At 39.7% G+C, this 54,248-nt stretch carries 29 protein-coding genes and 3 tRNA genes; 22 read left to right on the top strand and 10 right to left on the bottom strand.

Going from position 1 to position 54,248, the window contains the following annotated elements:
• The coding region (locus ACJV2T_RS02705) for an HYR domain-containing protein (protein ID WP_419399052.1) at positions 1 to 2,635 on the bottom strand (2,635 nt) is incomplete at its 3' end.
• 727 nt (positions 2,636 to 3,362) lie between these two features.
• Between ACJV2T_RS02705 and pyk the strand changes: the two genes are divergently transcribed.
• From pyk to glgX, 14 genes are all read left to right on the top strand, one after another.
• A complete protein-coding gene (pyk, locus tag ACJV2T_RS02710; RefSeq protein WP_004107046.1) occupies positions 3,363 to 4,802 on the top strand; it encodes a pyruvate kinase in 1,440 nt (479 codons plus the stop codon).
• Between the two features lie 232 nt (positions 4,803 to 5,034).
• Positions 5,035 to 5,108: transfer RNA gene (locus ACJV2T_RS02715), tRNA-Leu, on the top strand.
• A 275-nt stretch (positions 5,109 to 5,383) separates the two neighbouring features.
• Entirely contained in the window at positions 5,384 to 6,910 is a 1,527-nt protein-coding gene (locus ACJV2T_RS02720) for an alpha-amylase (RefSeq protein WP_419399086.1), read from the top strand.
• 228 nt (positions 6,911 to 7,138) lie between these two features.
• Positions 7,139 to 13,009 carry a type I pullulanase gene (gene pulA / locus ACJV2T_RS02725; RefSeq protein WP_419399053.1) on the top strand — a complete coding sequence of 1,957 codons (5,871 nt, stop codon included), beginning with the start codon at positions 7,139 to 7,141 and terminating at the stop codon, positions 13,007 to 13,009.
• Positions 13,010 to 13,185: 176 nt separating this feature from the next.
• A complete protein-coding gene (locus tag ACJV2T_RS02730) occupies positions 13,186 to 14,868 on the top strand; it encodes a VWA domain-containing protein (RefSeq protein ID WP_419399054.1) in 1,683 nt (560 codons plus the stop codon).
• 49 nt (positions 14,869 to 14,917) lie between these two features.
• Positions 14,918 to 16,345 (top strand): glycoside hydrolase family 3 protein, encoded by a 1,428-nt coding sequence (locus tag ACJV2T_RS02735; protein WP_419399055.1) that lies wholly within the window; start codon positions 14,918 to 14,920, stop codon positions 16,343 to 16,345.
• 562 nt (positions 16,346 to 16,907) lie between these two features.
• A complete protein-coding gene (locus ACJV2T_RS02740) occupies positions 16,908 to 17,534 on the top strand; it encodes a hypothetical protein (protein ID WP_119527625.1) in 627 nt (208 codons plus the stop codon).
• Between the two features lie 233 nt (positions 17,535 to 17,767).
• Positions 17,768 to 19,732 carry an ABC transporter ATP-binding protein gene (locus tag ACJV2T_RS02745; protein WP_419399056.1) on the top strand — a complete coding sequence of 655 codons (1,965 nt, stop codon included), beginning with the start codon at positions 17,768 to 17,770 and terminating at the stop codon, positions 19,730 to 19,732.
• 24 nt (positions 19,733 to 19,756) lie between these two features.
• A complete protein-coding gene (locus tag ACJV2T_RS02750; RefSeq protein WP_415683044.1) occupies positions 19,757 to 20,530 on the top strand; it encodes an energy-coupling factor transporter transmembrane component T family protein in 774 nt (257 codons plus the stop codon).
• A gap of 54 nt (positions 20,531 to 20,584) precedes the next feature.
• The gene (gene menA, locus ACJV2T_RS02755; RefSeq protein WP_419399057.1) at positions 20,585 to 21,670 is read left to right on the top strand and encodes a 1,4-dihydroxy-2-naphthoate octaprenyltransferase; all 1,086 of its coding nucleotides are present in this window, start codon (positions 20,585 to 20,587) and stop codon (positions 21,668 to 21,670) included.
• 232 nt (positions 21,671 to 21,902) lie between these two features.
• Positions 21,903 to 22,691, top strand: a complete 789-nt coding sequence (locus ACJV2T_RS02760; protein WP_419399058.1) for an ANTAR domain-containing response regulator — start codon at positions 21,903 to 21,905, stop codon at positions 22,689 to 22,691.
• Positions 22,692 to 22,767: 76 nt separating this feature from the next.
• Positions 22,768 to 25,815, top strand: a complete 3,048-nt coding sequence (gene polA, locus ACJV2T_RS02765) for a DNA polymerase I (RefSeq protein WP_419399059.1) — start codon at positions 22,768 to 22,770, stop codon at positions 25,813 to 25,815.
• A 25-nt stretch (positions 25,816 to 25,840) separates the two neighbouring features.
• Positions 25,841 to 26,725: a Nif3-like dinuclear metal center hexameric protein gene (locus tag ACJV2T_RS02770; RefSeq protein WP_415683048.1), complete on the top strand. Its 885-nt coding sequence runs from the start codon at positions 25,841 to 25,843 to the stop codon at positions 26,723 to 26,725.
• A gap of 81 nt (positions 26,726 to 26,806) precedes the next feature.
• Positions 26,807 to 28,936, top strand: coding sequence for a glycogen debranching protein GlgX (gene glgX, locus ACJV2T_RS02775; protein ID WP_415683049.1), 2,130 nt, complete (start codon positions 26,807 to 26,809; stop codon positions 28,934 to 28,936).
• A 94-nt stretch (positions 28,937 to 29,030) separates the two neighbouring features.
• Here the strand turns inward: glgX and ACJV2T_RS02780 are convergent, their stop codons facing one another.
• Positions 29,031 to 30,146 (bottom strand): DUF998 domain-containing protein, encoded by a 1,116-nt coding sequence (locus ACJV2T_RS02780; protein ID WP_419399060.1) that lies wholly within the window; start codon positions 30,144 to 30,146, stop codon positions 29,031 to 29,033.
• 185 nt (positions 30,147 to 30,331) lie between these two features.
• Here ACJV2T_RS02780 and ACJV2T_RS02785 point away from each other — a divergent pair.
• Both ACJV2T_RS02785 and aroA read left to right on the top strand, forming a co-directional pair.
• Positions 30,332 to 30,405: transfer RNA gene (locus tag ACJV2T_RS02785), tRNA-Pro, on the top strand.
• Between the two features lie 83 nt (positions 30,406 to 30,488).
• Entirely contained in the window at positions 30,489 to 31,850 is a 1,362-nt protein-coding gene (aroA, locus tag ACJV2T_RS02790) for a 3-phosphoshikimate 1-carboxyvinyltransferase (RefSeq protein ID WP_419399061.1), read from the top strand.
• A gap of 74 nt (positions 31,851 to 31,924) precedes the next feature.
• Here the strand turns inward: aroA and ACJV2T_RS02795 are convergent, their stop codons facing one another.
• The 3 genes from ACJV2T_RS02795 to ACJV2T_RS02805 all read right to left on the bottom strand — a co-directional run bounded on the left by ACJV2T_RS02795 (position 31,925) and on the right by ACJV2T_RS02805 (position 37,778).
• Positions 31,925 to 33,154: an acetate/propionate family kinase gene (locus ACJV2T_RS02795; RefSeq protein ID WP_415683052.1), complete on the bottom strand. Its 1,230-nt coding sequence runs from the start codon at positions 33,152 to 33,154 to the stop codon at positions 31,925 to 31,927.
• A gap of 150 nt (positions 33,155 to 33,304) precedes the next feature.
• Positions 33,305 to 35,011: a phosphate acetyltransferase gene (gene pta, locus ACJV2T_RS02800; RefSeq protein ID WP_419399062.1), complete on the bottom strand. Its 1,707-nt coding sequence runs from the start codon at positions 35,009 to 35,011 to the stop codon at positions 33,305 to 33,307.
• A 289-nt stretch (positions 35,012 to 35,300) separates the two neighbouring features.
• Complete coding sequence (locus tag ACJV2T_RS02805; protein ID WP_419399063.1) at positions 35,301 to 37,778, bottom strand: phosphoketolase; 2,478 nt, start codon at positions 37,776 to 37,778, stop codon at positions 35,301 to 35,303.
• A 401-nt stretch (positions 37,779 to 38,179) separates the two neighbouring features.
• Between ACJV2T_RS02805 and guaA the strand changes: the two genes are divergently transcribed.
• From guaA to ACJV2T_RS02820, 3 genes are all read left to right on the top strand, one after another.
• A complete protein-coding gene (guaA, locus tag ACJV2T_RS02810; RefSeq protein ID WP_415683055.1) occupies positions 38,180 to 39,742 on the top strand; it encodes a glutamine-hydrolyzing GMP synthase in 1,563 nt (520 codons plus the stop codon).
• A gap of 517 nt (positions 39,743 to 40,259) precedes the next feature.
• Positions 40,260 to 41,648 (top strand): PTS ascorbate transporter subunit IIC, encoded by a 1,389-nt coding sequence (locus tag ACJV2T_RS02815; RefSeq protein ID WP_415683056.1) that lies wholly within the window; start codon positions 40,260 to 40,262, stop codon positions 41,646 to 41,648.
• A 215-nt stretch (positions 41,649 to 41,863) separates the two neighbouring features.
• Positions 41,864 to 42,595: a GntR family transcriptional regulator gene (locus tag ACJV2T_RS02820; RefSeq protein ID WP_419399064.1), complete on the top strand. Its 732-nt coding sequence runs from the start codon at positions 41,864 to 41,866 to the stop codon at positions 42,593 to 42,595.
• 93 nt (positions 42,596 to 42,688) lie between these two features.
• Here ACJV2T_RS02820 and ACJV2T_RS02825 read toward each other — a convergent pair.
• The 5 genes from ACJV2T_RS02825 to ACJV2T_RS02845 form a co-directional block, all read right to left on the bottom strand.
• Positions 42,689 to 42,776: transfer RNA gene (locus ACJV2T_RS02825), tRNA-Leu, on the bottom strand.
• Positions 42,777 to 42,890: 114 nt separating this feature from the next.
• A complete protein-coding gene (locus tag ACJV2T_RS02830; RefSeq protein WP_419399065.1) occupies positions 42,891 to 44,831 on the bottom strand; it encodes an FAD-binding protein in 1,941 nt (646 codons plus the stop codon).
• Between the two features lie 40 nt (positions 44,832 to 44,871).
• Positions 44,872 to 46,416, bottom strand: coding sequence for a DNA-processing protein DprA (dprA, locus tag ACJV2T_RS02835; RefSeq protein ID WP_419399066.1), 1,545 nt, complete (start codon positions 46,414 to 46,416; stop codon positions 44,872 to 44,874).
• Entirely contained in the window at positions 46,413 to 48,056 is a 1,644-nt protein-coding gene (locus ACJV2T_RS02840; RefSeq protein WP_419399067.1) for a YifB family Mg chelatase-like AAA ATPase, read from the bottom strand. The genes dprA and ACJV2T_RS02840 overlap by 4 nt, the downstream gene beginning before the upstream one ends.
• Positions 48,056 to 48,604: a YraN family protein gene (locus tag ACJV2T_RS02845; RefSeq protein WP_419399068.1), complete on the bottom strand. Its 549-nt coding sequence runs from the start codon at positions 48,602 to 48,604 to the stop codon at positions 48,056 to 48,058. The genes ACJV2T_RS02840 and ACJV2T_RS02845 overlap by 1 nt, the downstream gene beginning before the upstream one ends.
• A gap of 319 nt (positions 48,605 to 48,923) precedes the next feature.
• Here ACJV2T_RS02845 and ACJV2T_RS02850 point away from each other — a divergent pair, with 319 nt between their 5' ends.
• The 3 genes from ACJV2T_RS02850 to ACJV2T_RS02860 all read left to right on the top strand — a co-directional run bounded on the left by ACJV2T_RS02850 (position 48,924) and on the right by ACJV2T_RS02860 (position 54,068).
• Positions 48,924 to 50,246 carry an O-acetylhomoserine aminocarboxypropyltransferase/cysteine synthase family protein gene (locus ACJV2T_RS02850; protein WP_419399069.1) on the top strand — a complete coding sequence of 441 codons (1,323 nt, stop codon included), beginning with the start codon at positions 48,924 to 48,926 and terminating at the stop codon, positions 50,244 to 50,246.
• 271 nt (positions 50,247 to 50,517) lie between these two features.
• Entirely contained in the window at positions 50,518 to 51,357 is an 840-nt protein-coding gene (locus tag ACJV2T_RS02855; protein ID WP_419399070.1) for an ABC transporter ATP-binding protein, read from the top strand.
• Between the two features lie 17 nt (positions 51,358 to 51,374).
• A complete protein-coding gene (locus ACJV2T_RS02860) occupies positions 51,375 to 54,068 on the top strand; it encodes an ABC transporter permease (protein WP_419399071.1) in 2,694 nt (897 codons plus the stop codon).
• Positions 54,069 to 54,248 lie beyond the last annotated feature (180 nt).

A 54,248-nucleotide genomic window follows, 5' to 3' on the forward strand; every position in this document is an offset into this window, starting at 1 on the left:
CGTCACTGTTGGTACCGTTACCCTTCTTATCTTTAGCGGTTACAGTACTACCGTCTGCGACTTTGTTTGCTGGAATAGTGACTTTACCAGTGTTTTCGTCAACTTTTACGCCTTCTGGAGTGTTTTCACCCTTCCACTTGCCGTCATTGCCTTTCTTGACAGTGATGGTCTTCGGGTTGGTTTCACCTTCTGGCGTATACGTGATTTCCAGAGTATCAGTACCGGCTGCTGGTGTTACGTCAACGGAACCATCGTTTTGAGGCGTGACGGTTGGAGCAGCTGGCTTCACGGTTACGGTTAGCGTTGTGGTGCCGGTATTTCCTGCCGAGTCTTTTACCGTGAAGGTTATAGTATGTGTGCCAACTTCCTTCGGCTGCATACTCTTAACTGTAAGATCAAAATCCTTTTCTGTATCAGTATTAGTTGTTTGACTTGATTTTATTCGAGATGAGAGTTCGTTAAGTTCAAGACCTAAACCTTGCGCCAAAGCTGTTGCATTAGGTACTTCTTCAACCTTCACATCATCTTTAGCAACAATGTGAATCTTCAGATCTTGCCCAACTGTTACAGACGATGAAGTAGCAGTAGCAGTGATAGTTGGGGCCTGGGTATCCTGAGGCTTGGTAGCTTGTTTTTTATCACTGTTTTCTGAAATTAGGTTAAATCCTGGAATTGTTTTTTTAGGACCATCTTGCCTATCAGGCTTCGTTACAGTCGTTGTTGCATACACGTCGCCTTCAGGGATTTCACCATCAACAGTAATCTCTGCTTTATCACCGTTAATCGTTGTAGTAGAGCCGATTTCCTTGTTATTTTTATCAAACAGTTTAACTGTTGTAGTAATATTAGCGTCAGTAGGAATGCCGCTTCCAACAGATACTGTTACTTTCTGCCCTTTCTTTCCAGCATAATCAGTCAGATCAGTGTCGATAACTGGCTTCTTTGGTTTAACATTGATGGTTACATTTGCTGTACTTATGGAATTATCGGAGTATTTTCCAGTAATATCACGAGTAAACGTGCCAACTGTATTAGTGTTTGGAGCAGTGCCTCCTCTCCACGTTAAGGTTGGCTTTTTATTAAGATTGCTACCGTCTGTAATATCAACAAGTTTGTCAATTTCTGTCAATTGCGGTAATGTTCCACCAACGGTAGTATCAATGGTTTTACCTTTAAGAGGATGTTCGTCAGCAAGTGTAGTAACTTTGACTCTAACTTTACGTGTGGTAACGTTGCCAGAGCCATCCTCGGAAGTAATAGTTACTTGCTTTTTGTTCATGTCTTTAGTAACAGTGATGTCATCACCTGATGTAAGCGGATTGTCTTCGCTTCCAGCGCCTTTCTTGGTTATAGGAGTATCCGTTAAACCAGAAATGCTAAACTTCTCAATATAACCCTTGTTATCGGTGGTGCTAAATTTTAGTTTATCGTTTGTATGAAGATTAATGGTCTTTGTTTTCTTAGTTATTTCATTGCCATTGTGATAAATTTTTGGCGCTTCTCTGTCATCCTTGTGGCGTCCTAATTTTTTATCTTGGTCAGATTGTGGATCTCGTCCAGAAACCCACGCGTAGGATGAGCTTGTTGTTTTTCCATATGTTGCAGAATCTGCCCAAGTCCAAGCATTATGTATATTAGCGTACTTTTCATCATACGTTGTAGCTTTTTCGTTTATTGCTGTATCGTTAAGCTTTACTGCGGCATGCATATGGAATGCAAGATTTACTTCTGAAGTTTGAATACCTATTCCATAATTCTTACCACTATATGGGTAATCTAGCCAAGTTGCTTTACCAATAGCGTAATCATCACGATTCTCATGGAATAGATTGTCCATATCTTTTTCATATTTTGTCTGATTCGGTCCTAAACTATATTGGAATCTTGAAGGATTTCTTACACCGAAGTTCTTCTCGCTGTCGTTAGGGAAGTTTATAGATGTTGATTGGTTATCTACCTTTTCAAACTTGGAAAAATCGCGCGAAAGAGTAAAGTTCATCTTGCGTTTTAATTTGTCATTTTGTGATGCATCTTTAAGTTTGTAAGCGTCAAAACGTAAGTCGCGGATTGTGTCGTTTGCAAACGAACCATCGGAATTTAACTTAGCAATTTGGTACGGCACTTGCCATATATACCATTGCCTTTTTGATTTTGTTACCATCGATTGAGCATCATTGTTGAAGAACACGTCGAATACGAGATATTTAGCACCATCTATTGTTTCGATATGTGCATACATATCTGTTTTTTTAATCAAAGTATTATACTCATCGCTACCATGCTCGTTGGAATTAATTTTCTTATTATCTTTATTTTCATCATTAGTAGCACGATAACGCTGGAACTCAAGAATACTAGGAGTCTTAAGCCATTCTGGATTGTTAACAACTACATCAGCTTCACGATCCTGATACTTAGCAACCGTGCTATTCGTAAGCCTTTTAGCTGTTGCAGTGTATGTTGGTGTAGAAAGTGGTGTGCGCGCCGTAACAGCCATGGCAGGCTGGCTGCCTAAGCAGGTTGCTGCTGTCAGTAAAGCAGCCATTGTTGCTAACGGAAGAGTGTGTACTTTGTGTGCAGGACGCTTTCTAGAAGATTTTGATGATGTATGTTTTGAAGGATTAGTGGTAGTCATAACAATCTCCTTAATTTTCCCTAATCTTTAATGAATCTTTAAACAAATAAATAGAACGAATTCTATGACAAATATCTCCAATGCCAGTAATAAAGCTCTCTATTTAAACGGGTACATTTAAAATTCTATCATTTTTTGTTATTTTCCATAATATTTTTCAGTTTGAAATTAGTTTAGACTGTAAAATTTCCTACGGGGGGGGGGGTGAACTAGATGAAAATTTCTTGCAAAATGTTATAACAATATAATTTTTAATAAAATTTCTTATTATTTTCGTAATCTGTAATATGTCTTATGGTGTGTTGTAGATATGTGATTGGGTAATCGCTAAACAAATGTTGTAGTTTATTACATCACTATAATTTTGATACTAAATCGTTTAGTGCTTTGTTGAATTCAGACATTCTGTTTTCGTGATTAAAGATAAAGAGCAAGAAATCAGGCTCAAAACGTTCAAAAGAGTTGCGGCAAATAAGGGATGCTAAAAGTTAGAAAATAACTATTATTCTCAATTATTATTCAACTATTGTTCAAGCATTATCTGGGTGTTGTTCAAGCATTATCTGCGATTTTATGTTATTTTCTGTGAGCGTTCACAAAACGCCGAATAAATACAATAAGCGGTCACAATACGTTGATACACTGGAAAGCGGAATTGGGCGTTTTATGGTTTCTATCATTAAATCGCTCATAAAAAATAAACAGAAATAGAAAATAGGTAGGCATTATGCGTAAAGCCAAAATCGTTGATACTATTGGTCCAGCTACCGAATCCTTGGAAGGTATTACCAAGCTTGTTGAAGCCGGTATGGATGTTGCTCGTTTGAACCGTTCTCACGGCACTCCTGAAGATCATTTGCGCGTTTACAACAACGTTCGTGCAGCTTCCAAGTCAACTGGCCGCAATGTTGCTGCTCTTGTCGATTTGCAAGGTCCAAAGATTCGCTGCGGATGGTTCAAGAAGAACGCTGAAGGCGAAGATAAGGTTTATTTGGAAGAAGGTCAGGAGTTCATCATCACTACTGATGATGTTGAAGGTGACGAGCACCGCACTTCTACAACCTTTAAGGGCTTGCCAGGAGATTGCCACGCAGGCGACCCAATCCTTATCGATGACGGTAAGGTTCGCCTTGAGGTAACTAAGGTAGAAGGCAACGACGTTCACACTAAGGTTATTGTTGCTGGTCCAGTTTCCAGCCACAAGGGCATTAACCTCCCAGGTGTTGCAGTTTCTCTTCCAGCTTTGACTGAAAAGGATGAGGCTGATCTTCGTTGGGCTATTCGCACCGGCGCTGACATTATTGCTATGTCCTTCGTGCGTTTCGCTACCGATATTGATCGCGCTCACGAAATCATGGACGAAGAAGGTCGTCGCATTCCAATCGTCGCCAAGATTGAAAAGCCACAGGCTGTTGAAAACTTGGAAGAGATTGTTAAGACCTTCGATGGCATTATGGTTGCTCGTGGTGATATGGCTGTGGAAATGCCTCTCGAAGAGGTTCCACTGGTCACCAAGCGTTGCATCGAGCTTTCTCGCCGCTACGCAAAGCCAGTTATCGTTGCTACTGAAGTTCTTGGCACAATGGTTAACTCTCCAGTTCCAACCCGTGCAGAAGCTTCTGATTGCGCTAACGCTGTTCTCGACGGTGCTGACGCAACAATGACTTCTAACGAAACTGCTGTCGGCAAGTATCCAGATGTTACCGTAAAGACCATGTCTCGCATTTCTCAGTATGCTACTGAACATGGCTATGATCGCATTCCTGCTGTTGAGCTTGACATGTCTAGCACCGGTGCAGTTTCTTCTGCAGCTGTTGATTTGGCAGATAAGCTTAACGCTAAGGCTATCGTTGCTTACACTCAGACTGGTCGCACGGTTCATCGCATTTCTCGCGAACGTCCAACCGCTCCAATCTACGGCTTGACTAACAATGAGCACACTTATCGTTGGTTGGCTTTGAGCTGGGGCACTGAAGGCTTCTTGATTGATGAAGATTACCATGACATGAATCGTCATGATTTGATGATCTTCACCGATAAGGTTCTTCGCGAAGCCGGTAAGGTTTCCGATGGTGATCAGATCGTTATCTTGAGCACTGCTCAGGGTGAACGTCAGGCTGGTCGCACTGACTCCATCTACGTTCACACCGTCGGTGCTTGCGACTAATTGCTTGATTCTGCGTGCTTGTACTAATACGCTAGTTCTTCTAGTTTAGGTGCATTTGCGCAGTAGTATAATTTGCATAATGCGCGCTAGCTGTTTTGCAGTTTGCGCGCATTATGTTATGTATGATCAATATTGTTGATTTGCGACACGCGCAAAACGCTTTAACTATTTGCATGTGGCTTAAAGTGTGCTATAGTCAACAAGTCGCAAAAAAATGCGGAAAATTAAAAATGCCCCTGTATCCCAATTGGTAGAGGAAACAGCCTCAAAATCTGTGCAGTGTGAGTTCGAGTCTCACCGGGGGCACGTGCACGACGTCGCTTAGCTTGCTAGGCGACGTTTTTATTTTGTGTTTTAATGTCTCGTACATAAACAATAAGCGTATAATAATAAAAGTATTCTCGCACAATGAAAGTGCTGTACGTGATGTGAAAGGAACAACGATGATCCACAGTGCACGATTGCAAGTAAGTGAGCGTAAAAAAAGTAATTATGCTTGCGAATTAATCAATAATTACAAGCGCAATTTAATGCGCTCTTTTACTGCAATTGCTGCGATCGCTGCTGTAGCAACAGTATTAATGTGTATTTTTGCTATTGTTCCAAACTCTTCGGCATTTGCTTCAACTAAATCAACAGACTCTCTTCCGCCAAAAGGTGTGATTGTTACTGCTTTTCAACAAAACTGGAGGAGCATTGCAAAAGAGTGTGAGCAAACTTATGGTCCTGAGGGCGTGAGTTATGTGCAGGTTTCTCCTCCGGAGGATCATATTAAAGGTAAAGCGTGGTGGACTTCTTATCAGCCAGTTAGTTACAATCTAAATTCAAAGCTTGGCACTGAAGACGAGTTTAAAAATATGATTACTACTTGCAAGGCTGCTGGTGTTGGAATTGTTGTTGATGCTGTAATTAATCACACAACTGGCGATAGTAATAAAGATACTGTAGGCGTTGGCGGTAGTAAGTATGATGCGGCAAATCAAAGCTATCCGGATGCTGGTTACACAAAAGATGATTTTCACCAAATAGATAAAGATATTTACACATATAAGGATGCGCAAGTAGTTTGGAATTATCGTTTAGTTGGTTTGCTTGATTTGGATACTTCTAAGCCTCATGTGCAAAAAATTCTTGGTAACTATTTTGCAAAATTGCTAAAAATGGGTGTTTCAGGCTTTAGAGTTGATGCCACAAAACATATGTGCCCTGAGGATGTAAAAGGTATAAAAGAAGCTGCTGCTAAGGCTGCTGGAACGAAGCCTGAAAACATATGGTGGATGCAAGAAACAATTGGTTTCCCTGAACAAGATCCTAAAATTCAGCCGGATCAATATGTTGGTACAGGTGAAGTAGATGAGTTTGAATACTCGTATCGCTTGCGTAATTATTTCTATGGCTCAATTGAGAATTTGTCTCATATTACAGATCAGCTTATTCCTAATAAGAAAGCCGCTATTTTTGTGACTAACTGGGATACTGAGCGTGACAATTCGACTCGAGTTCTCACTTATAAGGATGGAGCAAAGTACGAGTTAGCTAATGCTTTCATGCTTGCTTATCCTTATGGAACACCAAATATTTATTCTGGATATAAGTTCACGCAGCGCGATGATGGTGCTCCTGGTGCAACTGATACGCACATTCCAGATGTAAAGTGCGGCGAGAATTCAAAGTGGCAATGCACTCAGCGTTGGACTTTGATTCGTGGAATGATTGGATTCTACAATGCTGTTAAGGGCACGAAAGTGACTCAATGGCAGGATGACAACGATAATAACATTGCTTTTAGTCGCGGAAACAAGGGATTCTTGGCGATTAACAATACTGACAAGCCTAAAAATGTGAGTTATAAAACTGATTTGCCTGATGGTGAGTATTGCAACGTGTATGCTTCACGTAAATGCTCTAGCACAGTTACTGTAAATGGTGGAAAAATAGAGACAACTATTCCAGCTAACTCGGCTATTGCTTTGCATGTTAAGGCTGTAGAGCATTTTGGAAGTACTTCCACGTTTAGTACTGTTACGATGATTGTAATTGTTTTCGCTGTGCTGTTGATTGAACTAGCTTTGATTTTGCACAAAAATAAGGCAGGTTCTAATAAGTAAGATGCGAAGTAAAAGACGATTTGGAAATAAATTTGTATTGACATTATTACAGTTTTCGTATAGTTATTGCAATATTGTCAGTATGTAGATGTTATAATTTTCTCCGCTGATAATGCATATTTATAACGATGGCTAGCAACATAGTAGTGCTAGCCATCGCTTGTGTATTAAAGCTATTAATGCGCCCAAGGAAGAAGCGCGTTAGTTCCAATGGAGGAAAGGATACTGATGAGTCATCGTCGACACTTTGCATCGAAGATAGTTGCTATTGTTGCGTCTGTCGCAATGCTTGTAACTGGTTTTGCTGTTACAAGTGGCGCAAACGCTGTTAGCGATAGTTCAAATAAAGAAAATCTAACTCTTAACCGTAAAGGTGTTATTGTTACTGCATTCCAGCAGAATTGGAATAGCATTGCTAAAGAATGCACTAAAACTTACGGCCCTGAGGGTGTGAAGTATGTGCAAGTGTCTCCTCCAAATGATCATGTAAAAGGTTCTCAGTGGTGGACTTCTTACCAGCCTGTGAGCTATAAGCTTGATTCTAAGCTCGGTACTGAAGCTGAGTTTAAGCAGATGATTCATACTTGCAAGGTTGCTGGTGTTGGAATCATTGCTGATGCTGTTATTAATCACATGACTGGTGCTGATAATAAAGATAAAATTGGCGTTGGTGGAAGTGAATACGATGCTGCTACGCAAACTTTCAAAACAGCTGGTTATACTAAGGATGATTTCCATCAGAGTGCTGAAAATATTAACAATTACAAGAATGCTGAAGAAGTTTGGACTCACAGGCTTGTAGGTTTGCTTGATTTGGATACGTCAAAGCCGCATGTTCAGCAAGTTTTAGGTAAGTATTTTGCTTATTTACTCGAACTAGGTGTTGTCGGTTTCCGTGTGGATGCTGTAAAGCATATTTCTCCGAAGGATATGGCTGCTATTAAAAAGGCTGCTGCTGATGCTGCGCACACTACGCCTGACAAGATTTGGTGGATGCAGGAGACGATTGGTGATCCTTCTGAAGCTAAAGAAATCCAGCCAGATAGGCATTTAAACGAAGGCGAAGTCAACGAATTTCAATATTCCTACCGTTTAAAGAACGATTTTTATGGCTCAATCTCGAATCTAAAGAATATTACTAATGGACTTGTTCAAAGCGATAAAGCTTCGATTTTCGTAACTAATTGGGATACTCCTCGCGAAAATTTTGTTCGCACGCTTACCTATAAGGATGGTCCTCGCTACGAGCTTGCAAACGCTTTTATGCTTGGCTACCCGTATGGAAACCCAAATATTTATTCAGGATACAGGTTTGATGCAAAGAATAAGGACTATGGTGCGCCTGGTGCATCTGAAACGTCTGTTCCAGATGTAAATTGCTCTCCAACAACTGGTTGGCAGTGCACTCAGCGTTGGACTTCGATTCGTGGAATGGTTGGATTCTTTAATGCTGTAAATGGTACTCAAGTTACCAATTGGCAGGAGAGTGACAATAATAACATTGCATTTAGCCGCGAGAAGAAGGGCTTCTTAGCAATCAACAATACTCCAAACGCAAAGAGAGTTTTGTATAAGACTGATTTGCCAAATGGTGAGTACTGCAACGTTTACGCTGCAGGTGACTGCTCTAAGACTGTTAAAGTTGAAGATAGCAAGGTTGCTGCGACTATCGCTCCTTATTCTGCAATTGCTTTGCATGTGGATGCAACAACTAAGAATGTAATAAAATTTGCAGCGCGCAATGAATCTGATCCAAAATATGTTGACGATGTTAAAGACCAGTCAACAACTGTCTACTTTAATGCTAAAAATAAAGCAGGTAATCCAAGCTCAGTAAATATTCATTATCAAATAAGTGGTAATAATTGGACTGTAGCTCCTGGATTGCCAATGCGCAAAGTTTGTGGCGATTGGTTTGCAAAGACTATTACTAATCGTGGTGAATTTAAAGCTGTATTTAATAATGGCATTGCAAAGAGTGATGGTAGCAGAGATTGGTATCACGTAAATGGTCAAAAGAGTGGCGATTTCACTATTCCTGCTGGTGCAAAGAATTATGTAGTAAACAAAAATCTTGTCGGGAATGCTGATGTTTCTGATGTTCCTTGCAAGGTTGACTCTTCAAAACCTTCTGCATTAAAGACAAAGATTGTTATTCACTATAAGCAAAAATCTGATGACAATCGCAATATGGGCGTTTATATCTGGGGCCTTAAAAATGCTCAAGGTAAGGAAATAGATAGCGCTTGGCATGCGTTCAATGGTCAAGATGCTTTTGGTAAGACTTACACAGTTGAGGCTGATGGCACTTACGAGAGCGGAAAAGTCGGATTTATTATTACTACTGATCCAGGTCCTAATAACTCAAATTGGAATAAAGACGGCGGAAATCGTAATATCTCGCAAATAGAAGATGGTGTTGGCGAAGCTTGGGTTTACGGAGGAGATTCGAATACTTTTGCTGAACCGCCATCTGAAGTTTCTGACAAGCTTAATAATCTCAAAACCTTAAATGTTACTGTTCACTACCGTAGAACAAACAAGGATTACGCTGGTTGGAATCTCTGGACTTGGTATGGTAAGCAAGAAGGCGTAAAGAGAGATTTTACGGCTCATGATGATTTCGGAAAGATTGCAGAATATACGTTTACAGATAATAACGGTGTGAAAGATCCGAAGTTTATTGTGCGCTATTCCATGCAAGGCAATGATTGGGTTGCTAAAGATCCTGGTGAAGGCGATCGCGCGATTCCTGCAAAGGCAATCACTTTAAGCTCAGATGGTAAAACTGGCAACGCTGAAATCTGGCTTATGCAGGGCGATAGTAGAGTTTACTTAAGCCCAAACGTAATCAGCACGAAGGCTAATGCTATTAATGCTGATATTACGTCTTTGAAGGAATTTACTGTAAACGTGAGCGGTGACCCTTCAGAGATTAAGAAGAATGACGTAACTATAACTGATGTTACAGATTCAAAGAAAGATCAACATAAGACAGTAGATATTTCGCAAGTTGCTGTTGTAGATAATAAGATCGTAATCGTTGCAAAGAACGACATAGATATTAAGAAAATGTATGAAATCAACATCAAGGGTGTTGGTGGAATGCCTAGAACAGTGTCTGTTTCAACTGCTAAAGGATCTAAGATTGTTCGCACTGATGAGTTCGATAAGAAATACGCTTATACTGGCGACGACTTGGGTGCTGTTGTAAAAGATGATTCTACAACTTTCAAGCTTTGGGCACCAACTGCTACAAAAGTGGAGTTGGTAACTTATTCTGGCACTGATGAAAATTCTGCAGAAGCTAAAACACAAGATATGAAGCTTGAAAGCAATAATAGCGTGTGGAGTATTACTACAAGCGATGCAAAAGCTGGCACTGCTTACACGTACAAGGTTCATTTTGCAGATGGTGCTGTTAATAATTCTCCAGACCCTTATGCAAAAGCTGCCGTTAGAAACGGAATGAGATCCGTTGTATTCGGTGGCAACATGGCAAAACCAGTAGATCGCATGGCATCGTTTGAAAAGCGCCCAACTGATGCGACTATTGCAGAAATGAATATTCGCGACTTCTCAATTCACGAAAGTTCTGGCGTGAGCGAAAAGAAGCGCGGCAAATATCTCGGTGTAATTCAATCTGACACTAAGAATGGAAGCAAGCCAACTGGTTTGGATTATTTGAAGTCACTAGGCATCACTCACGTACAAATCATGCCAATGTATGATTTTGGTTCTGTGAATGAAGCAGGTAACTTGGGTTACGGTCAGCCAGGTGCTCAAAACTGGGGCTATGATCCAATCAACTACAACGTTCCAGAAGGATCATATGCGTCTGATTCAGCAAATCCTGTTACGCGTATTACTGAACTAAAGCAAATGGTTGACGGTCTTCATAAGGCTGGCTTGCGCGTGATTATGGATGTAGTTTATAACCACGTTTATAACGCGCAAAAGAACGCTTTTGGACAGACTGTGCCAGGTTACTACTTCCGTTACAACGATGACGGCAGCTTGACTAATGGATCTGGTTGTGGAAACGATACTGCTTCAGAGCGCAAAATGATGCGAAAGTATATTGTTGACTCTGTAAAATATTGGGCTAATGAGTACGGTATTGACGGCTTCCGTTTTGATTTGATGGGATTGATTGATCTTGAAACCATTAAGGAAGTGCGTGAAGCTGTTCATTCAATTGATCCAAGCTCGATTATTCTTGGCGAAGGCTGGAATATGAGCCAATTGCCTTATGAAAACCGCACTATTCAGCCTAATGCGTATAAGCTTGCAGCCAATAATGGCGTTGCATTCTTTAACGATTCCTTCCGCGATGCTGTAAAAGGCCAAGGAGATGATGAGGTTGCTGGATTCGTGTCTGGAAACAGAGGTAGCGACAATCTGGTAATGCAAAATCTTTACGGTTGCCAGCCTGGAAACTCAAGTTGCTCTGATCGACATTATGCAAATGCTGGTCAGACTGTGCAATATGTTGAAGCTCACGACAATCTTAATCTTTACGATAAGTTGAAGAGATCTTTGCCTCATGAGACAGAAGAGAATCTTAAGAAGCGAGTAATGCTTGCTAATTCGCTTGTAATGTTTGCTCATGGCATGCCATTCTTTGAGCTTGGTCAGGAGTTCTTACGAAGCAAGAACGGCAATAAGAATAGCTACAATGCTGGCGACGGCGACAATTCTGTTAATTGGAATTTGGTTAATAAGAATTCTGATGCTGTTGAGTACTTCAAGGCATTGATAAAGTTAAGAAACGAGGTTCCAGCTTTACGTGATTCTACATATTCTGATGTTAATAAGAATATGCATTGGATTAAGAGCAGCGATGGCATTAATGCGTTTAGTGTTGATGACAAAGATAAAACGTATGTGTTTATTTTCAACGCTAATAATAACGAATCTACTGTGAATATTGGCAAAGGAAAGTATCGCGTGCGCATTGCTGATGGAAAAGATAATGGTGATGAAATATCAAAGTTGCCTGAAGCATCTGTAGACGATAGTGGAAATTACAAGGTTTCTGCTCTTTCTACTGCTGTGCTTGTGAAGGATGCTGAAAAGAAGAAGGATGAGAATCCTTTTGCAAATCTTAAAGCTGATGATGTTCTCAATTATCAGATGAATCCTTTAGATATTAATAAGTTGAAGGATGAATCTAAGCTTGGTACGCAGGATCCAAATCCATCTACGCCTGGGCATGAACAAACTCCTGGTCCTGTGACGCCAACGCCTCAACCACCTGCTCCGGCTCCTGTAGTTCCAACTCCAGCTCCTGGTCCTGTGAATCCAGCTCCTCAGCCATCGCCAGCTCCTGGTCCTGTGACACCTGCTCCGGTTCCGTCTCCAGCGCCAGCTCCAGTCCCAACTCCTCAACCTCAGCCATCTGAGAATGAAACTCCAGCTAAACCGGATCAGACTAAACCGGATCAGACTAAACCGGATCAGTCTAAGCCGGATCAGTCTAAGACTGAAACTCCAGCTAAGCAGTCTGCGCCAGCCCAGTCTGAGCATTCTGCGCCAGCTAAGTCTGAACATTCTAATCCATCTAATCCATCTAAGCCAGCAGAATCTGCTACTGTGCCTAAAGCTCCTGAAACAGTTCAGCAGCTTAATCCAGAATTAAAGGGAACTCTTAGCATTGGCAACAATAACGTTGCAACTGCAGGTGTTGTTAACAGCGTAAGAATTAATCTTGTAAACAGCGAGTTCATCGAGCGTTTGCAGCGTGATGGAGTAGTTTATGCATACGCGTACATTTACTCGTCTCCTCGTTTGCTTAAGGGTGCTGATGGTTCAAAGTTTGTGACTGTTCGCATGGTGAATGGCAAGCCTCAATTTGATGCTCAATTCCCAGCTGGATACACCGGAAAACATACGGTTGTTTTGGTTGACGAAAAAGGTAATCAAGTTGCTTGGACTGATATCACAGTAACAAGCAATGCAGTTTCGCAACAGCTTCATAGTTTAAGTGCAACAGGAAGTAATATATTCGTACTTACTACTGTATGTTCAATACTCATTGCTGCTGCGAGCGTATTGTTACTTCGTATTAAAAGTCACAAGCGTTATACGAACTTGTGAGGTTTTTATAAGTAAATAAATAAACTAATAAGTTCGCTATTATAAAAGCCGAGGTAATTGCATTTGTTGCGATATCCTCGGCTTTGTGTTTGAAGCAGGGTATAGAATTAATAGATAGTTTGTTTTTATAACTGTATGCGAATGTTTTACTAATAAGGAAAAGAAAGAAGAAAATCATGTACTGCGTTAATTGCGGAGCTACTTTAAAAGATAATACGAGGTTCTGCACGCAGTGTGGTGCAGAAATTACTTCTCCAGCAAATAATACTCAGCCTCAGCAAGCAGGGCAGCCTTATCCTGAAACGCAAACGCAAGTATTCTATACAAACAACATTCCTAATCAGTATTATCGCCCTGAAGTAAATACGCAATACCCGTATCAACCGCAATATGGGTATGCGCAAGTTGCTGCTGAAAATGATGCGAAGCGAAGGAATATTATTATAGCTATTATTGTTATGATTGCTGTTATTCTTTCAAGTATTTTTGGGTATTGCATTTGGGATTATATGAGACCAAAGCAAATTCCTTACGAAACTTTGCGAAAAGAAATTATGAAATCCAATAAATATGCGGATTATAAGTTAAAAATCGTTGATTCTGACGTATCTAAATATCCTCATGTAAAACTGTACTTTTCGCTTACTGATAGTAGTGGAAAAGCTTTGGAAATTGATTCTCCTACTGCTGCAATTCGTGAGAAGATTGGTGGCGGCAAGGAAGCTGAAAGACTTATTCGTAAAGTTGAGCGCATTAAAGACAAGCAAGGTGTTAATTACGAAATTCTGCTTGATAAATCTGGGTCTATGGAAGATTCTATAGATACTATGAAACGCACTATGAGTGATTTTGTGCGCAATCTTAATTATAAGGTTGGCGACACTGGAGAGCTTATATCTTTCGATAGTTACTTAATGTATATGGCAACGTATATTAACGATAAAGATCGATTGCTTACAGGCATTGATAATATGACTCCTTACGGCATGACAGCTTTGTACGATGCCCTTTATACCGGAATTACTAATGCTTCTAATCATCCTGGCTTTAATTGCGTAATTGCGTTTACTGATGGTCAAGATAATGAGAGTACTCATACTGCTGATGATGTTATTTCTTTAGCTAAAGAAAAAGGTATTCCTGTATATTTGATTGGTACTAGTGAAGCTGATTCAAGCACTTTGCAAAATATTGCGAATGAAACGAATGGTTACTTCTGGGATATGAATTCAATATCAGATATGAAAGATGTAATGAATAGAATTCGAATCAATCAAGATAATGTTTATTGCTTAGAATACGATTCTGATTCTTCTTCGAATCCGTATGCTGATCGAGTTGTTTCTGCATTGGTTGCAGATTCCAAGAATCATCAATCTGGTGGTATCGGTGATGATTTGTCGTTTAAGCCAATTAAGAAGAAGAAGTATAAGAAGACTGCAACTCGCTTCGTGCTACATAAGGGCGATGTGAAGTGGACTGAAGCTAACAGTGCATGCATGCAAGATGGCGGTTACTTAGTAACTCTTACCAGTAAGAGTAAAGAGAAAAAGATAATCGATATGGCAAAAAAGGAAGGCGTCAAGTATGTGTGGATTGGCGGTTACACTTCGCAACGTGAGAATGGTGACGTATTTGCGCACTGGGTTACTGGTGAAAAAGTAAAGTACGAAAACTGGTTGCCAGGAGAGCCAAGTCGAAACGATAAAGATGGAGAGCCTGAGTTCTATCTTATGCTTTGGCGATTAAATGATGAGTGGTCGTGGAATGATCAACGCGATGATTTATTTACGACTCCTACATTGCGTAAAACCTTTAGTGGCAAAACTGGCTATGTTTGTGAGATAAATAGGCATTAGCGTTACGCTACTTTTTGGTTCATTTTTAGCGAATTAGAGGAAACTCGTTATGCGAAAGCAAAGGACACGTAAACTACAAAGCAGTCCGCATTATGTGGATGGTCGCACTATGCAATATCGTAATGCTCAGCATCATAATCAAATTGCAAGTGTTGCTCCAAGAAGGCGTTTTGCTTCTATTTTAGTGGCTATTATAGCTATTGCTTTACTTGCAATATCTATGTTTGCTGCAGTGTCTGTTATGCGCTCGCATTTTTTTAACGTTTCTTCTAAAAATTATGCTAGTAAAAAAACAGTTAATCCTGCGGATGTAGCTAAAAAACTTGAAGCACTAAAGAAAGCACGTAAAAAGCAAGCAAGACAGGGGATTGATCCTAATAGCATTGCTGTTAAAAATGTGCTATCAAAAATGTCTCTTGAAGATAAAGTTGCTCAAATGTTCATAGTTAAGCCTGAAGAATTAGCTGGAACATACGGGATCGTGGTATCTTCTGGTTCGCAAATGCAGCAGTCGTTTAATTCCATACCTGTTGGCGGCATAATGTACAGCAGGGAGAATATTCAGAATCCTAATCAAACTCAGCAAATGATTTCTGGGTTGCAATCAATAAGCGAATCTAGAGTGTCACTTCCTGCTTTAGTAGCTGTTGACGAAGAAGGCGGCACTGTTGCGCGAGTTAGCTCAAATCCTCAAATGGGCGTTAAATCTTCGCCTAATATGAAGGATATTGGAGCGACTAAGAAAACGCGTAAAGCTTATAAAACTGGTGCTTACATTGGTAATTATCTTTCGAATTTAGGTTTTAATGTCGATTTTGCTCCAGTTGCTGATGTGATTACTAATCCAGATAATAAGTTGATGATCAAGCGTTCATTTGGTTCTAATGCTTCGTTAGTTGCAAATATGACAGATGCGTTCACAGATGGTTTGCAAGAGAATCACGTTTTTGCCACGTATAAGCATTTTCCTGGTCACGGTTCAACTTTTGAAGATTCTCATAAAGGTGCTACTGTTTCGAACCAATCTCCAGTTGCATTAAGAAAAATAGATTTAGTACCGTTCAAAGATGCTGTAGACACTGGTGTTAAGTTTATTATGGTCAGTCATGTGTCGTATCCGAAGATTACGGGTGATGATATTCCTGCTAGCATGTCCGAGAAAATTGTTACTGGTTTAGCTCGTAAAAAGCTTGGTTATAAAGGCATTCTTATCTCTGACTCTCTAGGGATGGGTGCAATATCGTTGCGCTATTCTCCTGGGGTTGCTGCAATTACAGGAATTAAAGCAGGTATCGATATATTACTTTCTCCTGCAAATTTGCGTCAAGCGTATTATTCTGTTGTCAATGCAGTTCGTCAAGGTGATATACCTGAGTCTCGAATTGACGAGTCAGTAAAGCGAATTATTGCAGTAAAATTGCAAATTGCTCAGCAATTAAAAAGTCAAAATGTAAAAGATTCTAAAATAACTAAATGAATCAGCGTGTTGCATTTATTTAAGTAAATTTTTTCTTTTACATTATTTCGGGAGTTTCTTTATTTAAGACGAGATTTTCTTTGCAAAATAAGGATTTACGAATAATAAATTTATAAATATTTTTGTAATAATTATTTCATGGCGAGAATATTTTTGGAAAAAATGTTTGCATTTGTACTTTTATGGTGTTAGCATCATTTCCAACACAAACAAATATCGAATACTTCGGTTGAGGTTTGTGCGTGAACCACAGTTAGTATTAATGAGTTAAGGAGGCAGACATCATGCTTAACATGAACATGAATGCTGAATCTTTCGATACTCTTAATGCTGCACGTATGTGGTGGTGGCAGTCTTCTCTTTGGCGTGAGTTTACTCTGAAGTTTTAGAAGCTGCGTATAAAAGCTTGTAAAAGACCTCCGGGTAAGCCCCGGGGGTCTTTTTGTATACAAGCCTTAAATTTCAAAAATAACCAAATCACAAATCACAAATCACAAATCACAACAAAATATTCGGTAGCTTTATATTCAAATAATATAAAGCTTAAACAAGGAGAGAAATCATGGCTAATGAAACTAACGAAAATGTTATGGAAGCTACTAACGGCGTTGCAAATGCAACTGCTGATGTTGCGTCGGTAATGATGAAAAATGTAAAAGTTAAGAATCATGCACTAAATATTACTTCGTTAGTGCTGGTTGCAGTTCTATTTGCAGCAGGATGCATTCTTGATTTTACTGTTGCCAAGCCTCTTTCTATTGGAAATATCCAGCCTGAGTTTGTTATTGCTTCATTCTGCTTGGCGATTTTATTGGTTCGTCCAAAGATTTATCAAGGAGCTATTATTGGAGCTCTTGCTGCAACATTAATCCAACTTAATACTTCGATTCCATTCCTTGAATATGCGTGTGACATTCCTGCTGCAATTATTATGACAGCTATTTTAATTGGATATGTTCATCTCTTCCCAAAGGATGCTGCTCGTAAAGTAAGTGTTTTCCCATTTATTGCAACTTTTGTTACAACAGTAATTTCTGGTTGCATTTTCGCTTCTATTGCTGCTTACTTTATTCTTCATTCTCCAAACATGGTAATCGTAATGATGCCAATTATTTTCGGTACTGCTGCATTTAATGCGATTATTGTTGAAATTCTTTATACTCCATTGCGACTCGTGTTGCACAAGTAATAATAAATTAATTAATAAATTAATTAAGAAATTCTCATGATTGCATGTTTAATTGCACGTTATACGCCATTATTAGCGATTTGTTTAATGCGTATAAATGTATAAAGTCATAGAGGTATAAATATAAAGGTATAAAAGCAAGTTGGCATCAGTCTAATATGATTGGTGTCAACTTGTGTTTTTGTGTTATTAATTTTTTAGCGTTTGCTCGGTATGTTAGAGTTAGGAATGTTATGTCTCAGCAAGAAAAATATGTTGCAGATAATCATTTAGTTGATTCTGCCGAACCGTGTAAAGAGCCTATGAAAAAAAGTGATGAATCAATAAAAGAAGCGCCATTGCTTGAATTAAGTAATGTATCTTTTCACTACGATACTCATAGTGATGAAAGTGTTGCAAATAAAGATAAAAAAGACAATGAATGTAATTGCAACTATGCTCTTCATAAAGTAAACCTTAGCATTCATCAAGGTGAATTCGTTGGAATTATTGGACCTTCTGGGTCTGGTAAAACAACTCTTGCTTCACTTTTTTCTGGAGCAATTCCTCACCATTATTCAGGCAAGTTTTGCGGAACTGTAAAAATTGCTGGTCATGACACTACTACTCTTGAGCTTACTAATATTGCTTGTTTAATTGGCTCTGTTATTCAAGATATTGATGCGCAAATGGTTGCTGCAAACGTTGAAGATGAGTTGCTTTTTGGTTTAGAAAACTTCGGAGTTCCGCACGATGAAATTCCTGAGCGTATAGCAAATGCACTAGAAACTGTTGGTATTAGCAATTTGCGAAATCGTGATTTAGACACGCTATCTGGAGGTCAAAAGCAGAAGGTTGCAATAGCTGCTATTTTGGCTTTAAGACCTAAAGTGATGGTTTTAGATGAGCCTACTTGCGCGCTGGATCCAGTTTCTTCACGTATGATTTTCGATGTTTTAAGTGATTTGAATAAAAACTTTGGCATTACTATTGTAGTCATTGAGCAAAAAGTAGCTTTATTAAGTGAATATTGCAAGCGTCTTATAGTGCTTTCTAAAGGTGAGCTTGTTCTCGACGCTCCTGTTTGCGAAGCTCTTAAAGATATAGAGTTACTTCGTAAAGTTGGCATTAATTATCCACGTACTACGCGATTGCTTAAACAATTACAAGATGAACAAATTTGCGATTCAGCACCTCTTAGTGTTGGAGTTGATGAAACTGTAAATACTATTGTTAAAACTTTGCGATCCGATTATTCTAAACTTTCTAATAGCGATGACGCGCATGATGCAGAAGCTGATTTAGAACTTAATAAAGAAGCTTCTATAAAAGCTGACAATGCAGTTAATAATATTGATAAGCCATGCCTTTCAATAGATCATGTGAGTTTTGCTTATGCAAATGATGTCAAAGCTCTAAAAGATATTTCATTTGATGCTTATGCTGGTGAATTGATCGCGCTAATTGGCAAAAACGGTGCCGGAAAAACTACTATTACAAAAATTATTAACGGTTTACTAAGACCTACTGAAGGTAGTGTAACAATTGACGGTATCGACACAAAGCCATTGCGAATTAGTCAAATAGCAAAATATGTTGCGACATTATTCCAGAATCCTGATCATCAATTATGCAAAGAGACTGTTCTTGAAGAAGTAGAGTTGAGCTGTATTTTAATTGGTGAAGATTCTAGTCAAGCGAAAAAGCATGCAATGGAAATTATTGAGAAACTTGACTTAAATCCTACTGACAGTCCATTCATGCTTTCTAGAGGGCAGAGACAAATGGTGGCATTGGCTGCAACTGTCGTAACGCGTCCTAAAATACTTGTTCTCGACGAACCAACTTGTGGTCTTGATTACAATGAATGCGTGAAAATTATGCAAGTGGTTGAGGAGTTGCGAGCTAACGGTTGTTGCGTGATTATGGTTTGTCATGATATGGAAGTTGTGCTTGATTATGCAACTAGACTTATAACGATTAATGATGGAAAGCTTATTATTGACGGTTCAGCGCATGATGTTTTTGAAAAACCAGACGTATGCTCAGCTGCTTCTTTATATCCACCGTTATTGTGTGCTGTTTGCCAAGGTTTGGTATCTAACGGTTTTAAGCAATGCGATGGATTGTATACGCGAAAAGAATTAGTTGAAGCGTTGCGTTTTGGTAAAATCACAAAACTTAATCAGAATAAGCAGCATAATCAGCAGAATAGTTAGAAGTAAAAAAGGCATCTGATATTTATGAAAACGAGACTATTAACATATCAATCAGGCAACACATTCCTTCACCGCACAAACCCTATTGCGAAGCTAATTCTTGCTGCGAGCATTGTAATAAGCGTATTTATTGCTAAACAGTATTCTGTACTTATTGCGCTCGCTGTTATTATTTTTATTGGCATGGCTTTTACTCATGTTATTAAAACATTATTTGGTCTTATTAAAGCTATGCTAATAATTTCTTGCGTAATGTTTTTGCTGCAAACTGTTATTGCTCAAAGTGGAAACTATATTTTTCTATGGTTTACGTTAAGAGGTATTGATATTGGAGCGAAAGCTTCTTTGCGTTTGTTCTGTTTTGCTTTTCCTCTTGTTACAGTGCTAACAGTAACTAAATTAAACGATCTTGCAAATGCTGTAGTCCAATATTTGCATATTCCATATTGTTACGCTTTTACTATAACTACTGCGGTTCGTTTTGTGCCTATTTTTGCGCAAGAAATGTCTCAAATTACAGAAGCTCAAATGGCTCGCGGAGTTGAATACGATAGTAAAAATCCATTTAAAAAATTAAAACTAATGATGCCTCTTATTGTGCCTCTTTTGGTTTCTTCAGTGCGTAAAGCAGATAGTTCTGCACTAGCAGCGGAAGAGCGCGGTTTTTATTTGCGTACGCGCAAGTCTTCGTATTACAAATACCCATTCGGATGGCGCGGATTCTTGGCTTTAGTTATTTCTGCACTTATTATTGCTTTACCAATATGCACTTCAATCTTTTTGCCAAATTTAGTGTAAAATATTTATGTAAATCACAAATAAATAAATCATAAATAATTTATGAGGCTTTTGATGAAAAGTGTAAAAATTTGGCTTAAGGGTGCAAGAATTTACACGCTTCCAATAGGTTTAGTTCCTGTTGTTATGGCGTTTGCGGTTTCATTTAGAATGATACGATTTTCGTATTTTGAAGAACCAGTTATGCATCTAGAGCAATGTTTTATACAATTTTTCTTGTGCTGCATGGTTGCTGCGTTTATACAAATAGCCGTCAATTATGCCAATGATTATTGTGATGGATTAAATGGCCTGGATGAGAATCGTAGTTTGCGCGCTTTAAGTAGCAATAATTCAAAACCTTTGTGCGATGTATCTTGGCGCCTTGCAAATGCTGGAATTTCCGCGAAATCTGTGCTTAAAGCCGTAATAATTTCTGCTTTTATTTCTTCTATTTTTGGTTTGATTATTGTTTTGCGAACTGGAATATATTGGTTTATTTTACTTGGAATTGCGTGCTTTGCTGCAGCATGGTTTTATGCAGGAGGTAAACATCCTTACGGTTATAAGGGTTGGGGAGAAGTAAGTGCATTTGTATTTTTCGGTCCTGTTCCTTTTATTGGTTCGTTATGCGCAATTACATACGGAATTGGTATTCCAGAAACTAGCATATTTATCAATAACAGGCAAAGGATTTTGGCTTGTGTGCTAATATCTTGCATTCCTGGTGCTTATTCGGCTTGCTTAATGATGGTAAACAATCTTCGAGATATTAAAAGCGATAAAGAGCATGGAAAAATAACTGCCATGGTTAAAATTGGCGAGCGCAATGGCAGACGTTTATGTGCTGCTATGAGCATTGTTTCTGCTGTTCTTTTGATTGCATATTCTGTTTTGCTTATTGCGTTACCTTCAGCAGTGCCGTCAATATGGCGCTTTTATAGTGTTGAAATTTTCCTCAGTTTTAGTGCGATTGTATGCAATTCTTCGTGGCATTTATTTTTTGCTGCTTTTCAGTGGCTTTTATTGTTAGTCATTGCAATTAAATCTTATAAGTTTACTAAATGTGTGCTTATAGGTGATTATAAGAATGCTTTTCCTATGTGCGTTGCTCAAGCAATACTTGGTGCGTTGGCTGTATTATTATCTGCGATTATATAAAATAAGCAAAATAGTGCTAATTGTATGTGCTTGTTCGCGCGTCTTGCAATTCTTATGATATTATTAATTGACACGAACATGGTGCGCGTGCGGTATTTTAATGACATGCAGATTGCGTTATGATGCGCAATTTCCACTAGTGTTTATGAGTGTGCCGTTGCGTGAGCGCCATGTTAAAGATGCATGGCGATGTTGCCCTGTGAATGTGTGGCAATGAAGTGAGGTTTTGAATATGCCAGGTATGGATGAAAATGAAGGGACAGAGCCAGCAATGCCTGAGGTACTTACTGATGATGAGCTGCGCAAAGCTGCAAATGATGAAGCTGCTCAGCGAGAATCTAAAGAAAAGAAAGACAATCATATTCGTACTGTAGTAGTTGCAGAAGATGAATCAGTTAATCGTATGGATTTAGTTGCAATGCTTGAAGATAACGGATATCAAGTTGTAGGTCAGGCTGCTAACGGTCAAGAAGCTATTGAGTTGACGCGTGAAAATCATCCAGATGTTGTGTGCATGGATGTTAAGATGCCTGTTATGGATGGTATTACTGCTGCTGCAACAATCTGTGATGAGAATATTGCTCCTGTAGTAATGCTCACTGCATTTTCACAGTCAGATTTAGTAAAACAAGCAACTGGCGCTGGAGCGATGGCGTACGTTACTAAACCGTATGAAGAATCTAAACTTCTTCCTGCTTTGGAAGTTGCTATGGGTCGCTTTAGTGAAATCAACGATTTATTAGATAGTGTTGAACGTGCAGAAAACAAGTTACACGATGCTGAAGATCAGTTGAAGAAAACAGAAGAAAAGTTGAAGAAAGCTGAAGATACCTTAGAAGAACGTAAGCTTGTAGATCGTGCTAAGGGTCTTCTTATGGATAAGGCTGGATTCTCTGAGCAGGGTGCTTTCCGTTGGATTCAAAAAACTTCTATGGATCAGCGCATTCCTAAGAAGCGTCTTGCAATGGCTATTATTGCAAAGTACAGCGATGATAAAATAGAATCTTCATCTGAAAATTAGTAGGGTTATTATTCATTTTTATATAAACGCATAGTTATTTATTAGTAATTTACGGAACGTGGGTGAGTAGTCAACAGTGAATACCAACATCGTTGAAGAACATTCTTCGGAACTTAAGAATGAGAAAGGAACGTTGTTGGTTGTCGATGGCCATTCTCTTGCGTTCCGTGCTTTTTTTGCAATATCTGCAGATAATTTTTCTACTCGCTCTGGGCAGGCAACAAATTCCATTTGGGGATTTATTACTATGCTTTCGCAGGTTGTAAAAAAAGAGAAGCCTGACCGCTTAGCTATTGCTTTTGACGTTAAAGGTGGAACTTTTAGAAATACTATGCTTCCTCAATATAAAGGTACTCGTGATGCTGCTCCGCAGGAGCTTCTTTCTCAGCTTCCTATTATTCAGCAGATGCTTAAAGCTCTTGGTGTCACTTATATTGAGAAACCAGGTTATGAAGGTGATGATGTTATCGGCACTCTTGCAACAATGGGAGCGAATGCCGGTTATAGAACTTTAGTACTTTCTGGTGATCGTGATGCATTCCAACTTATAGATGACAATATTACTGTTTTGTATCCAGGACAGCATTTTAAAGATTTAAAAGAAATGGATAAGGATGCTGTTTTTGAAAAATATCATGTTACACCTAAGCAATATCCTGATCTAGCAGCGTTAAGAGGAGAAACTGCAGACAATATCCCAGGAGTTCCAGGTGTTGGAGATGGTTATGCTGCTAAATGGATTAATCAATTTGGAAGCCTAGAAAATATTATTGAACATTCGAATGAGATTAGTGGCAAAAAGGGAGAAGCTTTAAGAGAAAATATTGATCAAGTTCGTTTAAACCGTAAAGTTAATGCTTTAGTTTGTGATTTGGATTTAGGCGTAACTGTAGATGATTTGTGCTTCGGTGAAGTTGATGCTGCAAAATTAGGAATCTTGCTGTCTCAACTTGAATTTGGCGAATTAAAAAAGAGAAAGATTCTCAAAACTTTTAGCAACGGTACGCAACAATCTATTGAAAATAATATGCGTATAATGTTTTCTTCTACGTATGAAGGTGATGCTAATAACGATAAGCTAGCTCAAAGCGATCAATCAAATATTGACGCAGAAAATTTTCAAGAAATGCTAGCAGGCATTGACTTACATCATGTTAAAACTGTAGAAGACTTTATTAATTGGGAGAATTCCGTTTCTTCTTTACTCTATGCAGAAATAAAGAAAGATTCAAAAAATACTGAAGATGCTTTTGAAGAATTAAGTTCCGAAAAAATTATAAATAATTCTCGTAAATGTGCTGAACCTATACGTAAAAATCAAGAAGTTGTAATATACGCTCATGAGTGCAATAAGAATTCAAAACATCATTTTGAGTTGACTGCAGATTCTTTAATAATTCTTGTTGCTAATAAAGCTGTATTATTGTATGCCTCTGATTTGCAATCAGCAGATCGAGCTTTGCTTGAGATGTTGCAAAAGTTCTTGCAAAAAAATTCTTCAATAACAGTATTGCATGATTATAAAAAGCATTTGGGATTGCTAAAATCGTTAAAATTATTCGATTCTAATAATCCATTCGGTACTCCACTTCTTGATACTCGATTGGCATCATATTTATTGGAGCCTGATTTTCGAGCTGAAACTTTAGAAAATATGGCTGAACATTATTTAGATATTCAGTCAGATGAAGATAATTTGGGCGAAAACGAAGCTAAGCAAGGTGAGCTTGATCTTCTTATTGACGATGAAGCTCCGGCTAGTGAAGAAGAAACTAATGAAAAGCAAACTCAAGCACGTGAAGCAAAATTCTTAAGAACTGCGCTTCTTATTCGTCTTTTGGCTCTTCATTTTGCTTCAACACTTGACGATAGAAAACAAACTGGTTTGATGACTGATTTGGAAATGCCTATTTCGCGAGTTTTGCGTGGCATGGAAGATGTCGGTGCTGCAGTTGATATGCAACGTTTAAGTAGTATGCTTAAGCAATTTTCTGCAGATGCTGAGTTTGCGCAAAATATGGCTTGGAAAGTTGCAGGTAGTTCTGTTAATTTACAAAGCCCTAAGCAGTTGCAGCAAATACTTTTCGAGCATTTTGGTCTTAAGCCTACTCGTCGTACAAAGAATGGCTCGTACACGACTAATGCAGAAGCTTTACAAGCTATGTACGTTAAACTTGACCCCGAAGAGCCTGCAAGTCAATTCTTGGGTGCGCTGCTTAAACATCGTGAAACTAATAAATTGAAGCAGATTGTGCAAAGTTTAATTGATGCAGCTCATTATGACGATAGGCGCATCCATACAACTTTTGAGCAAACTATTGCAGCAACTGGTCGTTTAAGTTCTGCTGATCCTAATCTTCAAAATATTCCTAATAGGAATGCTGCTGGTCGTGAAATTCGTGCTGCTTTTGTTCCAGGAGAAGAATTTGAATATCTAATGAGTTGTGATTATTCACAAGTTGAGCTTCGTATTATGGCTCATGCATCTCATGATAAAACTCTTATTGAAGCTTTCCGTTCCGGCGTAGATTTTCATAAATATGTTGCCAGCTTAGTTTATAAGATTCCTGTTGAGCAAGTAAGTCCGGATCAACGTTCTCACGTAAAAGCTATGAGCTATGGATTGGCGTATGGATTGAGTACTTATGGGCTGGCAAAACAGCTTTCTATTAGTCCGGCTGAAGCTGAAATGTTAAAAAATAAGTATTTTGATACTTTTGGCAATGTTCATGACTATTTGGAATCTCTTGTGTCGAAGGCAAAAGAACTTGGGTATACAGAAACTATGTTTGGTCGACGTAGGTATTTCCCGCAACTTTCTTCCAATAATCGCGCATCTCGTGAAGCTGCTGAGCGTGGAGCTCTTAATGCTCCAATACAAGGTACTGCCGCAGATATTATGAAACTTGCTATGCTTCGTGTTGATTTGGGATTGCGTGAAGCAAAAGTGCGCAGCCGCGTAATATTGCAAATACATGATGAATTGATTTTAGAAATTTCACATGGTGAGCAAGAGCAGGTAGAAAATATTGTGCGCAAAGCTATGGAAAATGCTGTGAATTTAGACGTTCCTCTCAATGTTTCTACTGGAGTTGGTGTAGATTGGCAATTAGCAGCGCATTAACAGTATTGATTAAAGGGAGAAGAAAATGATTAGATTAAGCAAAGTAATTGAAGCTATAGAAACGTTATATCCATTGAGCTTTGCTGAAGAATGGGATGAGCCAGGTCTTATTGTTGGAGATTTGCATTCTCAAATTCAGCGAATCGTATGCGTTAGCGATCCTACGATTAGCGCAGTTGATCGCGCGTTATCAATGGGTGCAAACTTATTAATAACTCATCATCCTCTATTTTTTAAAGCTGTGCATGGGGTTTCAAACGAAACTGTTCGTGGCGAAATTGTGCAGCGCTTAATTAGTAATAATTGTGCGCTATGGGTCGGTCACACTAATGCGGATGTAGCGTGGCGCGGAGTTGCTCATACTGCAGCAGAGTATTTTGGTCTTCATAATTTGCGCCCAATTGTTGTTTCTAAGCAGATAGATTCTGCTGGACGAAACATTGGTTTAGGTAGAATTGGCGTTTTGGATATGCCTATATCATTGCGTGATTTTGCGCAAAATGTTTTTAACGTTCTTCCTCATACGAAAGTTGGTATTCAAGTTGCTGGAAATCTTGATGCGAAAGTTAGTACAGTAGCTGTTTTGCCTGGTTCTGGTGAAAGCTTGTTAGATGAAGTTCGCAAACAAAAAGTTGACGTATATGTTACAAGCGATTTGCGTCATCATCCTGCGCTTGATGCAATTGAGCGAGCTAAATATGAATCGAAATTGCGTCTTTCTTCTGGTGAAGATTATATGCAACACACATATCCTATGATTATTAACACTTCTCATAGTGCTATTGAATCATTGTGGTTTACTTATGCAATTAATGATATTGCTGATTGCATAGAAGAAATGTATGGAGAGCGTCCAGAAGTTGCTTGGTTAGGCGAAGCTTGCGATCCATGGAATTACGTTATTAATTGAGGCTTTCATTAAAATTAAAGCTTTTTTTAAATAACGTCAACATGACGTGAAAACTACTCGAATATATGAGATACTTATATTATGCATATACGACCAGGTTCCATGTATCCGCTTGGCGCAAACTATGATGGCGCTGGCGTGAATTTTGCGCTGTTTTCCGAAGTTGCAAAGCGCGTTGAATTATGTTTATTCGATGAGCATGATAACGAAACACGTATTGACATGACTGAGCAGAACTCATACGTGTGGCATAACTATGTTTCAGGCATACAGCCTGGTCAGCGTTATGGTTATCGTGTTCACGGACCTTATGATCCTTCTCATGGTTTATGGTGCAATCCTCATAAGTTGTTGCTTGACCCGTATGCCAAGGCGATTGAAGGAAATATAGACGGTGATGAGAGTCTTTTCTCGTATTGGTTTGATAATCCAGATGATATTTCAGCAATGAATACTTTGGATTCTGCAGATCATACGATGAAGGCTGCAGTTATTAACCCGTATTTTGATTGGGGTAATGATCAACACCCTATGATTCCGTATCATGATTCTGTTATTTACGAAGCTCATGTTCGTGGAATGACTAATCTTGATAAACGTGTTCCTCCAGATATTAGAGGCACTTATGCTGGACTTGCACATCCAAGCGTTATTTCTTATTTAAAGAAGCTTGGTGTTACTGCAATAGAATTGATGCCTATTCATCAGTTTGTAAACGATTCTTTCTTACAAAATAAAGGATTAAGCAACTACTGGGGATACAATACTATTGGTTTCTTCGCTCCTCAAAATTCTTACTCCAGCTCTGGTCAGCGCGGAGAGCAAGTTAACGAATTTAAATCAATGGTTAAGGCATATCATGCTGCAGGCATGGAAGTGATTCTAGACGTTGTCTACAATCATACTGCTGAAGGCAATGACCGTGGTCCTACTTTGAGTTTCCGTGGTATTGATAATCGCGCATATTATCGTCTTGTAGATAATGATCAGCGTCATTATTTTGATACTACTGGTACTGGTAACTCCTTACTTATGCGTTCTCCAAAAGCATTGCGATTGATCACAGATAGTTTGCGTTATTGGGTAACTGAAATGCATGTCGATGGTTTCCGTTTCGATTTAGCAGCAACTCTTGCGCGTCAGTTCCAAGAAGTAGATAAACTTTCTGCATTCTTTGACATTATTGAGCAGGATCCTATTATTTCAAGTGTGAAGCTTATTGCTGAGCCTTGGGATATTGGTGTTGGTGGATATCAAGTTGGTGGATTCCCTCCAAGTTGGTCTGAATGGAACGGAAGATATCGCGATTGTGTCCGCGACTTTTGGCGTTCACAACCATCTACATTACCTGAATTTGCTAGCAGGCTTATGGGTAGCTCAGATTTGTATGAGCAAAATGGACGAAAGCCTGTAGCTTCCGTGAACTTTATTACAGCTCACGATGGCTTCACTATGAACGATTTAGTTAGCTATAACGAAAAGCATAATGAAGCTAATAAAGAAGGCAATTGTGATGGTGCGAACGACAATCGTTCGTGGAATTGCGGTGTTGAAGGACCTACTAATATTCACGATGTTAACGAATTGCGTGAACGTCAAATACGTAATTTGTTCTCAACTCTTTTGATGAGCCAGGGTATCCCTATGATATGCGCTGGTGATGAAGTCATGCGCACGCAGAATGGTAATAACAATGCTTATTGCCAAGATAACGCTATTTCGTGGATAAGTTGGGATTATAACGAAACTCAACGAGATATGTTCGATTTCGTTTCCAAGCTTATTCACTTGCGTTTGAAGCACCCTGTGTTACATCGTCGTCGTTTCTTTACAGGTCGTTCTGCTGGAGATGATGTAAGCGATATTCCACAAGTTGAATGGCTTGACCATAACGGTACTGTTATGGATATGGATGACTGGTCAAATACTCATGCTTTATCTGTGATGATTTATTTGAATGGTTCTGATATTCCAGAAACTGACTGGTATGGAACAAGAATGGTTGATAATGACTTTATTCTTATTTTTAATGCGCATTATGAACCTATTACTTTTACTTTGCCAGATAAACGTTATGGTGAAAAGTGGAAGTTGATTGTGGACACACATAATCCAAAGGGTCCGGAATTGTTATATGAAGCAGGATTTAATATTGTCGCACAATCTCGTAGTTTCTTGCTTCTTATGAGCGAGCATAAGCCAGAATGTTAAGTATTATGCTTTATTCGTAAAGAAGTTTGTGACTTGTAAAAAACTAAAAGCAGCGCAGAAATTTAAGTTTCTACGCTGCTTTTGTTAGTTTAATTTATATTTGTTCTTTTTCTATTTGTGCTTTTGATCTTCTATTTAGTATTAAAGCTTGATTTATTTTTGATTGAAGACGATCACTTTGCATAGCAGCAACTTGTCTTGAAAATACAATAATCCATCCAAGAAATAGCAGACATGATAACGCTTCAACATTTGTAAGAGTATTATTTCCATGCATCCACTGATTTCCTGCCCACGCAGTAAGAACAACCGCTAAATCGGAAGCAACATAGAATGTGCGAGAAAGCCTAGGAGCAAGCCATGGAAGGCAAATAAGCATTGTACAAATTAATCCTGTCACGCCTCGAGCGCACAAATCATGCAAGAAAGGATGTGGTGTGTATCTAAAAGTTCCTATTCCAATAAACGATATTCCTCCAAGAATAAGCAAAGCTGCCATAACAGTTGTGCGCATCTTGAAGTGTTTAATCAGTTTTTGGTTATTGTGTTGCAGCATTTCATGCTGCGTTGCAACGAATTCAGTAATAGCAAAGTAGCTCGTTATGATAATGCAAATTCCTGATAAAACAAGTGTTGCATTAAACATGCTGGCTGCAAATGTTGTGCGGTCTCCAAGTTGAGAGAAATTATTGTTATACCAGTACGGATCATCTGTCGTAAGGCCTGCAGTTGCAGCTCCAGAAATAACGAATAATGGCAGGAGAGAAGCCACTGTTTTAGCTTCAAGAAGTTCAGCTTGAATAAGAGTTGCATATCCAACAATTCCAGATAGAGCTGAGCATAATACTGGTAAATAGCTGTTCATTGCTGATCTGCCAATAATGCTATTAATAATAGATAGCAAAGCAAAAGACATAAGAAACATCGTTGCGCCGTAAATCGTAGAAAGTGCTGTTATTTCAAACGCATGCTTAGCTACTCGAATTAAGTGATGACTGATAACTTTTTTATTTGTACGCAAGTATCCAACAATAAAAGCGCCTATGCTGCACAAAGACACAATAGCTGAAGCTGTAAGGAATAGTCGCTGGCTAATTTGCCAAAACGCTGGCATTGTTGCCATATACATTCTCATAATAATCATTCCACAAGCTGCGCAAACTATGAATGATATTAATCCCATTGCCTCTGTTCGCTGGAAGCGTCCCATAATTAGCCCCTTTTTATTTAAACTAATTCTATTGTATCGTTTGGTAGCTAGTAATGAGTTTTGCTAGTTGAATTTTGTAATGAAGAAAAAAATTTTCATAATACGTGTGTCGTAATTTGCATTTGTCTGCAAAGTGCGCTATTGTAGTTGATTGTGCTTGGAACTGGTAATCAGTTCAAAAGCCTCGGGGTGTAGCGCAGTTTGGTAGCGCGCCTGCTTTGGGAGCAGGATGTCGCAGGTTCGAATCCTGTCACCCCGACTTTTTTGTATCTAATGAAATATGCGTATTTTTGCTTTTTTATTCTTATTTAGCAGTACATGTCAATCGATAGTATTCATAGTATGAGTGATGTTAACGATATTGCAGATTGCGCTACTTCTTGGAAAGCACCGTATGCTAATCATCAATTAAAAGCTTATATTGAGGTTCCTGGCAGTAAATCTTTGTCGAATCGTTATTTAATTTTGGCAGCTTTGGGCACAAAACCAGTAGTTTTACAAGGATTGTTGCGCTCGCGCGACACGGAGCTTATGATTAACGCTTTATCTACATTTGGCGTTAGATGTGAGTCACTAAATGAAGATGGAACTAAGCTTCGTGTAATTCCTCCAGAAGATGGAATTTTTAGGGTTCCAGATAATGCTGAAGTTTATTGCGGTTTAGCTGGAACTGTAATGCGTTTCGTTGCAGCTTTAGCTTTATTTGCAAATAAAGCTGTGCGATTTGATGGCGATAAGCAAGCTTATGCTCGTCCTATGAAGCCAGTTCTTGACGGTTTAGAGCAGCTTGGTGCTCGCGTAGAATATCAAGGAGAAGAGGGTTTCCTGCCTTTTACTATTACGCCACCTTCAGTCGAATCTAGAATAAATGATTTTTCTGAAAAAGTTGTGAAAATTGATTCTTCTTCATCATCACAATTTATTTCTGCGCTGCTTCTAATTGGCTCGCGTATACCTGGGGATTTAAGTCTTAAACATATTGGTGACACATTGCCAAGTATGCCGCATATTCGCATGACTATGGACGATATTTGCAAAGCGGGTGGGGTTGTAAATATGACTAGCAACGCAATGTGGCATGTTAAAGAGAGCAAAATAGCTTTAGCTAAGGTTGTTACTATAGAGCCTGATCTTTCTAATGCTGCGCCATTTTTAGGAGCATCATTGATTGCTGGAGGAAGTGTCAGTATACCTAATTGGCCGTTTTCTTCAACTCAACCTGGTGGATTGCTTCCTGGAATATTAGAGAAAATGTGCGCAAAAGTTAGTTTTGAAAAAACAAGCGATGACGCTGGAATAATGCATGTGGGAAGCGATGGTGTGATTAAAGCAATTCCGTATCTTGATTTGAGTGCAGCAGGGGAGATTGCTCCCAGCATTGCAGCTATTCTTGCTTTTGCGGACGGCCCAAGTGAACTTCATGGTATCGCGCATTTGAGAGGGCATGAAACGAATCGTTTGCAAGCTTTAGTTAATGAATTGAATCGAGTTGGGATTGGTGCTAAAGAGCTCGAAGATGGCATTCGTATTGAGCCAAGTAATCATATGCATGGGGAAGTGATGGAAACTTATGCGGATCACAGAATGGCAACGTTTGCTGCAATGCTTGGATTGCGCATAGAAAATATAAGAATCAAAAATATTTCTACTACTCGCAAAACGATTCCTGATTTTCCAGGCATGTGGCATAAAATGCTTGAATAATAAATAATCCCGAGCCTTTTTGACTCGGGATTATTTATATCTATTTATTTTCTGCGCCATTAAGCGCAAACAATTTAGTGCTTGAACTTGTTGCCGTAGCTATCTTCGCCAGCTTCAGCAATAGCTGCAGCCTTGCGTGCAATAGCCAACTCTTCGTTCGTTGGAATCACAGCAATAATCACAGAGCTGTCTGGAGTGGAAATAACGCGTGGCTCCTTAGAACGAACCAAATTCTTTTCTTTATCGAGCTTAACGCCGAATGGCTCAAGCTTTTCGCATACTTTAGCGCGCACGATCTCGTCGTTCTCGCCAACGCCTGCAGTGAAGGTAATGACGTCAACTCCGCCCATTTGAGCAGTGTAGTTGCCAATATAACCAACAATGCGGTGCACGTATACGCCGAGAGCGAGCTTAGCGTTTTCATCACCATCCGCGATGAGCTTGTGAATATCGCGCAAATCGCCGTGACCAGTCATACCCATCATGCCGGAACGCTTGTTGAAGAGAGTGTCAAGTTCGTCTACGTTCATGTGAGCATTGCGAATAAGGTGGAACACTACAGCTGGGTCAATATCGCCAGTGCGGCCGCCCATCATTAAGCCTTCGAGCGGGGTTAAGCCCATAGAAGTTTCAACTGGCTTACCAGAAATCTGAGCAGAAGCAGAGGCACCGTTACCAATGTGCAAAACAATCTGCTTCAAACCTTCTGCAGGCTTACCGACAACGCTTGGAACAACAGAACCAATGTATTCGTGAGAAGTGCCGTGAGCACCATAACGACGAATATGATAGCGATCTGCGATTTCCTTGTTCAAAGCATAAGTTGCTGCAACCTGTGGCAAAGCATGGAAGAATGAAGAATCGAATACCATAATTTGTGGAACATCTGGCAAAAGTTCAGTCATGACTTCAGCGCCAACAGCTTCTGGACCGTTGTGAAGTGGAGCCAAAACTGCCAAATCCTTAACCTTATTGATTGTCTTTTCATTGACTAATGCAGGCTTAGGGAATGTTAAGCCACCCTGAACAACGCGGTGACCGACAGCAACAATGCCAGACTCTGAAAGCTTAGGACCATATTCTTCGAAGAATCCAAGTACGCGCTTCAAGCCCTGCTCGTGGTCGTGAACTGGCTCATCGAACTCATGCTTTTCGCCATTGAATACGTGCTTGTAGTGGCCGTCAACTGGCTCGCCAATCTTCTCAACGATGCCTGAAGCGATACCTTCACCGCTTTCCAAGTCAACGAGCTGATACTTAATCGAACTGGAACCAGAATTGATAACAAGAACGGTTTTTGCCATGTGGGCATCCTCCATAAGTATTGATAAGGCTTGTAAATTGCCACGCTCTAGTTTAGCGTTAAGTTCCTACAAACTTAAAGATATTGAGTGCAATGCAATATCTCAAGGTTATGTACGCACTGTGATGCTGTTTTAGGAACTTTATTATGTTTATTCTGATTGTGCTTCTAACGCGGTTAAAGCAACAGTATTAATAATATCTTGTACTAAAGCTCCTCTAGATAAATCATTTACAGGCTTATTTAATCCTTGCAAAATTGGGCCAACTGCTAGCGCTCCGCTAGAGCGTTGAACGGCTTTATAAGCGATATTTCCTGCGCACAAATCAGGGAATACAAATACATTCACATGACCAGCAATACTATTATTTTTTGCTTTTGCTGCAGCAACTGTAGGAGACCATGCTGCATCAAACTGTATAGATCCAACAATTGCTAAATCAGGTGCTTTTTCTTTCGCAATGCGTGTTGCTTCTTCTACAGTATCAACATCTGGTCCTTTACCGGAACCAAGCGTTGAGTAGGATAGCATTCCAACTTTAGGGTTGAGTCCGAAAGTCTCAGCAGTGTGTGCAGACTGAATAGCAATATCAGCAAGTTGCTCTGCACTAGGATTTGGGTTGATTGCACAATCTGCAAATACAGATACGTGATCTTTGAAGCACATAAGGAATGCTCCAGAAACCAGCTTAGAACCAGGCTTAGTTTTGATAACTTGAAGAGCAGGACGTACAGTATTTGCAGTTGAATTAACTGAACCAGAAACAAGACCGTCTGCCTGACCTAATACTACTAGCATAGTGCCGAAGTAACTTGCATCTGTTAGTTGTTCACGCGCTTGTTTTTCTGTCATTCCTTTCTTTGCTCTTAATTCGCAAAGTTTTGTAATCATATGGCTTAGCATTGCTTCATCGTGCATAGATTGGAAACTAGCTTTGCAAAGAGAATTTAGATTTAGTTCTTCTGCTCGAGCAAGAATAGATTCGCGTTCTCCAATGATAATTAGATTTACAATATCACGTTCTAGCAAATAGTTTGCTGCTTTAAGAATGCGATCTTCTTCTCCTTCTGGAAGAACTATAGTTTTTTTATTTTCTTTTGCTTTCCCTAATAAACTGTATTGGAAAGCATAAGGTGTAGTTGGAGCTTCAAATGGTTGGTGAAGAGCATTAAGAACATCATTTTCTCGAACGCAATTTACGAATGTTTCTAATGAAGAATTTTTAGTTTCTTCATCTATTGGTGGCAAAACCCATAATGGAGTTTGGCTTACTCTGGATGCTTTGTCGTTTGAGTTTGCATAATTCCTAGAGCTATAGTCACGCATTAACTCAGCGCCAAGTTCTGGATCGCAGTTTGTAACAAATACTCCTAAAACTTGTGTGCATGATTTAAGAACGCAAGCATTTGCAGAATCTATAGTTTGTAAAATTTGTTGTGAGTTTCTGCCTTGAGCTGAAACTGTGAGAAAAACAGGTGATGCCAAGTCAGCTGCAACAGTTGCGTCGAAAGAAAACAGTTCTGGATCATATGCTGGGTTTGCGTCACTAGAAACAATAATAGAAGCTTGAGCAGAAGTTGCTTGCAATAATTCGTTATAGCGTGCAACAATATCTCCGCGCACTGTGTCTTTATTTGTTCTAACTATTTCTGGAGTTGTTGCAATAACTTGCTCTAATTTCGTTGAAGTATTTGCGATACCCAAAAGTTGTTTAGTAAAAGTGTCATTTGGTTGAGCGCATGGACGAAAAACAGTAGTGCTGTAGTTATTAGACAGAATATGTGTTATTCCAAATGCAACAGCATTTCTGCCGTACATATCTTCGTTGCCGATAATTGTTACATTAATATGTGACACGATGCGTTCTCCTTTGATACTTCGTGTTACTGCTAGGTTTATATTGCTAATGTAAGTTTCGCATTTTGCAATATAAACAAACTTTTTCTATTGTACGGCTTATCTACGTTGTACACGCACAAAATGGTAATTATAAATGTAATTTATTTTGCATATAACTAGTTTTATTGCGTTGTTTGTTTTTAATAGATGAAGCTTTTTTGTTTTAATACACAAAACGGGAGCCAATCTTTCGATTGACTCCCGAAATGTTTTTTATCTAACCAGTTTTAGCTTTATGAGCTTAAAACTACTCGTTATCGCCTGCGGTTGCAGCGGTAGCGGTGACAGCGCCTGGCTTGTCGGTCTTAACGCCTGGCCATACCCAATCGGTGTAGTCTGGGTGATCAAGACCCTTGTCGACTGCATACTGGAAGGCTTCGAGGCGGAAGTCCTCGAGCTTCTTGATTTCGTCGGCATACTTAGCTGCGTCAACCATGCGCAATGCTTCAGCGGTAAGCTCGTAACGATCCATGTCGTTCACGCGAACCATATCGTATGGCGTTGTGGTGGAGCCCTGCTCCTTGTAGCCATGAACGTTGAAGTTGTCGTGGTTTGGACGATCATAAATCAAGCCGCGAACGTCATGTGCATAGGAGTGATAAGCGAAGAGGACTGGCTTGTCAGCGGTGAAGAGCTCAGTGAACTCTTCGTCAGTCAAAGCTTCGTTGTTTTCCTTAGCGGACTGCAACTTGAGCAAGTCAACAACGTTAACAACCTTGAACTTAACGCCAAGCTTGTTCAACTTGTCGGCAGCTGCCATCAATTCCTGCTGTGGAACATCGCCAACACCAGCGAGAACAACCTGAACTTCGTCATTGTTCTTAGCGTTGGAAGCCCACTTCCACTCAGCAGCACCCTTCTCGAGCTCTTCGCGAGCTTCGTCGAGAGTCAACCAAGTAGCAGCTGGCTGCTTACCAGCGAAGATAGCGTTAATCATGTTGGTGGACTTGTAAGCCTTTTCAGCAACAGCAAGCAACATGTTGGAATCTACTGGGAAGTAAATGCCAATTACGTGATCGTTGTTGAAGGTCTTGTTCAAGAGCACGGAGGTTACGCCTGGATCCTGGTGCGAGAAGCCGTTGTGATCCTGACGCCATACGTGAGAGGATACCAACAAGTTCACAGAGGAGATTGGCTTACGCCATGGGATCTCACGAACGGTAGCCTCAAGCCACTTTGCGTGCTGGTTCAACATGGAGTCAATAACGTGTACGAAGGACTCGTAAGAGCTCCAGATGCCGTGACGACCGGTGAGCAAGTAACCCTCGAGGAAGCCTTCCATCTGGTGCTCGGAAAGCTGCTCGGTGACCTGGCCGGTAACAGCCATGTGCTCATCGACTAAGCCGGAGAGATAGCCAGCATCCCACTGCTTGTTGGTTACTTCGTAAGCAGCCTGCAAACGGTTGGAAGCAGTCTCATCTGGTCCGAAGATACGGAAGGAATCTGGGTTGTTCTTGATGATGTCACGAGTGTAGACACCAAGGCGACGGGTAGCTTCGAGCTGACCCCAGCCGTGACCGAATTCCTTAACTTCCTTGACTTCGTAATCATCAAGCTTTGGAAGCTTCAAGTCTTCACGAATACGACCACCGTTGGCGTTTGGATTTTCGCCAATACGGAGTTCGCCCTGTGGCATGAAGGAAAGAACGTCTTCCTTAACAGCACCCTTTTCATCGAAGAGCTCTTCAGGCTTGTAGGACTTCATCCAGTTCTTCAAAACCTCGAAGTGAGCTTCGGTATCGCGAGCAGATGCCAGTGGCACCTGGTGTGCACGCCAAGAACCTTCGGTCTTCTTGCCATCGATGAACTTCGGGCAGGTCCAACCCTTTGGAGTGCGGAAGATAATCATTGGGTAGTAAGGACGAGTTACATCGTTAGTCTGAGCCTCAGCCTTAATATCGCAAATTTCATCGAAGATGGTTTCGAACATGTCAGCGAAGCGACGGTGGATGGACATATGATCCTCATCGTCGAAGCCAGCAACGAACTCGTATGGTTCGTAACCCATGCCGTGGAAGAACTCATGAAGCTCTTCATCGGAAATACGGGAAAGAATTGTTGGGTTAGCAATCTTATAGCCGTTCAAGTGCAAGATTGGAAGCACGATACCATCGGTACGTGGGTTCACAAGCTTGTTGGACTGCCAACCGGTAGCCAAAGGACCGGTCTCGGCTTCACCATCGCCAACGATTGCTGGAACGAACAAGCTTGGGTTGTTCATAACAGCGCCGTAAGCGTGGGAGAGTGCGTAACCAAGCTCGCCACCTTCGTGGATGGAACCTGGGGTTTCAGGAGCGAAGTGAGAAGGAATACCGCCTGGGTAAGAGAACTGACGGAAGAACTTCTGCAAACCAGCTTCGTCCTTAGTGATCTTTGGATAGTACTCAGTGTAAGTACCGTCGAGGTAAGACTGAGCAGTACCAGCTGGGCCGCCGTGGCCTGGACCCATGATAATCACGGTGTTCTGCTGGTGATCAGCGATAAAACGATTGATGTGGCCGATAAGGAAGTTAAGACCTGGAGTGGTGCCCCAGTGGCCCACCAGACGATGCTTAACGTCTTCGCGAGTGAACGGCTCCTTCATTAGAGGGTTGCTGCGAAGATAAATTTGGCCAATCGCAAGATAGTTGGCAACGCGCCAGTACTTGTCTACGCCTTCGATAGCTGCCTCGGAAACTGGAGCGTTGAGCTTCTTCCAAGGTGTGCCAATAACAGGACTCGTCATGTGTACTCCTGTACTCAAGCACTTTTCAGTGCAATTTGATCATTACCATTTGGTTATAGAGACTGGAAAACAAATGTATTACAGCTCTTTTTCCATCCGTTTCAGTATAGTGCCAGCGTCTGACTTTTGTTCGTTTGGTTACTTCTTCGTGCATTTGTGTTGAAAAAATGTGTGATTATGTGCGTAAAAAATGAGCCATTTGTATAGATTATGTTATATTTAATGTTCATTTTATACTTTATAGTTAAGCGTTTCGCACAAAAATCTATCAACGTTATTTGCAGTGTTAGAATATACGTGCAACTTTTGTGTTTAATGTTCGGCGTTTTGTAATTACGTAACGTCGCAAAGTTTCACTATTATAAATTGAATCGTATTAGAACATATATATAAGGAGAATCATGGCAAAAGGACCAGTGCTTGTCGTTGATTTTGGCGCTCAATATGCTCAGCTTATTGCTCGTCGAGTGCGCGAAGCAAATGTGTATTCAGAACTTGTTCCTCACTCTATGCCAGTTGACGAAATGCTTGCTAAGGATCCTCAAGCTATTATTCTTTCAGGCGGTCCTGCTTCTGTTTATGAACCAGGTGCTCCTGACATTGATCCAAAGATTTTTGAAGCAGGTGTGCCAGTTCTTGGTATTTGCTATGGCTTCCAGGTAATGGCTCATGAGCTTGGTGGCGATGTAGATAAAGCTGCACTTGGCGAGTATGGCAAGACTGCTGCAACTATTGATGATTCTGAAGGTTTACTTTCCGGATCCCCATCTGCGCAGAATACTTGGATGAGTCATGGTGTTGCTGTTAAGCGTGCTCCAGAAGGTTTTACTGTTTTGGCTCACACAGAAGGTGCTCCAGTTGCAGCAATGCAAGACGAAAGTCGCAAACTTTACGGTGTGCAATGGCATCCAGAAGTTAAACACACTCCATTGGGTCAGGAACTTATATCTACATTCTTACATAAGTGTGCAGGACTGGATAATAATTGGAATCCTTCTAATATTATTGAGGATCAAGTTGCTAAGATTCGCGAAGAAGTTGGAGACGCACAAGTTATTTGTGGTCTTTCTGGCGGCGTAGATTCTGCTGTTGCTGCAGCATTGGTGCATAAAGCAATTGGCAATCAGCTTACTTGCGTTTTTGTTGACCACGGTTTACTTCGTAAAGGCGAAGTTGAGCAGGTTAAGCATGATTTTGTTGAAGCAACTGGCATTAAACTAATCGCAGTTGATGCAGAAGATGACTTTTTGGACGCACTTAAAGGCGTGAGTGAGCCGGAGCGCAAGCGCAAGATTATTGGCGAAAAGTTCATTCGCACTTTTGAAAAAGCTCAGCGTCAGGTTATTGAAGAGGCTGGAAAATCTGGAGCAGAAGTTAAGTTCCTTGTGCAAGGCACACTTTATCCGGATGTTGTTGAATCAGGCGGCGGAGACGGAGCTGCAAATATTAAGTCACATCACAATGTTGGCGGCTTGCCAAAGGATTTGAAGTTTAAGCTTATTGAGCCTTTGCGTACTTTGTTTAAGGATGAAGTTCGTGCTATTGGAACTGAGCTTGGACTTCCAGATGAAATTGTTTGGCGTCAGCCATTCCCAGGCCCAGGCTTAGGCATCCGTATTGTTGGCGAAATTACTCGCGAGCGTTTGGCTGTTCTTCGTGAAGCAGATGCAATTGCTAGAGAAGAGCTCTCTAAAGCTGGATTGGATCGCGACATTTGGCAATGCCCAGTCGTTTTGCTTGCTGATGTTCATTCTGTTGGTGTTCAAGGTGATGAGCGCACATATGGTTCTCCAATTGTTTTGCGTCCTGTTAGCTCTGAGGATGCTATGACAGCTGATTGGTCTCGTGTGCCTTACGATGTATTGGCAAATATTTCTACTCGAATCACGAATGAATGCCGTCAAATTAATCGTGTAGTGCTTGATGTAACATCTAAGCCGCCTGCCACGATTGAGTGGGAGTGACAGTTTTTGGTGGGAATTATTGGCCGAAATTTAAACATATGTTTAAACAGTAAAACATTCGTTTATTTTCATTAAAAACTGTAATATTTACTGATTTTATAAAGCACTTCGTGAAAATGGAGTGCTTTTTTCTGTATATTGGTGTGTCGAATTTTCTAAAAACAGGTAAATTTTCGAATTTTATCGATATTTAATGAATATTTTAATTATAAATACTGTTGTTTTAATTGTTTATAATGTTTAAACGATATAATGAATCTGACATGAAACAACAGTATGAGCTGTAACAGTAGTTGTTGGCTGGGTATAAAAACTACTGCTCGTAGTAGCTCTTACTACTTTGCTTCATTGCGGAACCGTTAATTTTGTATGTGTAGTTTTACTGTGCTACGAAACTAATCGTGTATTTCGAATAGTTTCGCCTACGGTATCGTTTGCGAAGTTTGTAAGATATTTTGCCGCCAATAATTGCGTAAGCCGCTCAAACTATATCGATTAATATGGTAAGGAGAGTTACGTGGACGGTATTCTGTCAGTACTGCTCGATATTTTCAGACAGCCATCTGTTATAGTTGCGCTTATTTCTTTTATTGGTCTTGCAGTGCAAAGAAAGAAATTCTCGGATATTTTGCAAGGATCAATCCGTACTCTTGTTGGTTTTCTTGTTTTAGCAGCTGGTTCTGGCGTTATTACTGAAGCGTTGAACCCATTCGGCAAAATGTTTCAATACGCATTTCATGTTCAAGGCGTAGTGCCAAATAATGAAGCAATTATTGGAACTGTTTTATTGAAGTATGGCTCTGAATCTGCGCTTATTTTCTTCTTTGGAATGATTGTTAATATTATTCTTTCTATTACTTCTCGTTTTAAATTTATCTATTTAACGGGTCACGTAGCTTTCTATATGGCAAGTATGCTTGCAGTTATATTTAATGTTGCAGGATTTAGCATGTGGGAAGTTCTTTTATGGGGTTCAATTGCTCAAGGATTGTTTACGACAATTTCTCCAGCACTGGTGCAGCCATTTATGAAAAAAGCTTCAGGCAAAGATGATGTTGCTTTAGGTCATCCTGCTGGTACTGGTGTTGCTTTAGGTGCGTTAATTGCAAAGCTTACTGCTTCAAAAAAGCGTCCTTCTAAGTCAACTGAGGATATTAAATTCCCAGCAGCATTGGGATTCTTGCGCGATACAACAGTTCTTATCACGCTTTCTATGGCTGTTATTTATATTGTAGTGGCACTTTTTGCTGGTTCTTCGTATGTTGAAACACATTTATCTAATGGTCAAAACTTCATTGTTTTCGTTATGTTGAAGGCTGCAACTTTTGCTGCAGGTGTTTATATTATTCTTGCAGGCGTGCAGATTGTTCTTGACGAAATTGTCCCAGCCTTTAAGGGAATATCGGAAAAGCTTGTTAAAAATGCTCGTCCTGCTTTAGATGCGCCAATGACTTTTGGCTTTGCTCCTAATGCTGTTCTTATTGGTTTCTTAGCTAGTTTCTTTGGCGGTTTGCTTGGAATGACGCTTATGGCGGTTTTGGGAACGACAATTATTATTCCTGGAATTGTTGCGCATTTCATGGCTGGTGGTGCTGCAGGAGTATTCGGTAATGGTCAAGGTGGAATACGTGGTTGCTTGACTGCATCATTTATTAATGGTCTTTTCATTACTTTCCTTCCGTTGTTCCTTTTGCCAGTGCTTGGCAATTTGGGAAGCGCAAATTCTACATATTCTGATGCGGATTATGGCGTATTTGGTGTAATACTTGGTTACACAAATATTATTGGTGGCCGTACTGTTCTAATTTCTGTAATACTTATTGCACTAATATTGTTCTATTCTGTTTCGATATTGATGAATAAACGCGATTCTAATAATTTTGAAAAAGTTGAAGAAATAAAATAAGTAAAGAAAATAAAAATACAATTAAATAATTGTATATACAGATAAAAATTAAAAAATTTTTTACTAATTTTCCTATTTGTTTGTACATTTTATGTTAGGACTGATAGGATAACAGAGTTATTAGTTTTGCATGAGCCGTTGTTACTATGCTGTGTTTTACACAAACTAGTATCAACGGCTTTTTCATGTTAGCGGTTTAGTTAGGGGAGAGTGAAATGGTCGAAGGCGTGCCTAAATACATTGCTGTGCGAGACAATCTACGCGCTCGCATTGATTCTATGGAAGCTAACGAACAATTACCTCCTGAAATTGAATTGTGCAAACAATACAATGTGAGCCGTATTACTTTGAGGCATGCAGTCGATAACCTTATTACTGAAGGATTACTTGTTCGTGAGCAGGGTAGAGGAACATTTCGAGCTTCTTCAATTATTCCTAGTTATAGTCAAGAAGTAATTTCTGATCGTGCGCAAGGATTTTACGAGCAGACTTATTCTAATGATGCAAAAATTAGAATAAAAGTTATTGAAAACGATGTTATTCATGATGAAGATGCTGCTGCTCGTTTAGGCCTTGATCCAGTAGATGAATTGATATGTTTAAAACGCTTGCGTTATGTTGACGATGTTTTATCGCGTTATAGTGTGCTCTATTTGCCTGCTTCTCGTTTTCCTAAAATTTTGACGCATGATTTTTCAGATGAGTCGTTATCTGATTTTTTGCTTAAAGCGTACGCTGTTCAGCTTGTAGAAAATGAAGTGTCTGTGCATATAGAAAATCTATGTGACAGTCTTGCAGCAGTACTTAACCTTGAAGTTGGAACTCCTGCAATTACAGCTTATTCTACTGTAAAAGATAAGTTTGGTACGATTATTGCTTTTGGTGCAGCTGTTTATGCGCCAAATTCTGGTGAGATTCATTTCCACTTGCATTCAAATGCTGCTTAATTAAACTTTGGGGCTAGCTAAGATATTCTTAGTTAGCCCATTTTTGTGTTAAAAACAATAAAACCTTGCTGGTTTTCCAGCAAGGTTTTTTCGTGTCCGGAGCGGGAGTTGAACCCGCACGCCTGTAACAAATAGGCACTAGCACCTCAAGCTAGCGCGTCTACCATTCCGCCACCCGGACATGTGTTTTAGACAACAGATAAGACTATAGCATCTTTTTTCCCTCTTCGCTTCGGCGTGTTGAAAAAATTACGAATTTTTAAGATATTTATATATGAAAACAGTAATAATAGTTTTAAATTATGCTATTTTTAGTATAAAAATCTCCTTTGCTATCTTGTTTAAAATCAATAACATTTACTGGCTTTTTCGCCAAGTTTCCATCAAAGTCAATGAACGAGTGTTGTGGCAATGAAGAAATATCATGTTTTGGATAGTCTCTTCTAAAGAAAGCACCTCTAGATTCATGTCTAGCAAGTGAAGATTGCAATACTGCTTTTGCAAGTAGTGACATGTTCTTTATTTCCCATATTGCAGTAATTTCTTGGTTAAAAACTAAATTATTGCTATGGGTGTGTAATGATTGAATTTTAGGATCTATAAATTCTTGTATTTCATTGAGTGCTTCCTTAATTGATTGCTCGTCGCATGATATTGCAACAGCGTTTTCCATGATTTTTCCTAAATCTGCAAATAATTTATAAGGATTATATTCTTCTTCTATTTGTGAAGATTCGTCGTTATGGCTGTTGTATGTAAAATCTGTAGCTTGCTTTGCGCTTGTTTCAATAAGCTGATTAAGTTCATTATTTCTTTGTTTATATAAGACTTGTAGCGCAATATTATTTGAGATAGTTTTATTGATTTCGTTGATTTCGTTACTGTTAGTTTCGTCATGCTTGTTTAAGTTTTTCAATTCTTTTGCTATTGTTGCTCCCGCGCGATTTCCAAAAAGGCATGCGTCAAGCAAGGAGTTTCCTCCTAATCGATTAGCTCCGTGCACTCCTACGCATGAGCATTCTCCGGCAGCGTATAAACCATAAACAATATTTTGGTTGTTATTTTGCCATCTATATACTTTTCCATCCAAAGTTATCGGTATTCCGCCCATTGTGTAGTGGGCTGTAGGACGAATTGGGACTAAATCGCGAGTTGGGTCAAGATGAGCATATTTTTCAATAGTTTCTGTGACTTGTGGCAAGTATTCTAACATATTTTCTCGGCTGATATGTGTCATATCTAGCCAAACACAATCGTTATGCGAATCGCTTTGTTGCGTAGTTGTTGAATCGTTTACGCCTCTTCCTTCGCGAATTTCTTTGGCAATTGCACGAGAAACAACATCTCTTGGAGCTAAATCTGCATGTACTTCATCGTACTTTTTCATAAAAGCTTCGCCATTTGAGTTCCTAAGCACGCCGCCTTCAGCTCTTGCTGCTTCTGAAAGCAGAATACCAGTATGAGCTAGTCCAGTAGGGTGGAATTGAATGAACTCACAGTCTTCAAGTTGTAATCCTGCTTTTAGAGCTAAAGCCATGCCATCGCCTGTTAAATCCCACGAATTAGATGTTGTTGCAAATAATCTTCCCGATCCGCCTGTAGCTAAAAGTAAGAATCTAGACTTTATTGCTCGCAAGTTTCCTGTAGATAAATCAAATGCAACAATTCCTTCAACGCTCATAGTTTGATCGTTTATAGCAACATCTGTTACGTAACAATCTTCAGCAAATACAATATTCTCGGAAACACATTGTTGCCATAAGCTATGCAAAATTTGGTGACCAATACGATCTGCAGCAAAAGCCGCACGTTCAATTGGATTCTTTCCAAAATTAGCAGTATGTCCACCAAAACGTCGTTGGTTAATATATCCATTTTGTGTTCGAGAAAATGCTACGCCATCATGTTCAAGCTGAATAACTGTTTTTGGTGCTTCTTTTGCAAGTAGCTTTGCTGCATCTTGATCGCTTAGCCAATCTCCGCCATGAACTGTGTCATAATAATGCCATTGCCATTTGTCGTGCTCTACATTCCCAAGGCTTGCTGCTATACCTCCTTCAGCAGAACCCGTGTGTGAACGCAATGCTGGCACTTTAGAAATCACTAAAATTGATGGTGTTTTTCCTTCTTTTTTCATGCATGCGTATTCTTCGGATTTAATTAATCCTAGTGCTGCAGATAATCCTGCAGCTCCAGCGCCAACAATAATAACATCGTAGTATTCGCTTGATTGCATACTTTTATTTTCTCACATATCTTGTATTGGGCGCGTTATTTTACGCTACTTTTTGCTGTGATAATGTTAAATTTTCTTTATTTTGTACAATAATTCCTTCCAATTCTAGCAATGCAATTTTCCCAGAAATTTCAGCAATAGATGGTATGTAATCTAATTGTTTTTCTTTGTAAGAAGCTTTTATTATTTCGTATATTCTGTCAACATTCGCAAGTTCACGTTTGCGTTTGCACGTTGTAATTGCGTCGATAATTAGTTTTTGCGTATTGTCATAATTTTTATAGTCTATGCTTAATTTTTCTGGTTTAGGTTGAGAATAAGCAAAGTAATGATGAGATTGAGGAAACAGAATATCTATATCTTGAGTTGAACACAATATTATAGCTTGTGAATCGTGTATTAGCTTGTTGCATCCTGCATTATTAGGCTGATTTATATCTCCTGGTATAGCGTATAGTTCGCGATTTAAATCCGTTGCCCATGTTGCAGTATTTAGCGCTCCGGATTGTAATCTTGCTTGAGCAACTATAATTTTTGATGCTAGAGCTGCAATAATTCTATTTCGCAATAAAAATCTGTGGCCTACTGGTGTTGTATCTGGGCATAGTTCGCTAATACACGCTCCGCCTTTTGCAATAATTTGTTCAAAAAGCTGATAATTGCATCTGGGTCCCATATGATTTAATCCTCCTGCAAATACAGCAATGGTTTTTCCTGTAGGCTTATTTTCATCTACATCTTGTGCATCTAATGCGCCCCAATGTGCTGCTGCATCAATTCCGTACGCTCCACCAGAAATAACAGTATGACCTTTCGAAGCGCAATCATAAGCAAATTGATATGCAAGTTCTCTTCCGTAGTCTGTGCAAGAGCGTGAACCAACAATTGCAAGTGGATTATGACATTGTGTTAATGTTTGTGGATTCCCTACGCCCCATAAGCATAAAGGTGGTGAGAAATGACTTTGGAAAGCCAAATCTTGCAATTGTTTCGGCCAATATTTGCTGTGTGGCGCAATAATCCATTGCTTTCCGCCAGAAGTGAACCATTGACATAGTGATTCATTATTCCATGTTGGCAAATGCAATAATCGAACACACCATTTTGAAATAGAATTGTGTAATACTTCTAAAGACTTAGGTGCATTGTCGTTGTGATAACCCCACGCTGTTAAGCCCTTTTTGAAATAATTTTCTAAGAGAGCAAGTTCTTTATGTTTTTTTATGAAACTTAACATTGTAGATACTAATTCTTGATTTTTGTTACGTTTTCTTGAGCTAAAAGTTTTAGAATTGGCATCGTTTTCTTGATCTGCTACTTCACTAATAATTGGAAGTTGCATTTGTTGAGCTGAGCCTGTTGATTGTTGTTTCGTATAATTTTTCACAATTGTTTTTAATATTGAAACAATTTCTTTAGCGCTTTTAGATCCCAATAGTAGCGTGTACATAATTGCATCCGCTCCTTCAAGGCAGAATGTAAGTATTGCACGAGATATTGTTTCTTCGTCTGGTGAAGAAAAATCGCTAGGTGCACTAATGGTTTCTTCAGTGTTATCCGTGTTGTTTATGTTCTTAGTATTCATATTCGTGTCCTTAAACTGATTGCTTGTGCAATGTCTGTCATGTCTGGTGAAGTGTGTCCAGAAAGATCAGCAAGCGTCCACGCGAGTCTCAATGCTCTATCTGCTCCTCGCAAACTCAATTGATGCTTTTCTAATGCACGGTTGATAAGTCCTACAGCTTGCTGTGAAGTGTATTTTCTAAGCCACGTTCCAGATGCTTGTGCGTTGCAATCCCAGCCTTGTTTTATAAAACGGTCTCGAGCAATTTTACGAGCTTCTATTACGTTATCTCGCATTGTTTTGCTATTCAGATACGTGTTTTTAATTGAGTTTTGTGCATTGTCTTGATGATGGTTTGAAATAATAATTCGTTCTACTGGAGGTACATCCATTTGAATATCAATACGGTCAAGAATTGGACCTGAAAGTCGTGAAAAATATCGTGCTCTTTCGCGCTCTTTGCAAGTGCATCTTTCTCCATTTCCGTATGCGTAGCCGCAAGGACAAGGATTTGCTGCAATAACAAGCTGGAATTTAGCTGGATAAAGAGTTGTCCCTTTTGAGCGAGAAATAGCAATATGTCCTGATTCCAATGGTTCTCTTAGGGTTTGCAATACTCTAGGAGAAAACTCTGGAGCCTCATCCATAAACAGCACTCCGCAATGTGCTCTAGTAATAATCCCAGGTTTTGCAACTCCTGTTCCTCCTCCAATAAGAGAAGCTGCTGAAGCAGTATGGTGAGGTGCTTCAAATGGTGGAATATTGCTAATTCCGTAGTAGGGTAGTGTGCCACAAAGTGAACGAATTGAAGCAACCTCAAGCTGTTCTTGTTCGTTAAGTGGACACATAATGCTTGGTATTCGTGAAGCTAGCATGGTTTTTCCAGATCCTGGAGGTCCAATCATCATCACGTGATGTCCTCCGGCTGCAGCAACTTGTAGAGCCCATTTTGTATGTTCTTGCCCTATTACTTCAGACATATCTCCAATTTCATATTTTGGTTCAATTTGTAGTGGGGAAGTGCTTTCTTCGTGAATTGACGAATTATAATCTTCTTCTCCATTGTTATAATTTCCATTTCGTTCAAGAACTTGCATATGTTTATACGCAGGGTCTTCTTCAATAAGCTTTAGTGATTCCTCGCTCAAACTGCCATGCAATTGTGTCACTAAATCTAAAATATGGTGTATTCCAATAGATTCAATTCCATCTACAAGTTGCGCTTCGGCAAGATTTTCTTGCGGAATAAGCATTCGTTTAAAATGCATCTTTTTTGCGTAAAGTGCAATAGGAAGAATGCCTTGAATGGGTAATACTGTCCCGTCAAGATTTAGTTCTCCTAGAATAATTGTATTTTCTAATTCTGTAAGTGGAATATACTTTTCTGCGCTTAGTATGCTTGCTGCGATAGCTAAATCGTATGATGCTCCGCTTTTTGGCATTGAAGCAGGTGATAAGTTTACTGTTACCCTTCCTTCAGGCCATTTACAATGCAACGCAAAATGAGCTGATTTGACGCGCTCTCTTGCTTCGCTTAATGAAGTGTCAGGTAAGCCGATAATAGAAAAGTTTGGCATATTTCCAGATATAAAAGCTTGCAACTGAATAGTAAAAGCTTTAAGACCAATAAGTCCTATTGATGTTGCGTTTCCAATGTGCATTAGAATGCTCCTTGAACATGCTTGAATTGGATTGATGAATTATCTTCAATTTCTTCCAAAGATTGCAATTCATATGCAGAGTCTGGATAAGTGTATTTGTTAATAACAAGAATTGATACAGCGTCAAATCGAATACGGTAATGAGGTATATCGCTTCCGAATTCTTCCAGCCATTTCATACCAGTTGTACGTAATTTGCTACATTTTTCTTGAGTAATTGCTTCAAGCGGAGTGCCACAACGTACGCTTCTTCGAGTTTTTACTTCCACGAATACCAATTTTTGTTCTGGAGTAATCATCACCAAATCTAGCTCTCCATTACGGCAATGCCAGTTTCTGTCAATAATGTGCCACCCTTTTTGCATAAGTCGCAAAGCTGCGTATGTTTCTCCCAGTTTTCCCAACTCTTTACTTTCAAGAGAATCATCTTGAAGCTCGTTGGACACTTGTTCAAGTTTTTCTTGCAAAAATACTTGAGCAGTCTCAGCGTCGTCAATCTCGTCAAGCGAGATAATTTCATCGTCAATAATGTGTTTTTGTGTAATCATGCTGCTATTTTCTGTGCTTATTGAGCAGTAATCCAGATTTTTTAAGCATTGTGGATAAAAGCTATATACGGCGTGTTGTATTAGAAATTCAGTATATTTTTCGTATTTTTCTAAAACAAATTTCGCTATTTTTTGCAAACTGTTAATTCGTTATAGCTAATTTTGATAACCGCAGGTATGTACGAATGAACCATAGTGGCATATTGTCGTTATCACTTAAATAAATATGTAAACAGAAAACGGAGAAGTAAGCGGATGTGCAAAGTAAGCTGAAGCAAACTAATCTACTGTTTAAAAGTCGCAAAACTGGAGGGGTATTATGAGCGATATTGAAGAAACGCAAGGAAAGTATCATTTTGAAACCTTGCAATTGCATGTTGGTCAAGAGCAGGCGGATCCAGCAACTGATTCTCGTGCAGTTCCTATTTATCAAACAACAAGCTACGTGTTCCATGATTTTGATCATGCTGCAGCTCGTTTTGATTTGCGTGATGCCGGAAACATTTATGGTCGTTTGACGAATTCAACTCAAGATGTTTTTGAGCGCAGAATTGCAGCTCTTGAAGGCGGAACTGCAGCTTTGGCTGTTGCTTCTGGTGCAGCAGCTGTCGACTACGCTATTCGTAACATTACGCAGCAGGGCGATCACATTGTGTCTTCAAAGAATGTGTATGGTGGAACTTATAACCTTCTTCGTCACACTCTTCCTCGAGATGGTGTAACAACTACTTTTGTCGATCCTAAGAATCCTCAAAACTTCGAGGATGCTATTCAGCCAAATACAAAGCTTGTATACTTTGAAACTTTTGGTAATCCTAACGCAGATTTGCCTGATTTTGAGGCTATTTCCGAGATTGCGCATCGCCACAATCTTCCTGTTTTCGTTGACAACACTTTCGCAACTGCGTACCTTTTCCGTCCGCTTGAGCATGGTGCAGATATTGTAGTTGAGTCTGCTACAAAGTTTATTGGCGGCCATGGCACAACTCTTGGTGGTGTTATTGTTGAAGGCGGCAATTTTGATTGGGCTAAAGTTCCTGGAAAATTCCCAACTCTTACAGAAGCTGACCCAAGTTACCACGGTTTGAATTTCTATGAAGCTTTAGGATCTGTAGCTTTTGTGACGCGTATTCGTGCGATTATTTTGCGCGATACTGGCGCTTGCATTAGCCCATTTGCTGCATTCTTGCTTTTGCAAGGCACGGAAACTTTGAGTTTGCGTGTTGAGCGTCACGTTGAGAATGCGTTGAAGGTTGTTCAATATTTGCAAACTGTGCCAGAAGTTGAATCTGTAAGTCATCCTTCTATTGAAGGTCGTTCTGATCACGAGCTCTATAAGCGTTACTTCCCGAACGGCGGCGGCTCTATTTTCACGTTTGATATTAAAGGTGGAAGGGATGCTGCTCGAGTATTTATTGACAATTTGCAGCTTTTCTCACTTCTTGCAAATGTTGCTGACGTGAAGTCATTGGTTATTCATCCTGCTTCTACTACGCACTCTCAGGAAACTCCTGAAGAATTGGAAGATCAAGGCATTCATGAAGGAACTATTCGTTTGTCTATTGGAACTGAACATATTGACGATATTCTTGCTGATTTGCAGCGTGGGTTTGACGCAGTTCGTAAAGCAGGACTTGCTTAAAGAGAAAGCGAAAGTAAAAGTAAAAATTATTAATTAAAAATATTCCTGAAGATCCATTACCATTTTATTCGGAGCGCATTCGTATTTGTATGCGCTCCGATTTTTTGTGTATATTCTGTAAATTTACGCATCATACTTTAGGATGAGATACTAATTCTTTCTAAATAATTTCCGCCTTACGCACGATAGTAACCAGCAGTCTTTTCCCGTAAATTTAAGTATTAGCAATAGATAACTATGCGATTACTACTTTTTAAGAAAAGGAGCAGTTATGAACAGTCCATACGAAACAAGCTCATACGAGCAAGAAAGTGCTTTAGATTTTAGAGCGGATTTTAATCAAAATTTGATTGGCGAGACTGCGGTTGCAGCTTTGCATGTTGTTAAAGATTTTGGCAAGGGTGCAGGCATTGTTCACGCTCTGCGAGATGTAAGCGTAAGTTTTGAGCGCGGCAAGTTCACTGCGATTATGGGCCCGTCTGGTTCTGGAAAGTCAACTTTAATGCATTCTTTGGCTGGACTTGACAGCGTTAATTCTGGAAAAGTTTTGGTTGATGGTTTAGATATTACGGGCATGAGTGATAAGCAGCTTACGCTTATGCGTCGCGAGATGGTTGGGTTTATTTTCCAAAGTTTTAATCTTCTTCCAATGTTTAGCGCTGAGCAAAATATTCTTATGCCTCTTACTTTGGCAGGCAAAAAGCCAGATAAGCAATGGTTTAATACTTTGGTTAATACTCTTGGCTTGCAAAATCGCTTAAAGCATAGGCCTGCTGAGCTTTCTGGCGGCCAGCGCCAACGCGTTGCAATTGCTCGAGCTTTGATTTCTAAGCCTTCCGTAGTTTTTGCAGACGAGCCTACCGGAAATCTCGACTCTGCTTCCAGCTTGGAAGTTTTGCATTTCTTGAAGAAGTCGGTAACGGAGCTTGGTCAAACTGTGATTATGGTTACTCACGACGCTGTTGCAGCCTCTTACGCGGATCGAGCAATCGTATTTGCAGATGGTCAAATCGTTGAAGACGTACAAAATCCTACTGCAGAAGGCATGAGCAAAATGCTTATGGAACGCAGCGAAGCTGGTATTAATAATCAGCCTGCACAATTGCAATAAAAGGTGGTGAAGTTAGAATGTGGAAAATCGCACTAAAACTTATGCGTAAAAGCGTACGCATGCTAATCGCCTCTGGAATTGCAATTCTTATAGGCAGCATGTTTATGAGCGCTACTTTGCTTTTTGCAAACAGTGTTGACGACTTGATGGTTCGAAACGCAACCGATGAATTCGGTAGCGCAAATTATGCAATATCATTTAAGAATCCTAACAGTTCTCCTAGTAGTGAAATTCATTATAAAGACCTTCATTTAGACAAAATATCGAAGATGCCTGGTGTCAACGGTATTCGTAGTGACGATGCGACTGCACTTGTAAGAGTAGAAAAAGGTGATAAATCAGTTACGAGTATTGCTTGGTCTAATGGTTTGTATGGAAATCTTCCTGTGTATAAATCAACAGAAGGTAGAGATCCGCAAAAAATAGGCGAAATTACGCTTATTAAAAGTATTGCTAAATCAATACATGCAAACATTGGCGATACTATAACTTTGGTTAAAGTAGATGACACTGGCGGAGATAAAGAAAAATCGTACGATATTCGTGTGGTTGGTCTTGTAGACGATGGAGAGCATTCTCAAATACCATTTTCAAATCGCGGCACGTATCTTGGTGGCATAACGAATGATTTTTGTGCAAAACTCGAAAATCTTAAGAATTTTGACAATGAAGTTGTGCAAAGCAAAGTGTACATGAGTATTGATGAATCTAAAATAAACGATTTATCTCCTAAGATTAATGCTTTGCTTCCAGAGCAATTTTCTCTTATGTCTAGGCACGAAGTTGGTGTAAGAGCTGTTAGAAGTGTGTCCAACGGCACTAATTTTGTAACCATGTTCTTGCTATCTTTTGGTATTCTAGCGTTGCTTATTTCTTCGCTTGTTATTGCAAACACATTCCAAGTTTTGGTTGCTCAACGCAGACGCACTCTTGCACTTTTGCGCGTAATTGGCGCACAGTCGCACCAGCTTTATGCTGCAGTTTTGCTTGAAGCTGCAATACTTGGAGTTATTTCTGCGGCTATTGGCGTGCTTTGCGCAATAGGATTTATGGGCGCAATTAGTAACTTGAATATTAATTCTGGACCATTATCTAAAATTCCTTTGATTGTTTCACTTCCGGCGGTTGTGTGGCCAATAGTAATTGGCGCGATTGTAACAGTTCTTGCATCTATGGGTGCTGCGCGATCTGCTACAAAAGTAACGCCTATGGAAGCGTTGCGACCAATGGATTTGATGAAAGATAAGCGTGCAAGCATTATTCGCGCTGTTTTTGGCGTTCTATTTATTGTTGTAGGTATTTTATTTACGGCTTTAAGTGCTACTTCTTTAGCAAGCATGATTGCGAGGAAGTCTCCTACTGCTGGTTCTGATTCTTGGATGACTTTGCTTGGAGCAATGTTTGGTTGCGCGCTTGTGTTTATTGGAATTATTATTACAGCAACATTCTGGATGCCGTTTGCTATGAAGGCAACTGGCGCAATCATGGCACTTTGTGGGCCTGCTTCTAAAGTTGCCAACGCAAACGTGCAACGAAACCCTAGAAGAGTTGCTGCAACTGGAACGGCTTTGCTTATTGGCGTAACGCTTGTTTCAACAGTAGTAACTGGCGCAATCTGCGGTAGAGCAACTGTTAAAGGTGTTGTTGACGACCGTTACAGTGTTGACATTATTATTCAAGGCAAGAATGTTGATGAGTCTTTAGCTGCCGATATTTCAAAGATTAGTGGAATAAAGCATACTGAGTTGCTTCCTGCAGTTCCTATGACTTTTAAGAATGCCAAAGGCAAAACTGAGTACGCTATGGTAGCTGGAGTTGATAACGCAAATCAACTTAGAAATGTAATGCACACTGATCTTGATGGCGTCGAAATAAACAAGGATTCTGTGCTTTTGCCTAAGTTTGATAGTGAGGGTGGAGAGCCTTTTGAACTTAAAAAAGGAAACCTTAATCTAAAAGCTTACGTAGAAAAGTACAGTTCTGGTGAAACAGACAGTAATAATATTACGCCATTTACGGGCATGAATACAGACTCTAGCAATAACGATAAGAGCATTACTGTAAAGCAAGTTCAGTTTAAGACGTATCGAAATGTTGGTGTGTATTCAAATAATACTGCTTTTGTGAGCAAATCCTACTTCAATAACTACCTTAAGCCTACAACGCATATTTTGCTCATTTCGGTAGACTCTAGCAAAGCTAATCTTGTAGATATTGCTAAAAACATTCGAAATGTTACATCTAGTTATGCGGAGGTTATGGCTACTGGAAGCGTGTTTGAGCGAGCAAAGTGGGAGAGTACTATTGACATAATGATGATGTTGCTTGTTGGCTTAATAGCAGTAGCTGTTGTGATTGCTTTAATAGGCGTTGCGAACACATTAAGCTTGTCTGTTATTGAGCGAACCAAAGAATCTGCAACTTTGCGCGCAATAGGCATGACAAGAGGCCAGGTTAGAAGATCTCTTGCGTTGGAAGCAACGCTGATTTCCCTAACAAGCACTGTTTTTGGCTTGATTGTTGGAACAGTGTTTGGATGGATTGGATCCTACATGGTATTTAGCACAATTGGCAAAGTTCCGTTTGTAGTTGATTGGACTATTTACGCGGTTCTTGCTTTAATCGCTTTGCTTGCAGCGCTTCTTTCCAGCGTGCTTCCAGCTCGTAGAGCAGTGAAGTCTTCGCCAGTAGTTGCGCTCGCGGAAGAATAAATTTCGCAAAAATTATCTGTAGAAAGATAGTTTTTATAAGTTAAGTTGCAGAAAATAAAGATAATGCCGGTGTGTAAATTTTACGTGCCGGCATTATCTTTTTCTTAAGCTTTTTCGACACTCTGAAAAAATTTGTATTATCATTATTATTTTTTTATTAAAACGTGCGTATAATTATGC

The organism is Gardnerella phocaeensis (genome assembly GCF_048545075.1).
Lineage (GTDB): Bacteria > Actinomycetota > Actinomycetes > Actinomycetales > Bifidobacteriaceae > Bifidobacterium > Bifidobacterium vaginale_J.

Coding starts and splice junctions, on each gene's coding strand:
- pyk (WP_004107046.1), top strand. CDS start 3,363: ATGCGTAAAGCCAAAATCGTTGATACTATTGGTCCAGCTACCGAATCC.
- ACJV2T_RS02720 (WP_419399086.1), top strand. CDS start 5,384: ATGTGTATTTTTGCTATTGTTCCAAACTCTTCGGCATTTGCTTCAACT.
- pulA (WP_419399053.1), top strand. CDS start 7,139: ATGAGTCATCGTCGACACTTTGCATCGAAGATAGTTGCTATTGTTGCG.
- ACJV2T_RS02730 (WP_419399054.1), top strand. CDS start 13,186: ATGTACTGCGTTAATTGCGGAGCTACTTTAAAAGATAATACGAGGTTC.
- ACJV2T_RS02735 (WP_419399055.1), top strand. CDS start 14,918: ATGCGAAAGCAAAGGACACGTAAACTACAAAGCAGTCCGCATTATGTG.
- ACJV2T_RS02740 (WP_119527625.1), top strand. CDS start 16,908: ATGGCTAATGAAACTAACGAAAATGTTATGGAAGCTACTAACGGCGTT.
- ACJV2T_RS02745 (WP_419399056.1), top strand. CDS start 17,768: ATGTCTCAGCAAGAAAAATATGTTGCAGATAATCATTTAGTTGATTCT.
- ACJV2T_RS02750 (WP_415683044.1), top strand. CDS start 19,757: ATGAAAACGAGACTATTAACATATCAATCAGGCAACACATTCCTTCAC.
- menA (WP_419399057.1), top strand. CDS start 20,585: ATGAAAAGTGTAAAAATTTGGCTTAAGGGTGCAAGAATTTACACGCTT.
- ACJV2T_RS02760 (WP_419399058.1), top strand. CDS start 21,903: ATGCCAGGTATGGATGAAAATGAAGGGACAGAGCCAGCAATGCCTGAG.
- ACJV2T_RS02770 (WP_415683048.1), top strand. CDS start 25,841: ATGATTAGATTAAGCAAAGTAATTGAAGCTATAGAAACGTTATATCCA.
- glgX (WP_415683049.1), top strand. CDS start 26,807: ATGCATATACGACCAGGTTCCATGTATCCGCTTGGCGCAAACTATGAT.
- ACJV2T_RS02780 (WP_419399060.1), bottom strand. CDS start 30,146: ATGGGACGCTTCCAGCGAACAGAGGCAATGGGATTAATATCATTCATA.
- aroA (WP_419399061.1), top strand. CDS start 30,489: ATGAGTGATGTTAACGATATTGCAGATTGCGCTACTTCTTGGAAAGCA.
- ACJV2T_RS02795 (WP_415683052.1), bottom strand. CDS start 33,154: ATGGCAAAAACCGTTCTTGTTATCAATTCTGGTTCCAGTTCGATTAAG.
- ACJV2T_RS02805 (WP_419399063.1), bottom strand. CDS start 37,778: ATGACGAGTCCTGTTATTGGCACACCTTGGAAGAAGCTCAACGCTCCA.
- guaA (WP_415683055.1), top strand. CDS start 38,180: ATGGCAAAAGGACCAGTGCTTGTCGTTGATTTTGGCGCTCAATATGCT.
- ACJV2T_RS02820 (WP_419399064.1), top strand. CDS start 41,864: ATGGTCGAAGGCGTGCCTAAATACATTGCTGTGCGAGACAATCTACGC.
- ACJV2T_RS02830 (WP_419399065.1), bottom strand. CDS start 44,831: ATGCAATCAAGCGAATACTACGATGTTATTATTGTTGGCGCTGGAGCT.
- dprA (WP_419399066.1), bottom strand. CDS start 46,416: ATGAATACTAAGAACATAAACAACACGGATAACACTGAAGAAACCATT.
- ACJV2T_RS02840 (WP_419399067.1), bottom strand. CDS start 48,056: ATGCACATTGGAAACGCAACATCAATAGGACTTATTGGTCTTAAAGCT.
- ACJV2T_RS02845 (WP_419399068.1), bottom strand. CDS start 48,604: ATGATTACACAAAAACACATTATTGACGATGAAATTATCTCGCTTGAC.
- ACJV2T_RS02850 (WP_419399069.1), top strand. CDS start 48,924: ATGAGCGATATTGAAGAAACGCAAGGAAAGTATCATTTTGAAACCTTG.
- ACJV2T_RS02855 (WP_419399070.1), top strand. CDS start 50,518: ATGAACAGTCCATACGAAACAAGCTCATACGAGCAAGAAAGTGCTTTA.
- ACJV2T_RS02860 (WP_419399071.1), top strand. CDS start 51,375: ATGTGGAAAATCGCACTAAAACTTATGCGTAAAAGCGTACGCATGCTA.